The sequence below is a fragment of the Aureimonas glaciei genome (genome assembly GCF_014643375.1).
GTDB lineage: Bacteria > Pseudomonadota > Alphaproteobacteria > Rhizobiales > Rhizobiaceae > Plantimonas > Plantimonas glaciei.
Genome location: NZ_BMJJ01000001.1, coordinates 505,806 through 562,558, shown reverse-complemented (window position 1 = coordinate 562,558; position 56,753 = coordinate 505,806). Strand labels below are relative to the sequence as shown.

Here is a 56,753-nt window from a genome sequence, read left to right as displayed (position 1 = left end):
TGGCGATCGACCGCCTGCAGAAGGCGGTGCGCCAGATGCTCGACCGGGCGGAGGCCGCCGGCGACGGATCGGCGCCGGAGGTGACGAAGCCGCCGCATTACTGAGCCCGACGAGCGCAGCATTCCCGCGCGACGACGGTGAAGAAAGCCCGACACGGTAACGCGCTTCGTCTCCCCACCGGGGAGAAGTGCCCGGCAGGGCGATGAGGGGCGCCGAAGGCGAGCACCCTCTCCGGAAACGCGCTCTTCAGGAAGAGCTCTTCCTCACCCGCAAGCCGGCTTCGCCGCCCTCATCCCGCTGCCGCGACCTTCTCCCCGTCGGGGAGAAGAAACAGCGTCACCGCCGCTCCCGACCTTCGCCGCCGCATACTGCGCCTGAAGGCCGAAAGCTGTGTCCTCGCGCGATGACGATGAAGAGCGGGCGACTCGGCAAAGTGCTTCTTCTCCCCACCGGGGAGAAGTGCCCGGCAGGGCGATGAGGGGCACCGAAGGCGAGCACCCTCTCCGGAAAAGACCCGGGAAGAGCTTTTCCTCACCCGCAAGCCGGCTTCGCCGCCCCTCATCCCGCTGCCGCGACCTTCTCCCCGTCAGGGAGAAGAAGCGGCGCCGGCGTCGCGCTTCGCCTTCAACTCAATACGGGCAGGCGCTGTCGGCGCTGTAGTCGTGCACCTTGACCGTGCCGGCGACGATGTCGGCCTTGGCCTTCTCGACCGCCGCCTTCATCTCCGGCGTGATCAGCGCCTCGTTGTCCTTGTCGAGGGAGTAGCCGACGCCGTCTTCGGCAAGGCCCAGCGTTGTCGCGCCGGCGGTGAACTTGTCCTTGGCGGCGTCGTCGAAGGCCTGGAAGACGGCGTTGTCGACGCGCTTGACCATCGAGGTCAGGACATGGCCGGGATGCAGCGCATTCTGGTTGGAATCGACGCCGATGCCGAATTTTCCGGCGTCCGCGGCGGCCTGAAGGACGCCGATGCCAGTGCCGCCGGCGGCGTGGAAGATCACGTCCGCGCCCTGGTCGATCTGCGCCTTGGCGAGCTCGCCGCCGCGGACGGGATCGTTCCAGGCGGCGCCCGTCGTGCCGGTCATGTTCTCCACGACCTTGGCGTCCGGTTTCACCGACTTGACGCCGCCGGCATAGCCGCAGGCGAAGGTGCGGATCAGCGGGATGTCCATGCCGCCGACGAAGCCGACCGTGCCGCTCTCGGACTTCATCGCCGCCAGCACGCCGACGAGATAGGAGCCCTCCTCGGCCGAGAAGAGGACCGAGCGCACGTCCGGCAGGTCGACGACGGCGTCGATGATGACGAATTTCGTCTCCGGGAATTCCGTGGCGACCTTCTTGATCGCTTCCGCCTGGCTGAAGCCGACGCCGACGATCGGCGAGGCGCCGCGCTGGGCGAAGCGGCGCAGCGCCTGCTCGCGCTGCGAATCGTTCTGGATCTCGAAGTCGCGATATTCCGCGCCGGTCTCCTGCTTGAAGCGCTCGGCGCCGTTATAGGCGCTTTCGTTGAACGACTTGTCGAACTTGCCGCCGAGGTCGTAGACGACCGCCGGGCTGATCTCGGCGGCGGCAGCGGCAAGGCCGGTCAACAGGGTCGCGGCCAGAAGGGTCGTCGCAAAGGCTTTCATCGGTCTCGGCTCCTCGGTCGTCGGACGGGGCGGCGCAGGCAGGACAGCGGCGCCGCGGGATCATCGGCCGAAAGCCGGCCACACGCCTCGAAGACTGGCACGGCCGGCCTGAAACCGCATCAAGAATTTCCACGCTTGCACAGATTGCGGCCGCGCCGGCCCGCCTGCCGCCTTTGGCCTCAGACAGGGATCTCGCCGGCGAGCGGACAGGGGACGCCGGTGCCCTCCGCCGCGCGCTGGGCCTGCGGATTGCGCGCGAGATATTGCTGGTGCTCGGCCTCGGCAAGGTAGAATTCGCCCCGGTCGAGGATCTCGGTGGTGATCGTGCCGCCGTGGCCGGCCGCCGCCAGCGCTTCCTGGTAGGAGGCTCTGGCGGCATCGGCGACGGCGCGCTGGGCGTCGTTCGCGACAAAGAGAAGAGAGCGATACTGCGTGCCCATGGCGCTGCCCTGGCGCATGCCCTGCGTCGGATCATGGCTTTCGAAGAAGGTCTTCACCAAAGCCGCAAAGACGATGCGCGCGGGGTCGAAGACGACGCGCACGGCCTCGGCATGGCCGGTCTGGCCGGTGCAGACCTCCTGATAGGTCGGATTCGGCGTCGCCCCGCCGGCAAAGCCGACGGCGGTGGCGACGACGCCCGGCAGCGGCCAGAACAGGCGCTCGGCCGCCCAGAAGCCGCCGAGGCCGAAAACCGCCGTCTCGGTCCCTGCCGGAAACGGGCCGATCAGCGGCACGCCGCTGACCGCATGCGCGGCCGCGGTCGCGATCGGCTCGGCGCGCCCCGGCAGGGCCTCGCCGGCCGCCGGCAGCTTCATCTTGCGGTTGAACATGTCCAGAATATACATCGGCGTCTCCTGTCGAACCGGCACGGCGACCGGACCCTATCGCCATCCCGCCGCATGCACAGAGTTTCCCGAAGGCGCCCGCCCCGGGCGGGCGGGGCACGACTCCCTCAAGGCGTCAGGCGGCGGCCGCGGCGGCCCGGACGCCCTGCCGCCAGGAGCAGTAGCGCCAGGACGCCTGCCAGCACCGACATCGGCCAGGCGAGCACCCGCGCCAAAAGGCCGGCAGTGGCCGGCGACGTCCCGTCCGGCACGGTCGACGGCAGGCCGAGCCCGGCCAGCGCCTCCGACAGGGGCGTCAGCATCACCGCATCGTCGGCCAGCGAGCGGGCGATGTCGGCGACGCCGTAGACGAGGGCGACGGCCAGGAGAACGGCCCCGAGGCTGCGCATGAGAAAGCGGATCATAGATCTCCCGTCGTTTTTCCGGCAGGCCTTCTGCCGCATCCCGTCACAACAGAGCCGCCGCGGCACCGGCAAGAAGGCCGCCGTCACGCTCCCGGTCGGCCCGTCCTGCGGTGCAGCCCAATCCCGTGCCCCGCAGCGACGGGCGAGCCGTCACCGGCGCTTCCGACGCCGCGGCCCGGACCGCACCGCCCCTGATAGCGGCTTTCCCGGCGCCTGAGAACGCCCTGCCGGCCCTGCTGGCGCCGCACCGCTCAGAAGGGCAAGCCTCGCGCCAGTTTGACGCTTGTACCGCGACGGCGTTCTGACTATGGTCCGCGCCGACCGACTCGCCTGGCTTCCATAGCCCGGGCGGGGCCGTGACGCCTCATGGGACCTTAGTCCCGTCGAGACGCCGGATGGAGAGGTGGCCGAGTGGTTGAAGGCGCACGCCTGGAAAGTGTGTTTACGTGAAAGCGTAACGCGGGTTCGAATCCCGCTCTCTCCGCCATTCACCAGACCAATCCGGAATTCGCCTCCCCTGATGATCGCTGCCCGGTCGCCCACGGGTGTGCCATAGCCCGCGCGAGCCTGACGCCAGGAATGGCAGGGGGAGCCGAGGTGACTTGGCCCCGCGGATCGCAGAAGGCCGACCGTCGCGCACCCTCCAGGAGCCAGCAGGGCTTTGCCCGGCTCCGCCCCGGGGCCTGCGGGCATGCCGCCCGGCATCCCCGCATTACACTGCGTCACTTTCTTTAACCTCGATACAACATCTTTATTTTACTCAATAACGACAGTCGAAATTAAACAATTCCGACTGATGGCGGACCTTCTGCTCGCCTTAGGAGTGAAATTTGAAGATGTTTACTTCCCTTATGCGGCAAACCGCGATCGCAACGGCCATGCGCGCCTTCGGGGGAACGATGATCCTCGGCCTGTGCCTGGTCGTCGCGGTCGCCCTCTACGGCATCACGGCGGTCGGCATCGGCGGCGAGAACTACCAGAGGGTGATCGCCGGTAAGGATCTGGTGGCCGACATCCTGCCGCCGCCGGAATACATCATCGAGGCCTATCTCGAGGTCAATCTGCTGCAGAATGGCGCCGGCGACCGCGCCACGCACATCGCCCGCCTGGCCCAACTACGCCAGGATTTCGACCTGCGCCGGGCCTACTGGCAGGCTTCCGACATTCCGGCCGAGCTGAGGACCGCGCTGACCGAGGTGTCCAGCGGCGAGGCCGACCGCTTCTGGCCCGAAACCGAGACCGTCTTCCTCCCGGCGCTCGCCCGCGGCGACCGCTTCGCGTCCATGGCATCGTTCCGGAGGCTCGGAGAGATCTATGGCCAGCACCGCGCCGTCATCGACGGCATTGTCACGAAGGCGAATGCCTGGGCCGGGGACGTCGAGGCCGGCTCCAAGGCCGAAACGCTCGTTTTGACATGGGTGATCGCCGCCGTGGCCGCCCTGCTGCTGGTGATCGTGGCCGTCGCCCTCCAGCTCATTCGCGCCGGTATCGTGCGACCGGTGACCGACGTCGCGGCCTTGCTGTCGGTTCGGGCGGTATCCTCCCTGCAAAGCGAGGCGGCGACGCGGACGGAAACCAGCCTGGAAGCCAATCTCACCAGCCTGCGCGAAAAGCTCTACGCCCACGGCAAGCCGTATTGCGTCGGCGACCGGCTGTATTTCGGCGACTACCTCGTCAACGGCGCGAACGACATCGTCGACGAGGTGCAGCGGCTGCATGGCGGCACGGCGACGGTCTTCCTGCGCCAGACGCGCGTGGCCACGAACGTGCTGGGGCCGGACGGCGCCCGCGCCGTCGGCTCCGCTTTGGCTGTCGGCCCCGCTTTCACGGCCGTCCTGCAAGAGGGCCAGATGTATCGCGGCGAGGCCGAGATCTTTGACAGAACCTATGTCTCACTCTACGAGCCGATCGTCGACGGCAGCGCCGTCATCGGCATTCTCTATGTCGGCATTGCCAAGGAGACCCAGGCCGGCTCACCCAGCGCTGTGACAGCCTCGACTATGCGCAACGAGGTCGCGCAGATGCAGGCCATGCTGGGCGTTCTGGAGGCCGCGATGACGGCCAAGGACGCGGCCGAACAGGCGGCGATGGCCGAACGCCACCGCGCCACCGACCGCGCCCGGCGGGCCACCGCCGCCACCCAGTCGCAGGCCTCCGACCAGAAGCGCGTGGTGCTGGCTCTGTCGGACGCGCTGGAAAGCCTGGCCCGGACCGACCTCACCCACCGGATCGAATCCGATTTCCCCGCCGACTACGAGGATCTCAAGCGCAATTTTAGCGAGGCCGCGGCGATCCTGCGCGACACCATGCGAATCATCGGCGACCAGGCCGCGACGATCGTCACGGTCACCGGCGAGATCGCCGAGGCGACCGACGACCTGTCGCGCCGCACCGAGCAGCAGGCGGCAAGCCTCGAAGAGACGGCCGCCGCGCTGGATGAAATCACCGCGAATGTAAAGCGCACCGCCAACGGTGCCAACCGGGCGAGCGAGATCGTCGCGGTGACGCGGAGGGATGCCGAGCGCTCGGGCGAGGTCGCCCGGAACGCGGTGGAGGCCATGACCGGCATCCTGGACTCTTCGCAGAGGATCGGCAGCATCATCGGCGTCATCGACGAGATCGCCTTCCAGACCAATCTCCTGGCGCTCAATGCCGGCGTCGAGGCGGCGCGGGCGGGAGAGGCAGGCCGCGGCTTTGCGGTCGTCGCGCAGGAGGTGCGGGGCTTGGCTCAGCGCTCGGCCGAGGCGGCCAAGGAGATCAAGACGCTGATCGCCGCCTCCGGCCAGCACGTCAACGAGGGCGTCCGGCTCGTCGGCGAGACCGGCGATGTGCTGCAGCAGATTTCTGGGCGCGTCGCCGAGATCAGCACCATCATTGGCAGCATCGCCGCGGCGACGAACGAGCAGGCGACGGGGCTCGGCGAGGTCAACATCGCCGTCAACCAGATGGATCAGCTCACCCAGCAGAACGCTGCCATGGTGGAGCAGTCGGCCGCAGCCGGCCAGGACCTCACCAAGCAGGCGAAGGAGCTGGCGCGGCTGATCGGCCGCTTCCAGACCGAGTCCGCCCCCGCCCGTCGGACAGGGTCGAGGGCGGACGGGGCGTCCGCCGGCAGGTCCCGGGAGGCGCGCCGCGTCGCCTGACGGCCGACGGCTCTCAGTCGCCGCCGCCCGCTCTGCCGAAACCGCCCGATGTCGGCGTCGTGACGATCACCGCCTCGCCGGCCTTTAGAACGGTCTGGTCGCAGGCCGCCAGCGTCTCCACCGTGCCGTCGCCGCGGCGCACCTCGGTGCGGCCCATCGCGCCGTCGCCGCCGCCATGGATGCCGCGCGGCGGCAAGGTGCGGTGGGAGGAGAGGATGGCGCAGTCCATTTCCTGGAGGAAGCGGATGGTGCGGCTGGTGCCGTCGCCGGCGCGCCTGTCGCCCGCGCCGCCCGAATCCTTGCGGATGTGAAAGTCCTCGAGCACGACGGGGTAGCGCATTTCGAGGATTTCGGGGTCGGTCAGGCGCGAATTGGTCATGTGCACATGCACGCCGGAGGTGCCGGCAAAGCTTCGGCCGCCGTTCATCCGGCCGGCCGGCGAGCCCGAGCAGATGGTCTCGTAATACTGGTAGCGACTGTCGCCGAAGGTGAGGTTGTTCATCGTCCCCTGCGCGTTCGCCAGCGCACCGAAGGCGCCGAACAGGGCGTTGGTGACGTGCTGCGAGGTCTCGACATTGCCGGCGACGACGGCGGCGGGATAGCGCGGCTTCAGCATCGAGCCCTCGGGCACGACGATGTTGATCGGCCGGAGGCACCCGGCATTCATCGGTATCGGCTTTTCCACCATGACGCGGAAGACGTAGAGCACGGCCGCCCGCGTCACCGGCTCGGGCGCGTTGAAATTGTTTCCCATCATCGCCGACGTGCCGGTGAAGTCGACGGTCGCCTCGCGCTTTTCGCGGTCGACGGTGATCGCCACCTTGATCACCTGGCCGGTATCGGTCGGGTATTCGTAGGAACAATCCTCCAGCCCGTCGATCAGCTGGCGCACGGCCTCGGCGGCATTGTCCTGGACGAAGCCCATATAGGCCTGCGCCGTGTCGAGCCCGAAAGCCTCGACCATGGCGGCGAGTTCCGCCACGCCCTTTTCGTTGGCGGCGATCTGCGCCTTGAGGTCGGCGATGTTCTGCTCGGGATTGCGGGCGGGGTATTGATGCTCGGTGAGGACGCGGCGCAGCTCGTCCTCCTGGAAGACGCCGTCGTCGACGAGCTTCAGATTGTCGATGAGCACGCCCTCCTCGTCGACGGTCGTCGCCCGGGGGGTCATCGAACCCGGCGCGATGCCGCCGACATCGGCGTGGTGGCCGCGCGAGGCGACGTAGAAGAGAAGATTTTCCGCCGCCGCATCGAAGACGGGAGTGACGACGGTGATGTCCGGCAGATGCGTGCCGCCGTTGTAGGGCGCGTTGAGGGCATAGACGTCGCCGGGGCGGATCTTTCCTTCGTTCTGCGCGATGATGGTCTCGACCGAGCGGTCCATGGAGCCGAGATGCACCGGCATATGCGGCGCATTGGCGACGAGCGCGCCGGTGGCATCGAAGACGGCGCAGGAGAAGTCGAGCCGCTCCTTGATGTTCACCGAGGAGGCGGTGTTCTGCAGCGTCACGCCCATCTGCTCGGCGATCGACATGAACAGGTTGTTGAAGACCTCGAGCAGCACCGGATCGGCGCCGCCCTCGCCCGTCCCCGCCTTGCCGGTGCCGAGCGCCGAATGACGCAGCTTCTTTTCGGTCCGGACGAGGAGGACGTCGTCGAGGCCGGTAATCGACGCGGACCAGCCGGGTTCGACGACGATGGTCTGGTTCGGCTCGACGATCAGCGCCGGCCCGGCGATGCGGGCGCCGAGGCCGAGATTCTCGCGGCGGAAGACGGCGGCGTCGCGCGCCTTTCCGCCGGTGAAGATCGAGACGCTCTCCTCGCTCACGGCGTCATGGGCGTCGAAGCGGCTCACCGCGACGGGCGACGGCGCGGCGCGGCGTTCGGCCGCCTCGACCGAGACGTTCTCGACGACGATCGGCCTGTTGTCGTAGACGAAGCCGAACTGCGCCTTGTGGCCGGCCTCGAACGACGTGCGCGCCGCGGCGAGATCGCCGGCGAAGGGCACGGGCAGCGTCGTGTCGGTGCCGTCATAGCGCAGTTGCAGGATGACGTCGCAGTCGAGATTTTCCGCCGCGACGCCTTGGGAGGCCAGCTCCGCCGAGACGCTGGCCGACAGTTCCGCCGCAAGCCCTTCGATCGCTTCGCGCGACGCCTCCTCGAGCGGGGCGACGAGCGCCTGGCTGCGGGTCGAGAACAGCGAGGACAGGCCGATGCCATAGGCCGACAGGAGGCCCGACATCGGATGGATGAGGACGCTCTCCATCGCCAGGGCGTCGGCGACCATGCAGGCATGCTGGCCGCCGGCGCCTCCGAAGGAGTTCAGCAGATAGCGCGAGACGTCGTAACCGCGCTGCACCGAGATCTTCTTGATGGCGTTGGCCATGTTCTCGACGGCGATGGTGAGAAAACCCTCGGCGACCTGCCGGCCATCGCGGCCGTCGCCGATCTCGGCGGCGAGCGCGGCAAACTTTTCAGCGACCACCGCGGCGTCGAGCCGCTGGTCGCGGCCGGGGCCGAAGACGGCGGGGAAGAGCTCGGGCTTCAGCTTGCCGACCATGACATTGGCGTCGGTGACGGTCAGCGGCCCGCCCTTGCCGTAGGCGGCGGGACCGGGATGGGCGCCGGCCGAATCCGGACCGACCTGGAAGCGGCCCTGGTCGAGATGCAGGATCGAGCCGCCGCCGGCGGCGACCGTGTGGATGCGCATCATCGGCGCGCGAATGCGCACGCCCGCGACCTCGGAATCCAGCACCCGCTCGTAGGCGCCGGCATAATGGGTGACGTCGGTCGAGGTGCCGCCCATGTCGAAGCCGATGACCTTGGCATGGCCGGCGAGCTTGGCTGTCTCGGCCATGCCGACGACGCCGCCGGCCGGGCCGGACAGGATCGCGTCCTTGCCCTGGAAGAGCTCGGCGGCGGTGAGGCCGCCCGAGGACATCATGAACTGCAGCGAGGGCGCGTCCGTGTCGCCGGCATCGGCGCCGAGCGCCTTGGCGACGCGCGAGACGTAGCGCGACAGGATCGGCGTCAGATAGGCGTCGACCACCGTGGTATCGCCGCGGCCGACGATCTTCACCAGGGGCGAGACCGCGTGGCTGACCGAGATCTGGGTGAAGCCGGCGATCTCGGCGAGATGCCGGGCGCGCTCTTCGTGGGCGGGATAGCGCCAGGCATGCATGAAGACGATGGCGATGGAATCGATGCCGTCGGCCCGCGCCGCCGCCAGGGCCTTTCGCACGCCGTCGTCGTCGAGGGCCTTTTCGACGGTGCCGTCCGCCAGCACCCGCTCCTCGGCTTCGGCTACCCGCTCGTAGAGCTGCTCGGGCAGCAGGATTTCCTTGGCAAAAATGTCCGGCCGCGCCTGGTAGGCGATCTTCAGCGCATCGCGGAAGCCTGATGTGATCAGGAGCAGCGTCCGGTCGCCCTTGCGCTCGAGCAGGGCATTGGTCGCGACCGTCGTGCCCATGCGTACCGTGCCGATGCGGCCGGGCGGAAAAGGCTCGCCGACGCTCAGGCCGAGGAGTTCCCTTATGCCCTGCAGCGCCGCGTCGTCGTAGACGCCGGGATTTTCCGACAGGAGCTTCATCGGCGTCAGCGCGCCGTCGGGCGAGCGGCCGATGATGTCGGTGAAGGTGCCGCCGCGGTCGATCCAAAAATCCCACTTGCCGGGCATCGCCCCTGCCGTCCGGTCGATGTCACCGGATGTCTCGCCTGTCGCTGCTGGCTGCATGGTCGGAACTCCGCGCTTCGGTTTTCGTCTATAATTTACCGGCAGATTATCAGCGTATTTGACCCAGTGCAAATTCCATGGGAGTCTTTACCGGTGCTGCGAACGAGCCTGTCGCGCGATCCCCCGGTGGTTTCCGCAAGCTGGGGGAGCGCTCGCCGAGCGCGACCCGCGCCGATCGCGCTGGCAGCCATATTTTGGGAGGACAGGATGGCGAAAGACGAGAGCCCGATGCCGACTCCCCTCGGGCCGATCGTCTCGTCGGCGCATCTGGCCGACGGGGCGGTGCCCGCGCTGTCGGAGGTCGAATTCGGCATGATCCTCGCCAGCCACGCCTTCGAGCGCTGGATGGTGCGCTGCATGACCGCCGCCGGCCAGCCCGGCCTGACCGCGACGGAGATCATGGTGCTCCACACCGTCACCCACCGCGGCAAGCCCAAGCGCCTCGCCGACATCTGCCTCGTCCTCGGCATCGAGGACACGCATCTGGCGACCTATGCGATAAAGAAGCTGGAGGCGAAGGGCCTCGTCGAGCGCGAGAAATCCGGCAAGGAGCGACTGGTCCAGGTGACGGCGGAAGGCGAGGCGGTGTGCAAGCGCTACCGGGACCTGCGCGAAGCCATCCTGGTCGCCGGCACGCGCGAACTCGGTGTGTCGCCGGAGGCGATGTCGAACGTCGCGCATCTGCTGCGGGTTCTGTCGGGGCACTACGATCAAGCGGCGCGGACGGCGGCGAGTCTGTAGGCGGGGCGACGGTCTGGGGCCGCGCAAAGCACCCCCCTCTGGCCTGCCGGCCATCTCCCCCTCAAGGGGGGAGATCGGGCGCCTTGAGATTCCCGCTTGTTCTGAAACATTCTTAGTCCGCGGCCGTCTCCATCGAGCCGATCTCCCCCCTTGAGGGGGAGATGCCCGGCAGGGCAGAGGGGGGTGAACGCAGACCGCCAGGGTCAAACAAACTGCTCGAATCGCCCCCGCTTCAGCCCCGCACCCCGAGCCCCAGCGCCCCGGCGATCCTCTCCACCATCTCCGCTACCGGCAGGCGTGCATCCACTCGGATGACCCGCTCGTCGGCATCCGGCTGTTCCAGTGTCGCCAGCTGGCTGTCGAGAAGGCTCGGCGGCATGTAGTGGCCCTTGCGGCCGGCGAGCCGGCCTTCGATGGTCGCGCGGTCGATCTCGAGCAGCACGGTGACGAGGTCCGGCGCGCCCAGGCGCAGACGGTCGCGGTAGCGCCGGCGCAGCGCCGAGCAGGCGAGCGCCACCGGCTCGCCTTTTGCCGTCTCGTTGGCGAGGAGGTCGGCGAGGCGCGCCAGCCAGGGCGCGCGGTCGGCATCGTCGAGCGGAATGCCGGCCGCCATCTTGGCGACGTTCTCATCCGGGTGAAAACTGTCGGCATCGAAGAAGCGAAAGCCGAGACGGTCGCGCAGCGCCTCGCCGAGCGTCGTCTTGCCGCTGCCGGAGACGCCCATCAGCACCAGCGGCGGCGTGCGTTCGCCGGCCTTGCCGGAGTCGCCGGTCGACGCGGCAGAGCCCGCGCCCCCCTCAGAGCGTGGCAAGGACGCCGCCGTCGACATAGAGGATCTGCCCGTTGACGAAGCTCGCCGCATCCGAGGCGAGAAAGATCGCAGCGCCCTGCAGTTCCTCGACCTTGCCCCAGCGCCCGGCGGGCGTGCGCGTCTTCAGCCAGCTGTCGAAGACGGGGTCGTCGATCAGCGCCTGGTTCAGCGGCGTCTCGAAATAGCCGGGGGCGATGGCGTTGATCTGCAGGCCGTGGCGGGCCCAGTCGGTGCACATGCCCTTGGTGAGGTTCTTCACCGCTCCCTTGCTCGCCGTGTAGGGCGCGATCGAATAGCGCGCCGCCTCGCTCTGGAGGCTGGCGATGTTGATGATCTTGCCGCGGCGGCGCCCGATCATGTGGCGGGCGACGGCCTGGCCGACGAAGAACACCGAATCGACATTCGTGCGCATCACCTCGCGCCAGGTCTCGACGGCGAAATCCTCGAGCGGCGCGCGGCGCTGGATGCCGGCATTGTTGACGAGGATGTCGATCGGCCCGACGCCGGCCTCGATGCCCGCGACGGCGGCGGAGACCGCGTCGGGGTCGGTGACGTCGAAGACCGCGGTCGAGACCCCCAGCCCGCGGTCCGACAGGGTCGCGGCGGCGCGCTCCAGCTTGTCCTCGTCGCGGCCGTTGAGGACGACGTGGGCGCCGGCGCGGGCGAGACCTTCGGCGAGCGAGAAGCCGATGCCCTGGCCGGAGCCGGTGACGAGGGCGGTCCTGCCGCCGAGATCGAAGAGTTTCAGGCTCATGGTCTTCCGTTTCCCCCCGGGAATTGCGCTCCGCCGAGGCCGGATGCGAAATTCGATGCCGTCGTTTGCCGTCGTCAGGACAGGCCCCGCCGGTCGCGCTTGCAAACCATCCCTTTCAAGTTATCGATGGCGATGCAAGGCCGCGACCACGCCATGAGTCGCCGGCACAAGGGTCCCGAACGAGGACCCGACCAGAGAACAAGACAGGGTGGAAACATGCAGGCGGTGATGATCTACGGCGCCAAGGACCTCCGGCTGGAGCAGCGCCCCGCCGGCGAGCCCGGCCCCGGCGAGGTGCTGGTGCGTTTCGGCGCCGGCGGCATCTGCGGCTCGGACATGAGCTATTGGACGAAGGGCCGCGTCGGCGATTTCGCCGTGCGCGAGCCGATGGTGCTCGGCCACGAGATCTCCGGCACGGTCGAGCGCGTGACGCCCGGCGTCACCCATGTCGCGCCGGGCGACCGGGTCGCCATCGATCCGAGCCGGCCGTGCCTGTCCTGCGATTACTGCCGCAGCGGCCGCAGCCATCTCTGCCGCCACATGCGCTTCTTCGGCTCGGCCTCGGTCTTCCCCCATGTCCAGGGCGCGTTTTCCGAAACCTTCGTCTGCCGGGCCGACCAGTGCCACAAGGTCCCGGACACGGTCTCCTTGCGCAAGATCGCTTTGGCCGAGCCGCTCGCGGTCTCGCTGCATGCGGTGCGCCGCGCCGGCGAGATGCTCGGCAAGCACGTCCTGATCACCGGTGCCGGCCCCATCGGCATGCTCTGCGCCATCGCCGCCCGCCGTGCGGGGGCGGCGACCATCACCATCACCGACCTTGTTGACGAGCCGCTGGCGCTGGCGCGCGCGGCGGGCGTCGACCTCGCCATCAACGTCGCGAGCGAGCCGGACCGGCTGGCCGCCTTCGAGGCGAACAAAGGCCATTTCGACATCGGCATCGAGGCGACCGGTTCGGTCCAGGCGCTGGCGGGCCTGATCCGGGTGATCCGGCCGGGCGGACGCCTCGTCCAGCTCGGCATGCTGCCGCCGGGCGAGGTGCCGATCCCGGTGAACCTCCTGATGGCGCGCGAGATCGACTTCGTCGGCGCTTTCCGCTTCGCCGGCGAATTCACGCTGGCCGTCGACCTTCTCGTCAACGACCGCATCGATGTCGGCGCGGTGATGTCGGCCGACATGCCGGTCTCGAAGCTGGAGGAGGCGTTTGCGCTGGCCATCGACCGCAAGCGGGCGATCAAGGTGCACCTGCACTTCTGAACAGCGGCAGCTGAACAGCGGCAGCGCGACGATCCTGACGGACGGTCCTCGAAGCGGGACCTTGGCCGGGCGAGGTGCCGCGCTTGGGCTCCGGCCGGTCGCCATCGGCCGGGGAAATCCTGCCACCGGGCGCCGAGCCCGGCCTTGCGGGCTTGCCGCGCAATCGGCGCATGACCTATGAGCGGGAATGTCCTTTCCCGATCTCAGCCTCTGGGCGCCGGTCGTTCTGACCCTCGTCGCCACGGGCGGCTTTGCCGGCGTCCTCGCCGGCCTGTTCGGGGTCGGCGGCGGCGCCATCTTCGTGCCGGTGCTCTACCACACCTTCATCGGGCTGAAGGTCGATCCCTCGATCGCCATGCACCTGTCGATCGGCACCTCGCTCGCCATCATCGTGCCGACCTCGCTGCGCTCGCTCGCCGCCCACCGGCTGCACGACGCGGTCGATACCAAGCTCCTGCGCGAATGGGTGATCGCGGTGCCGGCGGGCGTCGTCGCCGGGGCGCTGATCGCCGCGGCATCCTCGGCGGGCGAGCTGAAGGTGATCTTCGCCGGCATCGCCTTCGTGCTGGGGCTGAAGATGATCATCGGCCGACTGCCGCTGAATTTCGGCACGGACCTGCCCGGCCTTCTCGGCCGCTCGATCGCGGGCTTCGTCATCGGCCTCCTGTCGTCGCTGATGGGGATCGGCGGCGGCGTTCTCAACAACACCTTCATGAGCGCCTATGGCCGCTCGATGCACCAGGCCGTGGCGACCTCGTCGGGCGTCGGCGTCCTCATCGCCATTCCCGGGCTGATCGCGTATGCCGTGGTCGGCTGGGGCGATCCGCGCCTGCCGCCCTTCAGCCTCGGCGACATCAGCCTGACGGCGGCCCTCGCCTGCGCCCCCGCCGCCCTCCTCACCGCTCCCTTCGGCGCCCGCCTCGCGCACCGGCTGACCCGGCGCCAACTCGAACTCGGCTTCGGCCTGTTCCTGCTGTCGGTCGCGCTGCAATTCGTCTGGGGGCTGGTGTAGGCTCGGGACCGGCTCTTTCCGTCCCTCAGTCGAAAATCACGCCCTTCTTGAGGATGAAGCAGCCATAGGGCCGGGCCTCGCTGGTCTGCACCACGGCATAGGCGTCGCGGGCGGCCTCGTAGAAGGCGAAGCGCTCGACCGCCTCGATCGTGACGGCATGGCCTTCGGCCGAGTCGACGACGGCCTGCATGGCGCTGTGCACGTCGAGCACCGCGTCCGGCTCGCCGACCACGGCCATGCGCCGCACGGGGGCGTCGACGAAACTGTCGAGCGGCAGGAGCGTCAGGATGGCACGGGCGGCCTCGGTCGTGTCGACGCCGGCGAGTTGCACGCACTGGCCGCTGACCGTCGAGGACGCGACCGATTCGGCCGGAAAATTTCGGTCGGCGATGACGAGGTCGTCGCCATGGCCCATTTCGGCGAGGATGGCGAGAAGTTCGCTGCCGATCAGCGGATGGATGGTCTTGAGCACGGCCTGTCTCCCAAATGTCGATCGCTCTGGGATAGCAGGCCCGCGCGCCGATGCCGAGCCGTCACTGCGCCTAAGGCACGAGGCGGAAGACCGACCGGGCGCCGGCCCGGCCGATGGCGGGAGGCGCGGCGCCGACGGCCGGCACCGGCCAGCATCGGCCGCCGGCCATTCAGAGCGGCAGCAAGCCGTCTTCCGGCGAAAAGCGGAAGACCACGGTTTCGGCCAGCGTGACGCCGCCGGCGGAAAGCTTGACGATCGCCTCGCAGTCCTCAGTCTCCGTGGTGAACACGTCGAAGATCACGCGCCAACCCAGCGGGTCGTCGACCGAGCGCTCGACCCGGATGGCATGCACCGTACCGTGGCCGAGCGTCACCGCGACGTCCTCCGGCTTCAGGCGCACGCCGGGCAGGGCCACGCCGGAATAGTCGAGAACGACCTTGCGCTCCAGCCGGTCCGGCTGCGGATTGACGCCCGGCGGATAATGCCGGTGCGGGCGGCCGAGGCGGTGGGCGACCATGCGAGCGAGCGGCCGCGGCGGTTCGGCGCCGCTCCAGTGCAGGCGGTAGCGGAACTCGAGCACGTCGCCGGCGCGGACCGGCGCCTCGGGCACGTAGAAGGCGGCGATGTTGTCGGCATATTCCGACTGCGTCGGAAACTCGATCAGCTGCACCGATCCGCGCTCGAAGCCCGACAGCGGCACGACCCAGAGATTGGGCCGGCGTTCGAAGGCGACGGAATCTTCGTAGCTCGCATAGTCGCGGTCGCGCTGCATCAGGCCGAAACCCTCGGGGCTCTCGGTCAGGAAGGAAGCGAAGCTGAGTTCCTTCGGATTGGTCAGCGGCCGCCAGATCGCGCCGCCGCGGCGGTCGTGGATCAGGAGGCCGTCGGAATCGTGCACCTCGGGGCGGAAATCGCCCTGCGCCCAGCGCGTCTCCTGCGAATACCAGTACATCGAGGTCAGTGGCGCGATGCCCAGACGCTGCACGTCACGGCGCAGGAACAGCCGACAGGTGACGGTCATCACCGTCTTCGGGAAATGCGAAACGTCGAAGCGGTAGGCGCCGGTGACGCTCGGCCCTTGCATCAGCGCATGGATCCGCATCACGCCGCCGCGCATCTCCTCGATCCAGAAATCGGTGAAGTCAGGAAATTCCTCGTCGACGCCGTCGAAGGCGCCGGTTTCCAGCGCCAGGCCCCGGGCGGAAATGCCATACTGCTGCAAATCGCCGGAGGAGCGGAAATAGGAGGCGCCGAGGAAGGCCAGCCAGTCGCCCGGCTGTCCCGGACGGCGCTCGGGCTCGTGCACGCGAAAGCCGGCAAAGCCAACATCGTCGGGCACGGCGGCGGCGGGGCTGCCGGCGGGATAGCGGAAATAGCCGCGGCGGTAGAGCACCTCGCGGGCCTCGCCGCCCTCGACGACATGGATGCGGACCGGCCGGCGAAAGAGCTCGCCGAGGTGGAAGAAGGTGACGACGCCGTCGCGACCGGCACCGGGAAACAGGCCGCCCGCCACCGGCTGGCGGATGTGATTGTGCTGGGTGTAGCCGATCGCGGCGAGCGCCTCGGGCGCGGGATCGGGTCGGGGTGCGTAGGGCTCGGCCCGGCGGGCAGCGGCCAGCGCCAGCAGGGCCTCCCAGGAAAAGCCCTCGGCCGGGCCGTAGGCGATCGGTTCGCCTCCCGGACCCTCGATCCCGTCATCCTCCGCCCGTGCCGCGCGCAGCGGCAGCGCCGCGGCCCCAAGGACCATCATCAGCGCGCGTCGGTTCAACATCTTCATCTCCATGGCGCCCAGACAGCAGGGCGTGCCGAAGCGCATCCCCGCGGCCGATGGCCGGCAGCAGGCCCTGCGCCGGTCCAAGCAACCGGCAGAGATAGCCAGGCTTTTGTGAATGGACGCGGAGCGCTTCGTTCATGCCGCGTTCAATGAACGGCAGCGTGGCACGTTCCCTGAACGCCGGCGCATTCCTGTCCCTGGCGAGGCACATGGAGCGGCAGGCACAGAAGTCACGGGATGGTTCGGCGCGACTGGCGCCCTATTTCACCTAGCAGAAACAGGAGAAACCCGATGAGCCGCATTCCCACCGACGAATTCGACAACCAGCAGGACCAGGCCGACAACGAAGACCGGCTGCAGGACCAGGGCTCGCAGCAGGTGCAGCAGGACGAGATCGAGGAGGCCCTGCGCAACCGCAAGACCTATCCCGAAATCAAGGCCCCGACGGGCGAGTAGCGAAGGCGGGGCGGGCGGCGGACCCGCCCGCTCCTACTGCGCCGCCGGCAAGGCCGCTTCGGCTTCTGCGGGCAGAGGCGGCGGCGCGGCCACCGGCGCGAAGGCGCGGTTCCAGGCGTCGAGGCTGGCGATCTTGTAGGCCTCGGCCAGCGTCGGATAGTTGAACGTGTTGTCCATGAAATAGTCGATCGTGCCCTTCAGGTTGAGCACGGCCTGGCCGATGTGGATGAGTTCGGTCGCCCCCTCGCCGACGATGTGGACGCCGAGCAGCCGCCGCGTCTTCTTGGAGAAGATCATCTTCATCATCCCCGATTTCAGGCCCATGATGTGGCCGCGCGAGGTCTCGCGAAAACGCGCGACGCCGCACTCGTAGGGGATGCCGCGCTTCAGCACCTCTTCCTCGGTCATCCCGACTGTGGAAATCTCCGGCACCGAATAGATCCCGTAGGGAAAGAATTCCGGCGGCGCCGGCGGCTCCAGGCCGAAAGCGTGGCAGGCGGCGAGACGCCCCTGCTCCATCGAGGTCGAGGCAAGGCTCGGAAAACCGATGACGTCGCCGGCGGCGTAGATGTGCGGCACCACCGTCTGCAGCGTCTTGGCGTCGACGGGGATGCGGCCGCGGTGGTCGCAGGTGATGCCGACGGCGCCAAGGTTCAGCCGCTCGGTCTCGCCGACCCGGCCGGCGGCGAAGAGCAGCACGTCCGAGGTCACGCTGCGGCCGCTGGCGATCTCGCAGACCGGCCGCCCGGCGGCGTCGAGCGTCACCGACTTGACCTCCGATCCCAGGCGTATCGAGACGTTGTGGTCGCGCAGTTCGTGCACGAATTCCTCGATCACTTCCTTGTCGACGAAATCGAGAAAGCTCGCGCGCGGCTCGACCAGCGTCACCGCGACGTCGAGGGCGGAGAAGATGGTGGCGTATTCGACGCCGATGACGCCGGCGCCGATCACCGTCAGGCTGCGCGGCAGCCTCTCGATGGCCAGGATCTCGTCGCTGTCGAAGACGGACTTGTCATTGAACGGGATATAGGCCGGGCGGAACGGCCGCGTGCCGCAAGCGATGACAACGCGCGCCGCCTTGTGCCGCTCGACGTCGCCGTCGTCGCGGGTGATCTCGATGTCATGCGGCCCCAGAAAGCGCGCCTCGCCGGCGACGATCTGGACATGGTTGCGGCTGAACTGGTGCTCCAGCACGTCGACCTCGTATTCCAGCGTCTTGGCGCCGCGGGTGAGGAGATCGGCGGCGGAAATGTCCTTCTTCACCCGGTAGGAGCGCCCGTAGAAGCCGCGCTCGCGCCAGCCGGTGAGGTTCAGCACGGTCTCGCGCATGGTCTTCGACGGGATCGTGCCCGTGTGCACCGAAACGCCACCGACCTGCCGGTGCTTTTCGGCCACCAGCACGCTCTTGCCGAGCTTGGCCGCCTGGATCGCGGCGCGCCGCCCCGAGGGACCGCTGCCGATGACGATCAGATCGTAGTCTGCCATGGGTTGGCGGCCTTTCCGGTCGTTGAAACACCAGCGCGCCCCCGGTCCGCGCCATCGCGAAACGCGGTGCGGGCGATCGGGGGCGCCACCTTGCGGTGCAGCATTAAACCATGAAAGTTGCGCGAAGCCGACAGGAAGCAGACATTCGGACACGCGACTACCGAGCGCCGCGACCTTGGCGGCGTTCGATGATCGACGGCTGCTAGTCGTCCTCGACGAACACTTCCTTGCGCTTGTTGCGGATGGACGGGAGGACCGCGAAGACGATGCAGGCGAGCCCCAAAGCGAGGAGCGTTGCCGAGATCGGACGGGTGAAGAACACCGTCGCGTCGCCCCGGGAGATGATCATGGCGCGCCTGAGGTTCTCTTCGAGCAGAGGACCGAGGACGAAGCCGAGCAGCAGCGGCGCCGGCTCGCAACGCAGCCGGATCAGGACGTAGCCGAGCACGCCGAACACCGCGATCGCGTAGACGTCGAAGGGATTGGCGTTGATCGAGTAACAGCCGATCGAGGCGAAGATGACGATCGCGGGGAAGAGCACGCGATAGGGGATCGTCAGCATCTTCACCCACAGCCCGATCAGGGGCAGGTTGAGGACGACCAGCATCGCGTTGCCGATCCACATCGAGGCGATGATGCCCCAGAACAAAGCGGGCTGGTCGTTGATGACGTTCGGGCCCGGCGTGATGCCTTGGAGGATGAAGGCGCCGAGGATCAGCGCCATCACCGGATGGGCGGGAATGCCGAGCGTCAGGAGCGGGATGAAGGAGGTCTGGGCGGCGGCGTTGTTGGCGCTTTCCGGCCCGGCCACGCCCTCGATTGCGCCCTGGCCGAACTCCTGCGGGTTCTTGGAGATGTTCTTCTCGGCCGCATAGGAGGCGAAGGAGGCGAGGACGTGCCCGCCGCCCGGCAGGATACCGAGAACGGACCCGATGCCCGTGCCCCGCAGGACCGGCCCGATGATCCGCTTGAAATCGGCACGGGAGAGCCAGAGCCCCGTGACCTTCGCGACGCCAACCTCCCGGCTCCTCTCGTTCTCCAGGTTTCTAAAAATCTCGGCGACGCCGAATACGCCGACCGCCAGGGAGACGAAGTTGATGCCGCCGTAGAGCTCGGGGAAGCCCATGGCGAAGCGCGGGGTGCCGGAGGTGACGTCCTGGCCGACGGTGCCGAGCATGAGCCCGAGCGCGATCATCGCGAGGGCCTTGAGAACCGAGCCGTGCGCCAGCGAGATCGAGACGAGGAGGCCGAGAACCAGCAGCGAGAAGTACTCTGCTGCACCGAAGTTGAGCGCGACGCGGGCCAGCGGCGGCGCCGCGATGGCCAGGACGAGCGTCGCCACCGATCCGGCGAAGAAGGAACCGAGCGCCGCGGTGGCGAGCGCCGTCCCGGCGCGGCCCTTGCGCGCCATCTGGTAGCCGTCGATGGCGGTGACGGCGGACGAGCTCTCGCCGGGCAGGTTGATCAGGATGGCCGTGGTCGATCCGCCGTACTGGGCGCCGTAGTAGATGCCCGAGAGCATGATCAGCGCGGTCACCGGGGAGAAGGTGAAGGTGATCGGCAGCAGCATGGCGATGGTCGCCGTTGGGCCGATGCCCGGCAGCACGCCGACGAGCGTGCCGAGCAGTACGCCGACGAAGCACCAAAGCAGGTTGGTGGCGGTGAAGGCCGTGTCGAAGCCGAGCGCGAGGTGCGACAGGAGATCCATGGCGTCCGCTCCTCAGTAGATCTGGAACGGACCGAAGGCCGGGCCGACGGTGGGGAGGGACATGCCGAGCCCGAGCTTGAACACCAGCCAGCACAGGACGGCCAGCGCGGCGGAGATGGCGGCCGAGCCGAAGAGGGTGTTGCGGGTCGAGGCCAGCGCGGTGATCAGGGAGCAGACGAACACCACGGGGACGAGCCCGAGGCTCTTGCCGTAGGCGCCGAAGATGACGAGGGCGACGCAGACGAGGACGATGCCGCGCCAGGCGACGGGCCCCGCCTCCGCCTCGGCGTGCTGCACCGTCCCGGCGAGGGCGACGGCAATCCCGAGGACACCGAGGATGACGGCGAGCGCCATGGGGATGAAGCCGGGGCCCATGCGGATGGCGCGGCCCATCTCGTAGTTCGTGGCTTCCCAGCCGAAGGCGATGGCGATGGCGAGGAAGATCAGGCCCACGGCGACATCCTGTCGCGCGCGGGGTGTGGCCTGCGCTGTGTCGGTGCTTTCTGGCATCGGTTCCCCTCCCAAGGAATGAAGCTTCGGGATCGTCTATGGAAAGACGAGCACGGCCCTGAAGTCGTTGACGTTGGTGAGGGTCGGGCCTGTTTTGACCAGTTCGCCGATCCCGCCGAAGAGGCTGTAGCTGTCGTGCGCGGCGAGCATGGCGGCGGGGTCGAGGCCCGCCATCCGGGCACGATGCAAAGTGTCCGGCGTGACGACGGCCCCCGCGGCATCCTCCGTGCCGTCGATCCCGTCCGTGTCGGCCGACAGGGCGAAGACGTCGCGCTCACTCCTGAGGGCGAGCGCCAGGGCCAGCAGGAATTCGGTGTTCCGTCCGCCGCGACCAGGCTTCGACGCGCCGAGCGTCACGGTCGTTTCTCCCCCGGAGAGCAAAACGGCGGGCGTCTTCGCCGGATGGCCGTGCGAGCGCACCGATCGCGCGATTCCGGCCATGAAAGTGCCCGCCTCGCGCGCTTCCCCCTCCAGGGCGTCGCCGAGGAGAACAGGCGTTACGCCATGCTGATGCGCGACCTTGGCGGCGGCTTCCAGGGCCATCTGGGGCGTGGCGACAAGCCGGTAGTCCGTGGCGAAGCCGGGCCTCGGGCTGGCCGGCGCTCTCAGCCGTGCGGCCACGCGCATGGGCAGATCGGGTCCCAGGCGATCGACGATCGCCGAGAGATCGTTGGCGGCATCGGGGTCGGGCACGGTCGGGCCCGAGGCGATGGCGCGCGGGTCGTCTCCCGGCACGTCCGACATGGCGAGCGTGACGAGGCGGGCCGGACCTGCCGCCTCGGCGAGCCGCCCGCCCTTGATCGCGGAAAGGCGGCGGCGCACCTGGTTCATCTGGTTGATGCCGAGCCCGGAGGCGAGCAGGAGCCGGTTCACCCTCTGCTTGTCGTCCACCGTGATCCCGTTCGCCGGCAGCGTCATCAGTGCGGAGCCACCGCCCGACATGAGGGCAAGGACGAGATCGTCCGGACCCAAGCCCTGCACCGCCGAGAGGATTCGCCGAGCGGCCCTTTCGCTCGCGGCGTCAGGAACGGGGTGCGCCGCCTCCAGCACCGCAATCCGCTCCGTCGGGACGGCGTGGCCGTAGCGGGTGACGACGAGGCCGGAAAGATCGACGTCGCCCCAGGCCTCCTCCACGGCTCGGGCCATGACGGCCGCCGACTTGCCCGCGCCCACGACGACGCAGCGCCCCTTTGGCTTTTCCGGCAGCGCGCCGGCGAGGACCCGCATGGGATCAGCGCTGGCAACGGCCGCGCCGAACAGATCAGTGAGGATGCGGCGGGCAAAAAGTTCGCCCGATACGCTGCCCTCCTGGAAAGTGTTCACCCTTCGAGGCCTCAGACGACGATGTTGGAGCCGCGGATGGCTTCGCAGACCGCCTCGGTGACCTCCTTCGTCGTCGCCGTGCCCCCGACGTCCGGGGTGCGCACGCCGGCGCCCGTCACCGCCTCGACCGCATGCATCAGACGGGCGGCGGCCTTGGACTCGCCGAGGTGCTCGAGCATCTGCGCGGCAGTCCAGAAGGTCGCGACGGGGTTGGCAATGCCCTTGCCGGTGATGTCGAAGGCGGAGCCGTGGATCGGCTCGAACATCGACGGGAAGCGGCGCTCGGGATCGATATTCGCCGTCGGCGCGACGCCGAGGCTGCCGGCGAGCGCGCCGGCGAGATCCGACAGGATGTCGGCGTGGAGGTTGGTCGCGACAATCGTGTCGAGGCTCCGGGGCTTCAGCGTCATGCGCACGGTCATCGCGTCGACCAGCATCTTGTCCCAGGTGACGTCCGGAAACTCCAGCGCGACTTCCGCGGCGATCTCGTCCCACATCACCATGCCGTGGCGCTGGGCGTTGGACTTGGTGACGACGGTCAGGAACTTGCGCGGGCGTGCCTGCGCCAGGCGGAAGGCGTAGCGCATGATCCGGGTGACGCCGACGCGGGTGAAGATGGCCACCTCGGTGCCGACTTCCTCCGGCAGCCCGCGATGGGCGCGTCCGCCATGGCCGGAATATTCGCCCTCGGAGTTCTCGCGCACGATGACCCAGTCGAGGTCGCCGGGGCCGACGCCGGACAGCGGCGATTGGATACCCGGCAGGATGCGGGTCGGGCGGACGTTGGCGTACTGATCAAAGCCCTGGCAGATCGGCAGGCGCAGGCCCCAGAGCGTGATGTGGTCGGGCACGTCGGGCGCGCCGACCGCGCCGAAGAAGATCGCGTCGAACGGCTTCAGCTGCGCCGTGCCATCCGCCGGCATCATCATGCCGGTCCGCTTGTAGTAGTCCGAGCCCCAGTCGAAATGCGTCACGTCGAGCTTGAACGTGCCCTCCCGCCGCTCGAGCGCTTCGAGCGCCTGAAGGCCGGCGGCGATGACTTCCGGTCCGATGCCATCGGCGGGGATGGCGGCGATCTTGTAGGTCTGCATTGGGGCAATCCTGTTCGTGGATTTTGGCGCCGGGCGGAACCAATCGCCCGGCCGGCTGACGGGTGCGTGACGTCAGTTCTTGGCGGCGAGGAGCTTGCCCCAGCGAACGATCTCGGACTGAAAGCGCTCGTCCATGGCGGCAGGCGTTGCCATCTCGTCGGTGACCGGCACGGTGCCGAGGTTTGCGAAACGCTCGATGAGCTTCGGATCCTTCAGCGCCTTCTGAAGCGCGGCCGACAGCCGGAGCCGAATGGGCTCGGGTGTCCCCTTGGGGGCCCAGATCGCATGCCAGGCGGTGATCTCGAAGTCGGCAAGGCCGCTGGACGCGAGCGTCGGGATCTGCGGGAAGATCGAGATCGGCTCCTTCGTCGTCACGGCATACGGCTTGATCTGCTGGCCTTCGATCTGGCCGGCAGTGTTGGTGGTCTGGTCGCACATCAGGTCGATCTGCCCCCCGACAAGGTCGGTCATCGCCGGGCCCGTCCCCTTGTAGGGCACGACGGTCAGCTCGATGCCGGTGGCCTCGATCAGGAGGCGTCCGCAGAGATCGGAGACAGCACCGGTGCCCGCCGTGCCGAAGGTCGCGCCGGCTCCCTCGCCCTTCAACCAGGTCATCAGGCTTCCGACGTCGGCAGGCTCGAGGTCTTTCCGGCCGACCAGTGTCATCGGAACGTCGGTGACGAGACCGACCGAGTCGAACGCTTCGCCTGGATTGTAGGTCAGGTCCGGATAAAGAGCGCCAAAGGTCGACACGCCGACATGGTACAGGAGAAGGCTGTACCCGTCCGGCTCCGCTTTTGCGACCTGGCCTGCACCGAGCGAGCCGCCGGCCCCGCCGACGTTTTCGATCAGGACCTGCTGCCCGAGGTCCGCTCCCATGGCCTCGGCGACAAGGCGGGCAACGGTGTCGCTCGGGCCACCGGCGGCGGCGGGAACGAGGATGGTCACCGGCTTGGACGGATAGGCGTCCTGCGCCAGGGCTGCGGTGGATGCGGCCAAGGCCATGGCGAAGGCGGTCGCGAAAAGGCGCTTCATGTGTTCCTCCCAGGTTGTGGCGACCGGGACCTCTCTGGGCCTCTCCTGTTCGCCGTCGTTCTGCTTCGATCGCGCTGTGGGGCGTCCGGTTGGCTCATTGCTCGGTGGATAGCCTCCCGGGTCATGCCGAGTTGCTGGAGGGGCGAGCGAAAGTGCTGCCGTACGCTCCGGCGTGAGCGCTCACCGACGGGAAAAGCGCTCTCCCGATACCCTCCACGATAGAGGACTAAAGCGCCGACCTCGGTTTCCCAACGCTCTCGCGATTATACAATTTAATGGTATAATCGCCCGATGGAGCTGTTGCAGATCAGATGCGTGCTCGCCGTGGCGGACGCGATGCATTTTGGAAAGGCGGCGCGGTCGCTCGAGATGATGCCTGCGGCACTCGGACGGCAGGTCCGCCTGCTGGAGAACGAACTCGGGGTCCCGCTCTTTGCGCGCACCACCCGATCCGTGGCGCTGACGACGGAAGGCCGGGTGTTCGTCGCTGAGGCCACGGCCATTCTCGAGCGTGCGGACGCGCTGGTACAGGGGTGCCGGGAGCGCGGGCGGTCGCTGACGCGGACGATCCGGCTGGGGGCGATCGACAGCGCTTCCGCGGGTCTCGTCCCGAGCCTCATTCACGACCTGCACGTGATCGATCCGGAACTGACGGTGGAACTCACCGAGGACAAGTCGATCCGTCTCCTGCCCAAGCTCCTGTCGGGGCGGCTGGACCTGGCGATTGTTCGACCAGGCGCCCGCTTGGATGCGCGCCTTCGCACGCGCTTTCTGCTGCATGAGTCCGCCGTCGTCGCTCTTCCCGTCGACCACCCGCTCTCGCTGGGGCGGAGCGTTTCGGTAGCCGAACTCAGCGATGTCGCCATGATCATCCCCGAGCGCGGATCCAGGCCGCACAGCTATGACCTGACGATGAAGCTGTTCGAGAGCGTCGGCCTGACGCCACGGATCGCCCAGATCGCCGAAGAGAAGCAGACCATCCTCAACATGGTGGCGGCAAGGATTGGCGCGGCGATCGTCCCGCTGTGGTCGACCCGGCTCGCCGTCCCCGGGGTGGCGTTTCTTCATCTCGCCGACGTCGAGGCAAGTGCCAGGAACCGTCTCCCGCTCTCGGTCGTCTGGCAGGCCCAGGTCAGGGACGCGAACCGGGATCGATTGCTGGACCTCTTGGAGGCCAATCTGGATCGATACTCGTCGGAGGCCTAGCGTCGGCGAGTGACAGGCGTGGCCCGGCAGTGCGTGAGTGAGCCAAGACTTGCATGGTGCCGGTCCGTCAGAACACCGCCCTGCCAACGGAAGCGCCGCCGTCGACATGCAGCGTCTGGCCGGTCATGAAGGCGGCGTCTTCGCTCAACTGGAAAGCGATCGCCGCCGCGACCTCCTCGGGTCTGCCAAAAACGCTGCACGGGAACGCGCGCCAGATAGCGCCTCTCGCCCTCGCTCCCCGCCGGATTGTTGGCGCGGAAGAGCTCGCTCTCGGTGGGTCCTGGCGCGACCGCAATCACCGTGATGCCGCTCGTTGCCAGTTCCAGCGCCCAGCCGAGGGTGAAGCTGATCAGCGCCGCCTTGCGGCGGCATAGGCTGTCCGCTCCAGCGCGCCGAGCTCGTCGCGGATCGTCAGCAGGCGCGCGGGCGCTTTTGCCGCCGTCGATCTGGCGCTGGAGGTTGGCCCCCTGCTCCTCATCGGCTGTGACCTTACTGTTGAGCGTCGTCAGCGCCTTTGCTGCTTCCCGATCGACTGAAGAGCGCTCGGCGGCACGCTGGATATCGTTTTTCTGCTATGCCCGTTGCGGGCGGCGCCGGGTGTCACCATCTGCCTTGAACCCAGTCCGGGCCCCTCTGGCGAGACCATTCTCGTGATGTCGGACACTTCCCGGAGTGCCCCATGCACGAATTCTTCGCCGCCCTCATCTCGTTCTTTCTGATCGATCCCCTGCAATCGGCCATGGCCGATCGCTTCGGTAATGTCTCGCGCGAGCAGATCGCAAGCGTGACGACCTGCCTAGGGGAGGCGACCCCGGTCCTGATTCAGCAGGCGTACGAAGCTCCTTGGCAGACCGCGACGCAAGTTGTCGGGATCTGGAGCGGAATGACCCCTCCCGAGGAAATACTCGCCAAGACGACGACCGGCTGCGCCGAGACGGTCGGCGCGCTGCGTGCCTCCAGTGAACAGGGCCAGGGCTGATCGATGGTCCGCATCTCGGTAGCGCTCCCCGAGCTGGACGCGATCACGGCTGGCCGCAAGCTTCTGGCGAGGGAATTGGAAAAGCAGACGGTGCTGCCGAACGACGGTGATCTCGGCGAGGTGCTGACCAGTCACCGGAGCCATCTCGGGCTCAGTGCCGACACTATTTCTGACCTCAGCGACCGCATCGGCGACGCCCCCATCGAACAGATGGTCGGTGTGGTGAGCACCTGGTCTGACGACGAGGTGTGGGAATTAACCCGCACGAAAACAGCCGAGCCGTTACGAATGGTGCAAGCATGATCCACCATCGATATCGAATCGATCTGCCGGCAACAAACTTTGCCACTGCCACTGCTCGGTAGCGCTAATCGGGAAGATCGAAGAGGTCAGCCAGGAAGGTGGAGGGACCCTTCTTAAAGCGCTCCGGCGCCGGACTATCGCATAAGACCAGGATCTGCTCCTTTTCCCCTTCCCTGCCCCAAAGGGCCAAGCCTTCGGGATGGTCCACACCCCTTCCGTGGGGTAGGTCGATCAGCCGTTCGGGACGGTGGACCGCAACCGTTTCCGCTCCGGAAGCGGGCTCGTTCACCCAGTTCCGCCAGGTATACAGCGCGCACGGACCCGAAAGGCTGGACGTCGGCCCAGCGAGGATGAGCAGATCGTCGCCACGGCGTTTGAGGTCCCGGATACCAAGGCCCTCCAGATCAAGAAGGCGCTTCATCGGGGGCGACGGCAGCTTCAGGATACCGTTTGATCGCGTGTCGACCACTACCTCCAGCAGGACCGCGTAGTCGCGAATGACGGGTCCGCGCATGCCGAGCCCCAGACGGTTTCCCGTTACCGCGATGCCCTCGATGTCGATGCCACCTTCTTTCGCCGGGATGCGCGTGAAAGGCTCGAGAAGAACGTCGAGTCGCAGCATTTCAGCCAGCTTGTTTCCGTGCTTCGTCTGCCGAAGCATCCCGGCATGACGGTCTCCATCCGAGCGGACGGGATAGAACGTTCCCGGTGCGTCAGTCCGCTCGACCAAGGGTATCCGAGCCAGCACGCAGCGCGGGCGCGTGTCTTTCAGATCGGCCAACTTGGCGAGTTCAATCGGCATGTCCGGCGTCTTGTCCGGCTTGTGGCGAGCCCGGGCGTGACTCCCGACGATCCAGAGCCACCCGACGTCCGCCGACAATCCTTCGATGTCGACCTCCTCCCCGGGCCTCCGAAGGTCGAGCAGGTCCGCGAGCGCGTATCGTTCATGGGCGGCGGAGCGGCCTGATGCGTGCAGCGTCAACGCCTCGAGGACAGCCATCTCGTCACCCGCGACGAAGAGAGTGTCGCCGACGCGGGTCCCGGCAGAGAGGTTATGCTTCGGATCCTCCCCGTCACCATCTCCGAGGCTGAGAAGCACCTGTCCGACCGGCTGAGCGGCCGGGGGCCATCTGAGGTGAGGGCGTTGCATGCCGACGACTCCTTCCACGATTGGCTTCAACAGTTACCGTTGCCGTCCCCTAACGCTATCATCTGCCCGAAAGCTGCCAGGCAGCAATCTACCCGAAGTGTTTAGACAGCCCACACGTCTGAAGTCTCATTCAGATCAACCAGAAGCGGCATCGCCGCCTGTGCGCCGAGCTTCGTGCACGACAGGGACGCTCCCACCGCCGCCCTTTTGATGGATGCGCGGATCGGCCAATCGGCATCGAGCCCCGACGCGAGGATGCCGACGAAAGTGTCGCCTGCCCCTGTCGTATCAATCACCTCGACAGAGCCAGCGTCGCAGCGCCACACCTCCTGTTCGGGAGCATGCAGTTCGACCCCTTTGGCACCGAGCGTAACGATCACCGACACCCGGAGGTGTTCCGCAAGGGTGCTGTCATCGACGTGGCTCCGGGGCAAGGCATCGTGCAGTGTCGAGGCCTCGTGCTCGTTGACGACGAGGTAGTCGATCAGGCCAAGAAGCTCACCTAGTTCGTCGCCGGGCAGGTCGGCTCGAGCGGGTGCAAAGTTGAGGATCACGATGGCCTCGGTCGATCTGAGCCTTCGAGCAATGCGAAGGTTCTCGACAAGAGGGACTTCCATTTGAAGGACGGCGACGCGGACGTCGTTCAACGCCTTCGGGTCAACTTTACCGGCGTCTAGCGCGTAGTTGGCGCCGCTGGCAACGGTGATCGCGTTTTCGCCGCGTGCATCGACTGAGATGAAGGCGCATCCGGTAGGAGCATCGACGACCTGAAGAAGTGAGGCGTCGACCCCTTCCGTAGCGAAGTTTGCCCGGCAGCCATCGCCAAACGTGTCTTTGCCGACGGCTCCGCACATGGAAACAGAGGTCCCCGAAGGAGCGGAGCGCGCAGCGGCGACGGCCTGGTTCGCGCCCTTGCCACCGTAAAAAACCTCATATCCGGGAGAAAGAACCGTCTCGCCAGGCCGGGCAATCTGATCAACCCGAGCGACGAGATCGACGTTGATCGATCCGAAGATAAGGATCATGCCGGAAGCCTCCCATGCGATAAACGGGAGGCGCGTCATCGCGCCTCCCGAAGGTCTGACCTACTTGAGCATTTCCGGCGGCAGCGGCGAGCCGTGGTACTTCAGGTAGATGTCGTTCAGCTTGCCGTTCTTCAGGTTGGCCGAGACCCATTCGTCGAGCTTGGCCTTCAGCTCCGGCTCATTCTTGCGGATGCCGATGGCGAGGTCGAAGATTCGGATGTCGAACTTCGGCTCGAAGGCTAGGTCCGTGTTGCGCTTGCCGATTTCGTTCACGAGCGTTGCCGACGTCGCGACCATCTTTGCTTGGCCGCTGACCGCCGCCGTCACCATCGTCGCGTCATCGTCGTAGCGAGTGACCGTAAAGCCTCGCTCGGCAGCCATCTCGGTCAGCTCGGTATCCTGCGTCGTGCCGCGGGTGACCGTGACGGTCTGCCCTTTGATGTCGTCCCATCCCTTGATCGCCGAGTCCTTCGGCGCGCCGATCACTGAGCGGAGCGCGGCGTAGGGCTTCGAGAAATCGATCACCTCGGCGCGCTTCGGCGTCACCGACAAGGTCGAGATGACGATGTCGGCCTTGTTGGTCTGGAGGTTCGGAATGCGGGTGGCACCCGTGGTGGTGACGATCTCGAGTTCCAGGCCCCAGTCCTTGGCAAGGAGCTGCGCCGTCTCCACGTCGGAGCCGACAGGCTTCAATGCCTCGTCCAACATGCCCGAGGGGGGGATGGCAAGGTCGGTCGCGACGCGGATCTTCTTCGCTGCCATGATGTCGGACAGGGAGTCGGCCGATGCGGTACCAAGCGGGACAAGCAGGGCCGCGCAGATGGCTCCGATCGCGGTCAGGGTCTTCAGTGATCTCATTTTCGTTTCCTCCGGGTTGATGGGTTTCACGTCTGTGGCGGGACTCTTCAGAGTTCCTCGCTGACGAATTCGCGAAGCTCGGGCGTGGCAGGGGTGGTGAGGATGTCGGACGATCCATGCTCGTGGATCCGGCCCTGGTGCATGAAGACCACCTGATCGGCGATGCGGCGGGCGAAGCCCATTTCGTGCGTCACCATGATCATCGTCATGCCACTGGCGGCGAGCCCTTCGATGACCCGCAACACTTCACCCGTCAGCTTTGGATCGAGAGCCGAGGTCACCTCGTCGAACAGCATGACCTGTGGCTGCATGGCGAGAGAACGGGCTATGGCGGCGCGCTGCTGCTGGCCGCCGGAGAGCTGTTCGGGATAGTTGTCGGCCTTGTCCGCCAGGCCGACCTTCGCCAGCACGTCCCGGGCGATCTCGCGGGCCGCCGCCTTGTCCATCTTCTTCACCGAGCGCGGGGCGAGAACGATGTTCTCCTCGATCGTCAGGTGCGGGAAGAGGTTGTAGCTCTGGAAGACGATGCCGACGTCGAGCCGCAGCTTGCGCAGCTCAAGTTTCGGATCGTCGACGCGGTGGCCGCAGACGTGGATCTCGCCGCTGTCGACCTTTTCAAGACGGTCTATGCAGCGCAATGCCGTGCTTTTGCCCGAGCCGCTGGCGCCGATGAGCGCAACAACCTCGCCCTTCTCGACCGAGAAAGAGACGCCATGCAGCACCTGGAGCGCGCCGAAGCTCTTCTTGACGTCTTTCAGGACGACTATGGACATGGCTTCCTCCGGAATGGGTCGGCCGTCATGCGGAGACGGCCTTCAGGGTGCGCAGGCGCGCAGCACCGCTATTCTCCAGCCGCCGGCTAAGCGCCGAGACGGGGTAGCAGAGGCAGAAGTAGAGTGCGGCGACGATGACGTAGATCAGGAAGGGCTCGAAGATCGAGTTGTTGATCAGTTGGCCAGCGCGGGTGAGCTCGACGAAGCCGACGACGGAGGCCAGCGAGGTGTTCTTGATGATCTGCACGGAGAAGCCGACCGTCGGCGGGGTGGCGATGCGGATCGCCTGCGGAAGGATCACCTTGAACATCCGGTCGAACTTCGACATCGCGAGGCACTCTGCCGCCTCCCATTGCGCTTTGGGAACAGACTCCAGGCAGCCACGCCAGATCTCGCCGAGATAGGCGCTGACGTAGATGGTCAGCGACAGGCCCGCGGCGAGCAGCGGCGAGATGGAGAAACCGAGCGTCGGCAGTCCAAAGTAGATCAGGAACATGATGATCAGCAGCGGCGTGCCCTGAATGAGCTGGACATAGGCGGCAGCGACGATGCGGATCAACTTGAACGGCGCGGTCCGGCCAAGCGCGACGAGAAAACCACCGATGCCGCCTCCGACGAAGGCCATCAGCGACAGGACGACGGTCCACATGGCACCGACGAGCAGGAACTGGATGTGACCGAGATTGACGGCAGTGTTCATCGCTCTCGCTCCTAGAGGTTGGTGCCGAGGCGGCGACGCCGGGGGAATATCGCCTGGCCGAACAGCCAGAAAGCCAGCCGCATCAACAGCGAAAGCGCGAGGTAAAGCAGCGCCGCGACGACGAAGGTCTCGAACGGCCGATAGGTCTCGGACTGGATGAAGTTGGCGGCCGCCGTCAGTTCCTCGGCGGAGATCTGCGAGGTGACGGAGGAGGCGAGCATCAAGAGGATGAACTGGCTGGTCAGTGAGGGGTAGACCCGCTCCATGGCGGGGCGCAGCCCGACATGCCAGTAGGCTTGCGCCTTCGACAGGCCGAGGCACTCGCCAGCTTCCCACTGGCCGGGTTGGATCGCGTCGAACCCCGCCCGCATGATTTCGGCCGTGTACGCGCCGACATTGATCGTCAGTGCGATGATGGCGACGGTGATCGCCGAGAAGGAGAAGCCGAGGCTCGACAGGCCGAAATAGACGACGAAGATCTGCACCAGGAACGGCGTGTTGCGGATGCTCTCGACGTAGATGGCTGCCAGCCGCGACGCCCAGCGGTGATGCGAGCGCCGCGCAATGGCGCAGGCGGTGCCGATCAGGAAGCCGGTGAGCGTCGTGACCGCCGCCAGTTCCACCGTCAGCAAAAGCCCGTCGAGGAGCATCTGCCACCTCGCCAGGATGGCAGTGAAGTCGAGGGTCACTCCGCGGCATCCAGCGCCGGGGCGCCGGCTCTCTGCCCGGTCATGCGGTCGTAGACCTTGAACAGCGCCTGATTGCCGTTGGAGCCTTCGCCGTGGGCCCGGGCATCGATGTATTGGGTGGTGACAAGGGAGGTAGCTGGCAGCGGCACAGACTGGGCCTGCGCCATTTCCAGCACAAGGCGCAGGTCCTTGAGCATCAGGTCGATCCGGAAGCCGGCGCTGGCATCGCCCTCGATCATCGCCGGGCCAAGCTTCTCCAGCATCCAGGATGAGGCGGAGCCGCCGAGGAGCACGTTGCGCATCTGGTCGAGGTCGACGCCGCAGGCGCGGCCGAGCGCCAGAGCCTCGCAGATCGCCTGCAGGTTCACGCCGCAAACGAGCTGGTTGCAGAGCTTGACCGTCTGGCCGGCGCCGGCGATCCCGACATGGGAGATCGTCGTGCCCATGCCCTCGAGATAAGGCCGAGCCCGAGCCACGGCCTCGGTCTCGCCGCCGACCATGATGGAGAGGGCGGCATTCTTGGCACCGAGCGGGCCGCCGGAGACGGGCGCGTCCAGCATCGAAATCCCAGCCGCCGCGAGATCCGCGGCCAGAGTGCGGGTAGCACCTGCCGAGATTGTGCTCATGTCGACGAACAGGCCGCCGCTCGGGATCGTGTGCAGCAGGCCACCGGGAGCGCGGACCACCTCCTCGACATGTGGCGTATCCGGCAGCATGGTGATGACGATGTCGACGCCCGTCGCCGCTTCCGCAACACTTGCTGCTGCCTTCGCGCCCTTGGCGACCAAGCCCGCGATCGCTGCCCCATCGACGTCATAGACGGTCAAGGCATGTCCGGCCTCGATGAGGTTGCGGGCCATCTCGCGGCCCATGGTGCCAAGGCCGATGAAGCCGACCCGGCCCGTTGTCTTCTCAGTCATGCTCGCAACTCCTCCCAGAGCCGTCTCGGGATGATGGGGGTGTCAGTCGGCCTGCTCGAGAAGCGCAAGCTTCTCCACGCGGCGGACGAAGTCCTCGTTGCGGTCGAACTCGGCGGCGAAGAAGGCCGTAACGAGGTCGTTGGCGAGCCAGGGACCGACGATCTGCGCGCCGATGCACATGACATTGACGTCGTCGTGCTCGACCGACTGGTGCGCGGAGTGGACATCGTGGCAGACGGCGGCGCGGATGCCGCGGATTTTGTTGGCAGCGATCGCCGCGCCGACGCCGGTGCCGCAGACCAGGAGGCCGCGCTCGGCGGCACCGTCGCGCACCTTGGTGCAGACGAGCTTGGCGATGTCGGGGAAGTCGACGGGCTCGGCATCGTAGCTGCCGACGTCCTCGACGGTATGACCCAGCGCTTCGAGGTTCTTGCGGATGTCCGCTTTCAGCGGGAAGCCGGCGTGGTCACTTCCGATCACGATTTTCATGAATCTTGCCTTCCTATGGATGCAATGGGGGATGGTTCCGCTGCCTTTGCGGCGGACCGATCCGCGGCTTTGGATGCGCCGCTGACCAGCATCGTCGCCCGGCGCCGGAAGTCGGCGCCGATCTCGAAGTGACGGGTCAGAAGTTCATCTGCCTTGGGCGCGTCACGGGCGACGACCGCCGAAAAGATCAGGCGGTGGTGATCGATCAGGAACGCATCGATCCCCTCGACTTGGATGATCTTCTCGCGGCGATCGAGGTGGGAGCGCATCATCAGGGAGGATAGCGAGCCATAGATGCTGGCCAGTGTCGGCGAATGCGCCGCTCGGACGATCGCCTCGTGGAACTTGAAGTCGGCAACGCCGCCGGCCTCTGCCTCATGGATCGTCTCGACGATCAGGCCGAGTGCGTCAGCGATCCGGTCGAAGTCGGATTGGGTTGCCCGGCGGCAGGCGAGGCGAATGGCATGGTGCTCGATGGCGACGCGGGCTTCCATGATGTCGTCGATGACATCGGCCTGCTGCGCGAGCACGAAGGTGAAGAACTCGCCGAGGGTCGAGACGTCGGGGCGCTTCACGATGGTGCCGACCCCGTGGCGGATCTCGACAGCACCGATCATCGCCAGCGCACGAAGGGCTTCGCGAAGCACCGGACGGCTGACCTTCAGCCGCAGCGCGAGTTCGCGCTCGGGTAACAGGCAGTCACCTGTTTTGAGCTGACCGGAAAGGAGCTGATCGCGCAGGAACGTGACGACGCGCTCGTACCCGCCTTTCGCTTCGACTTCATCCCGCGTGATGGAAATCTCGGTGCTCATGCCGTGCCTTTACCGTGGTATGACCACTGATAAATGACAGCGGTCCGGCTGTCAATTGCGAGTGTCGAACGGGAGGGGAGCCGGACATTGTCGTCAGGAACGGATCGAAAACTCTGTCCGCGATTCAGCCAAGCTAAAGTGCCGGCTGGTGGAAACATTCCCCGCGCTCGAGATCCTCGTCGACAACTGCGTCCCAGGATCCAAGAAGAGATCACTCACGTGTTCACGCCCGAGAAACCGCTGAACGATTTCGTGTATCAAGAGCCTTATGACGCCGCGCCTTCGCGTCTTCTGTCCACCCAACCCGGGAATAATTTCCCATACGACAGTGGGCCGAAAGCGGCCTGTCCGCTTCCGGGCGCCGTCGCGGATAGCTGCCATTCGGTCACGACCCATGAGAGCCACTCGTCAGTTCGATGACCAACATAGGAAGCGGATGACAGCGAGGTCACGCGCTTTCTTGGAGTAGCCTTAGGGAGTTCCGAAGGGCTGCGAGGGCGTCCGCCGGCATTGGCCGATGGAACAGAAATCCTTGCATTTGCATACACCCTGCCTGTTTCAGAAACAGGTGCTGCTCCGTGCTCTCTACCCCTTCGGCGGTAATCGACAGGCCGAGCGCTTGGGCCAGTCCCACGATCGAATGGATGACCCCTTCGGCTCCCGCCTTCACGCGCAGATTCTCGATGAAGGAACGGTCGATCTTCAACTTGTCGAACGGCATCTGGTTGAGATACCCGAACCCGGCATGCCCGCTGCCGAAGTCGTCGAGCGACACGCGGAAGCCGATTTCCTTCAGCCTGGCGAGCTTTCGCGCCGCTTCCCCAAGGTCGGTGATCAGGACCGTCTCGGTGACTTCCAGCTCGAACATGGCGGGATCGGCACCGGTCTCCGCGACGATCCTCGCCAGGCGGTCGAGAAATGTCGGGCTGCGAAACTGGACCGGCGACAGGTTCACCGCGGTCACGAGATCGGGCCATTGTCTGGAGTCGGTGAAGGCGCGACGAAAGACCCAATCCCCGAGCTTGTGGATCAGATCCGACTTCTCCGCGACCTCGATGACGTCGAGCGGCGAGATCCAGCCCCGGACCGGATGATGCCAGCGCAACAGCGCTTCAACCCCGTTGATGGGCAGTCCGTCGGCACAAACGAGGGGCTGATAGTGCATGGCGAGTTCGTCGCTCTCGATCGCCAAAGCGAGATCGCGGGACAGGCGCTGGGCGCCAAGGACGTCCCGCTCCATCGCCGGATCGAACGCGCAAACGACACCGCGTCCCGCCGCCTTGGCGGCATAGAGGGCGATGTCGGCCCGGCGCATCGCCTCCACCAGATCCGGCTGGCCCGGGCCCGCGCTCGCCACGCCGACGGAGACGCTCGTCTGAACCATGGTTTCGCCGAGCGAATACGCCGTGGAGCAAGCCTCGATCAGGCGCTCGCCAAGGTCCACTGCCCTGGCAAGATCCGTCGAAAGCACCGCGAACTCGTCGCCCCCAAGGCGAGCGGCGTATCCATCGACCCCGGCTGTCGCCTGTAGTCGACGGGCGAACTCGCATATCAACGCGTCGCCGGCCTCGTGGCCGAGAGAGTCGTTCACGTCTTTGAAGCGATCGAGGTCGAGATAGAGGACGGCGAAGGCCTCACCACCCATGCCGCCGCTCCTCGCTCGGGCTTGAAAGTGTTCGCTGAAACCCGTGCGATTGGGCAATCCCGTCAAGGCGTCCGTTCGCGCGGCGGCCTGAGCCCGCGCCTCGCTCGCCGTCAGCTTGGCGTTCATCGCTTCGAGTTCGGCCACGCGACCTGCCAGCTCGGCAGCGATGCCGATGTCGGCCGACCAGCGGGTCGCGAGAGCTGTCGCGAGCTGCTGAAGCTCTCCGCCGTCGAACGGCTTCAACAGATAGAAAAGCCTTTCCGGTCGGCCGACAGCCGCCGCGATCTCGGCCGGCTTGTGATCGGAATAGCCCGTCACGATGACGATGTTCGTGTCGGGATCGATGCGGCGGATCCGGCGGGCCGTCTCGAGTCCGTCGATCCCGGGCGGCATCCGCATGTCCAGGAAGACGATGGCGAAGGGTCGGCCGCACTGGCGGGCTTCCTCGACCGCCCGGACGGCCTGTTCGCCCTGCCGGCAGTAGACGACGTCGCTGAGGAGCGCGTCACGCACGTCCACAATGAACTCGCCGAACAGCTCGTCCGACAGCGCGTCCAGTTCCGAGGTGACGGATCCTGCGCCCGCCGTCAGACCATCCAGCACCCGCCGATAGGCATCGAGCACATTCGCATCGTCGTCGGCGACCAGGACCCGCCGCATCGTCTTGTCCGCGCTCATGCCGCTTCCTTCAGATCAACCGCGGCCTGGGGCAGCACGAGGTGCAGGGTGGCGCCTCGTCCGGCGCCCTCGCTTTCTGCGTAGAGCCGGCCCTTCATAGCGTTGACCGCATTGGCGCACCAATGCAGGCCGAGACCGCCCGAGCGCTCGCGCCGGGTGGAAAATCCCTTTTCGAAGATCGTTTCCAGCCGGTCCGCCGGAATGCCGTCGCCGGTGTCGCGGATCCGGATATCCAGGGCGGGCAAGCCATTGTGCTGGATCTCGGCGACGGCCACGAGGATCGACCCGTCAGCCCCGTTGGCCCGGATCGCCTCGACGGCATTCAGCAACATGTTGGCGAGCGTCTGTTCGAAGGCGATCTTGTGGCCCATCACACGCGCGTCCGCCGGAATGTCCACCATGAGCGTAACGCCCAAATGGCCATGGATCAGGGCCGAGGCGGTTGCCACGCAACGGGCGACATCGATCGTTTCCAGCACGCGCTCGCCCTGCGATGCGGCATCCTGGTCCTTGAGGATCCCGTCGACATGTCGGACCATTGTCGAGAGGGACTCAAGGTCAGACCTGCGCTGGCCCCCCTCCTCGATGAGGCGCGCGGCTGACAGGACGACAAACTGCCTCAGCTTGTCGGCCCGATCCGGCGAGAGGTCGGCATCGGCAAGTTGCTCGACTGCCTTTGCGACATTCTGCTTCCACGGCGCGTCTTCACTCCGCAGGAGATCCCAGGTGATCGTGCTGATCGGACTGACTGCGTTCCGGACATTGTGCAGGATGCCCGCCGCCTGGTCGGCGGCACCATGGTTGTAGTCCTGGCGGCGCAGGGCTTCGCGAAGCTCTTCGAGCTGCAAGGCCATTTGGTTGAACGATGCGACCGTGTCGCTGAGTTCGTCGCCGCGGTGGTCGGAAGGGATGGGGACGAGGCTGCCGGTCGAGGCGATGGACGAGAGGTGTCTGCGCAGCGCCTCGATGCGGGCAATCACGATGTGGCGAAGGAGGGCGGCAAGAGTGGCGATCAGCAAGGCACCGCCCACGACCAGAAGCGACATCGCGATCCAGATCGCCTGGCGTCCGGCCGAGGAGACAAGACGTTCCGTCCTCGACACCAGCATCGCGATCGGCTTTCCGTCGATGCCGTCGAGAACAGTCCGCGTCTCGATGGTGTCGTCACCTCTGGCGACGGCCTGCGACGTCGCACCGTCCGACGGAGCCGGCAACAGCTCGAAGTCGACCTGGGTCACCTCCCGCAAGGCGTCGATATCGAGCAGCCTTCCGAAACCCAGCGTGCCCATGGCCGGGCCTGCCCGGTTCGATGTCAGGATCGGAGCATAGCCGACGGCGACAAGGCCGAGGGGCGTCTGCATGAGGCCCTGCCGCGATTGGGGCGCCGAACCGCCGATGCGGAGAGGATGCGCCTCCGGCAGGAGCGCCAAGGGCAGCGCCTGGATCTGTCTCGGTTCCTCCGCCGAATAGTCGAAACCCTTGTCGAGCCTGACATTGCCGGCCGCGTCGATCGCCACGAAGAAGTTGACACCCAAGGCCTTGAGCGACTCGGGACTGACGTTCTGCTCCTCGTAGTCGGAAAGCTCACCCTTCATGAAGCTGTAGCTGTCATCCCAGAAGGCGTAGTCGCGCGATGAGGCCGCGACCTGCTCCTCCTGTCCCTGGATCGCCTGGATGGCGCGGCTCTGATTCCGGCTTGCGGTTTCCGACTCGATGTCGAGAAAGAGCGGCATGATCGTCCATTGCAGAATGCCGAAATTCAGCACGGCCGAAATGGCGACGACGCCAAGCAGAGCGAGATTTGTCTTGGTCACGATGCGCATCAAAAGTCTCCCTGACAAGAAGTAGCGCCGTCCGCTTAAGGAAGGATTTTGCTTGTGAGCAAACCCGCTCGCAGCGGTGTCAAACCCATGCACGGCAAACAAAATGCCTGCACGGATGACGGGCTGTGGGAGGAAGGGGAGTCTCCCCTGCCACCCGGCGCTGTGAAGCGTTACTTCACCAGGAGCTCGACGCGCGCGGTCATCTCTTCGATCTCCTTCTTCTGGGCATTGATGATCATCTGCGCCATTTTCCTGGACGCCTCGTCCTTGCCCATCTTCAGCTCGACCTCGCTCATGGCGATGGCGCCCTGGTGATGGGCGATCATCCCGCAGTTGAAGGCGAGGTCCGGGTCCTTGATCATGGCCGCTTTCATCATCGGGCCGTGCATCTGCATCATGGCCTCGTGGTTGGCCTTCTGGGCCTCGTCCATGCCGGACATCATGGCGTCCATGCCGCCCATCATTCCGGACATGTCCATGGTCGATCCGGCGGCGGCTTCACAGGCTTTCGGCAGCATGATGCCACCGGGCATTGCGTGGCCTTCCTGTGCCTGAGCGGTGAGCGGGAAGGCAACGATCGCAGCGGCGATGAGTATCTTGCGCATGGTGGTTCTCCTTGGATGGCTCTTTGGCGGGTTGATGGCATCCACCCGGGACGGCGGGCCGCCGTCCCGGGCGATCAGTTGAACTTTGCCTGGGAGGTCTTGCCGTCCGGGCCGGTAAGTTGGACGGCTCCTTTCATGGCGCCTTCCGACGGCGTCGCGAGCGGTCCGGACAGGAACGCGCCGGCGGGGGCGAGCGGCACGCGCGTGGGCTTGCCGTCGATGAGGAGGATGGCCATGCCCTTGAAACCGTCGCTCGGGAGCGGCGCGTCGGCGGCGTCGCTGACAAACACCTTCACTTCGCTTCCCGCCGCGACCAGTTCGACATGGTGGGAACCGGCATCGACGAGCGTGCCGCCGTTCGGTCCCTTGCGGGGTTCATGGGCCTGCGCGATGCCGGATGCGAGGAGCGCGGCGGCGAGGACGAGACTGCGGATGGTCATGGTGAGTGTCTCCGGTTGAGGATCAGAAGGAATGGGCGGCCGCGCCAGGTGCCGCCGCGGCGGTCTCCGGCGTCGTCTGCCGGGCGGCATCGACCAGGCGCTTCAACGGCTTCTCGCCGTAGCGCAGGAAGAGGACGGGGGTCAGGAAGGTGTCGAGCAGCGTCGAGGAGACGAGGCCGCCGAAGATCGTCACCGCGACGGGGTGGAGGATCTCCTTGCCCGGCGCCGAGGCGTCGATCATCAGCGGCACCAGCGCGACGCCGGCGGACAGCGCCGTCATCAGCACGGGGGTCAGCCGCTCTAGGCTGCCGCGCATCACGAGGTCGCGCCCGAAGGGCATTCCCTCGTGGATCGACAGGTTGATGTAGTGGCTGATCTTCAGGATGCCGTTGCGGGCCGCGATGCCCGTCAGAGTGATGAAGCCAATCATCGAGGCGACCGACAGCGGCTGGCCCGAGAGCCAGAGCGCCGCGACGGAGCCGATCAGGGCGAGCGGGATGCTGCCGAGGATGATCAGGGTGAACACGGCCGAGCGGTAGCGGCTGTAGAGGATCGCGAAGATCATCGCGAGCGACACCAGCGACAGGAGCCCGATGGTGCGGCTCGCCTCCTCCTGCGCCTGGAAGGTGCCCTCGAGACTGGTCGAGAAGCCGGGCGGCAGCGCCGCGGCGGCGACCTCCGCGCGGATCCGCTCGATCACCTCGGCCATATCAGCGTCGCCAGCGGCGTTGGCGAGGACGACGACGCGCCGCTGGCCGTTCTCCCGCAGGATCTGGTTCGGCCCGTCGGTCTCCCGAACGTCCGCGAGCTCGCGCACGGGGATCCAGCCCGCCGGCGTCTCGATCAGGAGATCGCCGAGTGCCTGTGTCGTCCTCTCGGTGTCGCCGAGCCGCAGCACGACATCATAGGTGCGGTTGCCATCGACGAGCCGTGAGACGACGCGCCCGTTGGAGAGCTGCTCCAGCTCCTCGGTGACCTTCGCGGGCTGGATCCCGAAGAGCGCGGCGCGGGCGTAGTCGATCCGGATCTCGAGTTGCGGGATGCGCACCTGCTTCTCGACCTGGAGGTCGACGACGCCCGGGACAGTCGCGAGCCGGGCCCGCAGGCTCTCGGCAACCGAGCGCAGGGTGTCGAGGTCCTCGCCGAAGACCTTCAGCGCGATCTGGGCGCGGACGCCGGACAGCATGTGGTCGAGGCGGTGCGAGATCGGCTGGCCGATGTTGATGGCCACCGGAAGAACCGAGAGCCGCGAGCGGATGTCGGCCTCGATCTCCGGCTTCGCCCGTCCGGACTCGAGATCCACCTCGATCTCCGACGAGTGGACCCCCTCGGCGTGCTCGTCGAGTTCCGCCCTCCCCGTCCGGCGCCCGACCAGGCTGACCTCGGGCACTTCCATGATGAGGCGCTCGGCGATGAGGCCGACCCGGTGCGATTCCGCCAGCGAGATGCCGGGGTTGAAGGCCATGCTGATCGTCAGCGTGCCCTCGTTGAAGGGCGGCAGGAAGGCACGCGGCAGCGCGGTCGCGGCGAAGGCGGCAAGGCCGACGGCCACCGCGGCGCACAGCATCAGCATCCGCGGCCAGCGGAAGGCGCGGTCGAGTAGCGCGCGGTTGCCGCGCTTCAGCCAGCGCACGAGGAAGCTCTCGTGTTCATCGAGGCGCTTCAGGCCCGGCAGGAGGTAGTAGGCCATCACCGGTGTCAGCGTGATCGAGACGACGAGGCTGGCGAGGATCGAGACGATGTAGGCCTGTCCGAGCGGCGCGAACAGCCGCCCCTCGATGCCCGACAGGGCGAACAGCGGCACGAAGACGAGGACGATGATCACCGTCGCGTAGACGATGCCGGAGCGCACCTCCTGCGAGGCGGAGACGACGACGTCGAAGACAGACCGCGGATTGCCGAGCTCGCGGTTCTCCCGCAGCCGCCGAAAAATGTTCTCGACGTCGACCACCGCGTCGTCGACCAGCTCGCCGATGGCGATGGCGAGGCCGCCGAGCGTCATCGTGTTGATCGACAGGCCCATGAGGTGAAAGACGATCCCGGTCGCGAGGATCGAGACCGGGATCGCCGTCAGCGAGATGACGGTCGTGCGCAGGTTGAGGAGGAAGGCGAAGAGGACGATCGCCACCACAACGATGGCCTCAATGAGCACCGTCTCGACGTTCCTCACGGAAGTCTCGATGAAGTCCGCCTGCCGGAACAGGACCTGGTCGGCCTTGATGCCGTCGGGCAGCGAGGCACTGACCTCGCCGAGCGCGGTTTCCAACTGGCGGGTCAGGGTGACGGTGTCGACGTCCGGCTGTTTCTCGATCGAGACGATGACAGCGGACTTGCCCATGTACCCCGCCTCACCCCGCTTCTGCCGGGCGCCGAAGGAAACGTCGGCCACCTGGTCGAGAAGGATGGGCTGGGCGCCGACCGTGGCGACGACGAGGCTGCGCAGGTCGTCGAGGCTGAGGCTGCGGCCGATGTTGCGGATCAGGAACTCGCGGGAATACTGATCGGTGAAGCCGCCGCCCGTGTTCGCGCCGAACGAGGCGAGCGCGCCTTCCACCTGTTCCATCGTGACGCCGAGCGCGCGAAGGGATGCCGGGTTCGGCGCGACCCGATACTGGCGTACCTCGCCGCCGATCGGGATGACCTGGGCGACGCCGGGAACGGCGAGAAGCCGCGGCCGGACCAGCGCGTCCGCCGCCTCGCGCAGCGCCATGGGCGACACGCCGTCGGGCGCGGTCATAGCGACCAGCATGACCTGGCCCATGATCGAGGAGATCGGGCCCATCTGCGGCGACACCCCGGGCGGGAGCTGGGTTCGCACGAGCGCCAGCTTCTCGGCGATCTGCTGGCGGTTGAGGTAGATGTCGGTGTCCCAGTCGAACTCGACATAGACGATGGAGAGGCCGACGCCCGAAACGGAGCGCACCCGGGACACGCCGGGCAGGCCGTTCATCTGCGTCTCGAGCGGATAGGTGACGAGCTGCTCGACCTCGGGCGGGGCGAGCCCCTCCGCCTCCGTCATGATCGTGACGGTCGGTCGGTTGAGGTCCGGGAAGACGTCGACAGGCAGGCCCATCGAGACGAAGGCGCCATAGGCGACGAGCACCGCCGCGATGGCGAGGACGAGCATGCGGTTGCGCAGGGACTGCGTGACGAGGAAGGTGAACATCGACGCGCCCTCAACGGATCTGGTTGAGGAGTTCGGCGCCCTCGGTCACGACGCGGCTGCCCGCCTCGATACCCGCCGCGACGATGACCCGATCGCCGTCGAGCGGCAGCACGCGCACTTCCCTGGGCTCGAAGCGTTCGGCGCCGGTATGGAGGAAGACGATGTCCTGTCCGTTTGCGCCGCGCAGCACGCTGGTGCGTGGAAGCGCCACCCCTGTCTGCGTCTCCTCGGTCTTCGCCAGCACCGTCAGCATCTGCCCCGGACGGATGCCCCTGGTGTCGCCGTCGACGCTGAAGTGGACGGGCAGCGCCTGCGAGCGATCGGCGAAACCGGCACCCTCGAACGTCAGTGACATAGCCTCGACACCTTCGCCCTCCGCCGATGCGGCCGAGAACGATCCAGAGTGCCCGTAGGCCAGCGCCTCGACCCACAGGCGGGAGGGATCGACGATGTGAAAGACGATGGCATTGCTCTCCGCCATCTGGCCGGCAATGGCGTTGGAGGCCGCTACGACACCCGACACCGGGGCGACGAGCGCCTCCGGCTTTACCTGCACCTGGTCGATGGCGGCACGTCGGTCGCGAAGGCCCTCGAGCTCGATCTTCGTCTCGTCGAGCGTCGTCTTCGCGACCGCGCCGCTCTTCACCAACGTCTCGGATCGGCGCACCCGCTGCTCGGCGATCGAGATCGCCTGGTCGAGTTCGCTGCGGCTCTGGCGCAGATCGGACTGGTCGATCGTTTGGATCGGCGAGGCGACAAAGGCGAGGACGTCCCCAACCTCGACCTTGGCGCCGAGCCTGGGGAAGCCCCCCGGTGGCGGCGACAGCCGTCCGGCGATCGAGGCCTGGACATAGCCGCTGGCGTTCGGGTCGGGGATCACCCGGCCCGGCATCTCGACGATGCGGGCGTGGTCGGCGGGGATCGTCATCACGGTGCGGATGGCGAGGATGCGCTGTGTCGGCTTGGGGATGAAGACGCTGCCGTCGGGGAGCCGCTGCGCCAGGTCGCGGAGGGAAGCCGCAGGTATGGGGCCCGCTTCCTGTGCGACCGCGAGCGATCCCCCAAAAAGGAGGACGAGGCCCGCCACCGCGCCCGCGGCGACAAAAGCCTTGCGGCGGAACACCGCCATCACGAGCAGGCCCAGCGCGAAGCCGATGGTCCCCACGGTCAGGAGCGCGGGATCGTTGCGCGACAGCCTGTCCCTGAGGTCGACGGACAGGGCGTCGCGCATTTCGGTCGCGAGCGCCGACCCGACCAGCCAGCCCGAGCCCTCGGCAACGATCGGCGCGGGCGCTTCGGGGATGGTCAGAGTCGCGGTCAGGAAGTCGATGTCCGTGCCGCTCGTGATGGTCGCGATGAGATCATGGGCGCCGGGCTGCTCTGCCCACGCAGCGTCGAGGCGGTAGATGTCGCCTGCGGCGACCGCGATCGCCGGGCCGGCGGGGGTCTCGATCTCGATCGTCGCGCCGACGACAGGTTCGTTGGTGTCGAAGCGGTCGAGGTGGATCTCCAGCGACGGCCCGCGCGCCACGGCGACGAGTTCGAAGAGGGCGCTCTGCGCTTCGGCGCGGGGAGCGGTCTGCGCGGAGACGGCCGGCGGCGGCGTGCCGTGGTCATGCCCCTCATGGGCGCGCACGGGCGACGCAAGCGACAGGACGGCCAACGCGGCCGCGGTCAGGATACGGAGGATCATCTGGAAAGCCCAAGGTCTGGAACATCGCTCGGGACGCGCAAGCGCGTCCGACAAGGTGTCAGACGAAGGGTTTGGGAGGCCTAATCATGCCGTCGAGGACGACGCCCTGGAGTGCGCCGGGTTCGCGTGCGGCGTCATGCGTCCGTCCCGAGGGCGGTGCCGCAAGCGCTCCCGCCGCCGTCCCGACGGAGGCCGCCATGCAGTTCGAGACGCCCGTGCCGCAGCAAGAGGTTCCGGCAACGCGATGGCCGTCGACCGCGCCATCCTCACCCGTGGCAGAAGCGATCTCTTCGGCGGCATCGCCGTCTGCCGCAGGCTGAACGCTGTCAACGGGGGAGACGACGGAGCGGGCAGACAGTTCGGTCGCCTCGCCGGCATGGTTGGCATGCGCCCGTGCCGCCGACGAACAGAACAGCGCAACGCCGACGACCACCAGGGTCGCCAGCAGCGAGGCCATCTTGTTCTGGAAGAACGACATGCGGATGCGTAAACCTCTGGCGCCCTTGACGAGCAACGTCACCTCTAAAGTACGGCTGAATTGCGATCAAAACCTTACCCGGGTTGACGCACATGGGCATGGATGTGGTGGCCGGGTCGCTTTGGTGGAGCGCTAGCCAGCCATCATTGCTGGCAGGATCCCCACCGATCGTCACGGCCACTTCCGGGCTGCAACGATTTTGCTCTTTCGACAGGAAGTTGCCTGCCGGAACTCCACCTATGTCGGAAAATGATTTCCGGCGGCACCTTGGGGCCGAAAGCGACTCGTCCACTTCCGGACCTATCCGACAAGTAACTGCCATTCCGCTCGCGACCCAACTCCGACGTTCGATAACGACATCGGTGCATATCCAAAACGGACGATCGCGGTGAAAGCCCGCCCATCTCACGCGTGCATTCAGTGTCGTGTCGCGGCATGGACGCTGGCCATACGCGCGTCCAGTGACTTGTGGCGGATGCAGGCGGAACGCGGCTCGTCGCAGGCCCGGCGGCAGGCGAGGACAGGCGTCAGTGCCGGTATCGAAAGCCAAAAACGCGCCGCGATCGAGGGACGACCAAAGAACAACTGGCTGACCGAAAACTCTTCCAGGTCACGCGCGACTGCGTGCGTCCTTGCGAACAGGGCAATGCTTTGTATGCATACCCTCATTCTCAGAAATCGGCTTCCGACAAGGGTGCGGCCGGATTAGTTGTTGGGCTTAGAGTTCAGGAAGACGTGCCCCATGACCCTCGTTGATTTGATCGGCCTTACAGGCGTGGCCGCCTACCTAACGGCCTACGCACTTCTGCAATTTCGGGTGCTGGATGTGGAAGATCGGAGCTATCTCGCGCTTAATCTCTATGGCGGCGTATCCGTTCTCTACTCCCTCGCCTTCAACTTCAACCTGTCGGCCTTCCTGATGCAGAGCCTGTGGCTAGCCTTCACGTTGATCGGGTGTTGGCGGAGCCGCCGCCCGCGCAGCGTGGTCTGACAGACCTCTTCCACTCTCGGCACACCGGTTGGAGGCGATCAGCCAGTCCTCGATCTCGCGAACGATCCGGCGGGCGTGCCGATGCGCTGAGCGCATAACATAGAAGCCTCCGTTCGAGCGGAAACGGTAGGAATGGGCCTCGACGAGCCGCCCGTCTTCCAGCTGCTGGCGGATCATCCACGTCCAGCCGAGCGCGATACCGATACCCTCCGCCGCGGCTTCCACCGCAAAGCGATAGTCGCCCAGCCGCCAGTGACGGGTCGCCTCGGGAAGCGCAACCTCCGCGCTACGGCACCAGTCGCTCCATCCCATCCATTCGCGACGTGGATCCTCGATGGCTAGAAGAGTCGGCGGTCGCATGTCGGCGAGCATCGCTCCGCCCGGGCAGGTAACGGGCACGATCTCCTCGTTCCCTAGCCTAACCGCATGGACGCCCGTCGGCGCATCGCGCCGGTAGAAGATTGCCAGATCAAACTCGTCGAGGCGCAAGTGGTCGAGATCGTCGGTGACTCGCAGGCGCAGTTCCAGCCCGGGAATGTCGGCATTCATGCTCGGCAGCCGGGGCATCAGCCACATGTCGCCGATTCCCCGCGAGCAGGCAATCGTCACTTGGCGCGGCCCTCTCCAAGCGCGCACGCTGTCGGTAACGCCAGCCATGTCATTGAGAAGGCGCGCTATCTCGCTGGCATAGGTCTCGCCCGACGAAGTAAGTTGGACACCTGTGGGCGAACGGAGAAAGAGGCTATCCCCTAAAAATGCCTCAAGCTTGGCGATCTGGCGACTAACCGCACTCTGCGTCAGGCCCAATTCGCGACCTGCGCTGGAAAAGCTGCCCACTCGCACCGCCGTTTCAAAGACGATTAAGGCGTCAAATGGAGGCAGGCGGCGCCCAAGATTCATCTGAAACAACGGGTCCTAAGAGTTAAGGCTATTCGACCAACCGGAGCGGATGCAAATCCTGACGATGTCCCTCGACTGCCAGCATCATGGGTCGTTAGAAGACATCCGCACTCGAGTACCATTTCATTTTGAAGGCATCCGGGAACGAACGGTAGGCGTTCGTCTCTCGCGGACGACATCCTTGCGACTATAGGGCGATGAATGGATATGTCAGCTTTTGACCTCTTTCCTCCGGATGCAGACCATCCCTTTTCACCCGTCCGGTCTCGGGAGACAGAGGTNCCGAGCTTCGCTATACGAACGTGGCGGGACTGCCCCTGATCAAAAGCCACCTCGTCAAATACCCGTCGATCACGGGGCATCTCGAGCCTCGGCCTATCTGTCTTCTGCCATGGGTGGCAAAGAAGGAGCTGCCGCCATGGGCAGGGAAAAGGCAAGGAGATCGCTTTCGAAAATGATGCGCGAGCCGACCAGACACTTATCGCGGTATGGAGGCGATCGCTTTGCTTGTGCGGCCGACGGCAGAGATTCCCCACACCGCTACAGGGGTGCCCGCAGGCTCGGTTTTTTTCACATCTAGGTGCTTCTAAGAATTAACGTAGCCCACGGCGCTCTTGCGTCTCATGGAAGGACGGCATGACGATTTTGAATTCTTGGACATTTCGTCCGCACATCTGCGCGACAGTGACGTCCCATTGCTGGAAGATGGTGATCTTCCCTTCGACAGCATGTCATATGATTTCGGCTACATCGTTTCGACCGCTTCGCTGATCGAGGAGTCCACGCGTGAAGAAGAAGTGAAAGGGCTCCGCGAGCACCGGCTGTCCGAATCATTCATCGGGGCTGCTCGAAAGGCTGCAGAAAACGGTGCTGGCTGCTTCGCTTCACGGAGGATGCTGACATAGACGACGAACTCGAGGTGGGTCGATTCCTTGACCACCCTGACGAGGATGACCGCGTCTAAACAGTCGAGCGAATCTAATCTAACTGGTGTGCCGCGTGATTTGGCACGCCACGCCACTCGGTTCGGGCCGTGTGCATGTAACCGGATTCCTCTGAACGCTCTGCTCGAAAATGACTTACAAAGCCGCTGCTGGGGCCGAAAGCGGCTTGTCTGCTGCCGGGGCGCTATCACGGAAGCCTCCAGGGATGCGCTTCAACGTAGCTCAGATGGCCGACCCCCGACTGCCGTCGCTGCTGCTGAGAGTTCTGACGGGAAGAGCTGATGGTGCATCGATGCCCGCTTCGACGATGTCTGATTGAAGACAGACTGGCGCCTCGTCACTCATGTCGGAAATGATTTCCGGCGGCACCTTGAAGCCGAGAGCAGCCTGTGCGCTTCCGGATCGCCCTTGAGAATAGCTGCCGTTCCGCTCACGACCCACCTTTGACATTGTGGCCTGTTCGCACGTCGCCCAAGAGCAGTCACTCTGTACTTGGACTTGCCCCGCTTTAGTGGAGAGCGTTTTGGTTATGCGACGACCCGTCGTTCAAACTGGACGGGGCTGATGAAGTCGAGCGCGGAATGGCGCCGGACGGGATTGTAGAAGCCGTCGATATATTGGCCGATGGCATAGGCTGCCTCGGCCCTGGTCTGGAAGACGGTGCGCCAGACGAGTTCGGATTTCAACGTCTTGAAGAAGGTCTCGACCATCGCGTTATCGTAGCAGTTGCCCTTGCCTGACATCGAGATCAGCACGCCATGCCGCCGCAACTCGGCCTGGTAGTCGAGAGAGCAATATTGGCTGCCGCGATCGGAATGGTGGATCAGGCCGGCTCTCGGGCAGCGCAGGACGAGAGCCTTGCCGAGCGCCTCGAGAGCCAACTGCTTGTGGAGACGGTCGCTGACGGCCCACCCGACGACGCGCCGGGCGAACAGGTCGATGGCGATGGCGAGATACAGCCAACCCTCCCGGGTCCAGACATAGGAGATGTCTGCTCCCCACTTCTCGTCCCGGCGTTCGGCCGCGAAGTCTTGCTCGAGGAGGTTCGGCGTGATCGGGAAGGCGTGCAGGCTGTCGGTCGTTCGCTTGAACCGCCGCTTCTGCCGGGCCTCGAGGCCGTTCTCGCGCATCAGCCGGGCCGTCCGGCGACGCCCGATGGTGATCCCTCCGCCTGGAGTTCATGCCGCATGCGAGGACTCCCGTAGGTGCCGTTCGACAGCCGGAACGCCGAGCGGACATGCGCCAGGAGCACCATGTCGCGATGCTGCCGGTGGCATGCCGGTCGATCCTTCCAGGCAAAGTAGCCGCTCGGACTGACGCCGAGGACCTTGCACAGACGCCGCACGGGGAATTCCTCTTTCGCCGCATCGATGAGGTCGAACCTCATCGACTTCCCTTCCGGGCGAAAAAAGCCGTCGCCTTCTTCAGGATGTCGCGCTCCTGGCAAAGGATCTCGTTCTCACGCCGCAGCCGCTTTATCTCCGTCGCCATGTCCTCGACGCGGCCGGGAGGCGGGCTGTCCATCAAGGCGTCGCGCCGCTTGTCGATCCAGCGCCGCAATGTCGAAAGCCCGACACCGAGGTCCTCCGCGATCTCGCGCTACGTCCGGCCGCTCGTCTCGACCAGACGCACGGCCTCCTCCTCGAATTCCTTCGTGAATCGTCGCTGTGTCTTCGCCATGGGAGCTCCTCACGCCTCATTGAGAACTCTCCACTTTTCCGGGGCAAGTCCAGATGCGGGTGAGAAGGGGAGGGCCCTCATTGGAGACAACGAGTTCCGTCGTCGCTGGTTGACTCCGTCCAAATTCAAAGCTGGCCTCAGGAAAGCAGGGGGATGTGGCTTGAGCCCGGTAGGCACGTTGTGAAGAAGTTCTTCGATACGACGGTGCTGGCCAGTCGCATCAAGGCGATGATTGTGGGGATGAGCCTTTGCGGATCCGCCCGCTCCCTTCGTCTGTCCTGACACGCGCTCCAGCGACCTACAGAACCGCTTTCGTCCTCTTTCCCGGCGGCGTCGTCCGCGAGGATCGGACAGGCAAAAGCGCCCGTTGAAACCTCACGCTCGTCCCGCGTTCAAACGACCTATTTCTGCGTGACCTCGCGGACGTTTGCCTTCACCATCGCCTCGTAGGCCTGCGTGAAGCCCTTCAGCGACAACGGGATGCGGATCGGCACGAGATCGGTCGTGCGGACGGTGAAGGAGCCGGTGCTTTCCTTGCGCATGGCGGCAATGAGGGCAGGCGCGGCAGAACCCTCGATCAGGCAGCCCTGGGCCGTGCAGCGATTGACGTCGATGCTGCTCTGAAAGGTCGCGCCGATATCGATCTGAACGCCCTGCGGCAAGGAAAAGCCGAGGGGAAGCGCCGCCTGGACACGGCTCGCCTCCTGCGCGGGGATATAGACGATGCTGAACACAAGAACGCTCTGCTTGGTGTCCGCCGAGAGGACCCGGGAGGTGGCCTGGCAATTCACGCCGGCGACAGCGGGGGTGAAGCATTCGAGGGTCCAGTCGCCATACTCGACGCTCTTGCTGGCTTGCAGGGGGCGCGGGTTGGCGTCGGGCGAGGGAACCGGCGAGGTGGCGGCGCTCTCATTGGCCTCCGCCGGCCCCTTGGCGACCGGAGCCTCACCACTGCGCCCCGCGGCGCCGGCTGGCGGAGCGTTGGGCGCGACGACTGCTGTGCCGCTTTCGGGCGCGGGCGGTGCGACGGTTGCGACTGGCGCCGTCGAGCCTGCCGAAATGGGCTGGCTCGGGGTCGCCGAGCGGAACGGCGCATTGGGATCGGCCGGCGTGCCGAGCGTTCCGCCCGATGTCGGGCTCGTGAGCGTAGGGCCAGACTGCTGGGCTGAGGCGGGCCATCCACCGGTCAACAGGATCAGCGAACCCACCAGCACTTTCGAACCCACACGCATGAATATTCCCTCCGCAATGTCTCCTCTTTACACGCCAAACCCCGGTGCGGGAACCCAGTCAGAGTCAAACGCCGGCGCAAACCAATAGAATGTTCTTGTAAGGCAGGGTCGGAATAAGTTACCCGGTAGTGCAGCCACCGCACGCAGCACCAGCTATCAGCGGCGTGCGGGCGCCCTTTTTCTTGAAGGAAATCGAGACAATGCCGGCTTTGACGAGGATGGCCACAACCGCGGCGTGCGCTCTGGCGGCGGCGTTTCTTGCCGTGGCGCCCGCAGCGCCGCAGGCCTATGTCGACCAGGTCACCCTGCCGACGCGGGGTCCAGCCTATGTCGGCCAGGTGCCGCCGGGTGCAGTTCCCGTCGTTCCAGTCGCCCCCAAGCAGGCACCGCGGGGCGCCGCGCCGCCGAAGCGGTCCGCGCCGTCGCCGGTGGCGCAGTCGCTGATCATTCCGCTCGCCGCGGGAGCCATCGACCCTCGACCAGGCAAGGGATCATCGGATGGTGCCGCCGGACAACAGGGCCCCAATGCCGGCGGCTATCCCTCGGTCGGGAACGGCGTCGTGCTGGTCATCGGCTCGCCCGGCCTTGACGGCACACTGCCGAAAGCGAGCCTTGGCCAGTGATCCGCAGCGGCCCACGCCGAGAATTGTGCGAGCGGCGACCGCCCAGGCAAACGGGCCCTCTTGCGAAAGCGATGACTCTACGGCATTAACGTAATAGCTCACTGCTTTGTTAACCGTCATTAGACGGGACCGATTGCAACCGGCCCTTTTGTCGTGCCAGTTGAAACGTGTCGTGCGGTCCTGCCGCATGTCGCGAATGCCTGAATTGTCCTTGGGGGGGCAATACAGTAAAGCTCCGGGGGATTCATGTATCGTCGCGTAATCAGTGCAGTGTGCGCTGCCGCCCTTCTCGGCGGCTGCACCACGTCTGGCCAGGTGTTGAGCACGGCACCGGCATCGCTTCAGGCGGCCACGAAGACGACAGGGCGCCTTGACGATCTCCCGCCTCCAGCCGCGCCGGTCGACGTCGCCGTCTACACCTTCCCCGACCTGACCGGCCAGGCCAAGCCGAATGAAGCCTTCGCCGAATATTCCCGGGCCGTCACGCAGGGCGGCGCCTCCATCCTCATCGATGTGCTGAAGGCGGCCGGCCACGGCTCGTGGTTTCGCCCGGTCGAGCGGTCCGGCCTTGCCAACCTCGTGCAGGAACGCACCCTGATCGAGAACACGCAGCGCGCCTACGGTGTCGGAACGCGGCTGCCGCCGGTCCGCTTTGCCGGCATGCTGCTGGAGGGCGGCATCGTTGGATACGACTCGAACAATGTCACGGGCGGTGCCGGTGCGAAGTTCTTCGGCATCGGCGGAGACGTGGCCTATCGCTCCGACATCGTCACGGTGAACCTGCGCGCCGTCAGCGTGCAGACCGGCGACGTGCTTGTTTCGACGACGACGTCGAAGCAGATCTTCTCCTTCCAGGCACGCGCCGGCGCCTACAGGTTCGTCGAGGCGGACAAGTTGCTCGAGCTGGAGGCCGGCATCTCGTTCAACGACCCCGGACAGCTGGCCGTGCGTGAAGGCATTGAGCTGGCGGTCTACTCGCTGATCATCAACGGGCTGAAGGCTGGGCTGTGGGAACTGCGCGATCCAGCCCAAACGCCCACCCTCATCAAGAATTTTGAAGACTCCTACAAGGTTCCGGTGGGTGCGGCAGGCGCGAAAACGTCCTAAATATCTGGATTCAAAAGTAAAATTAATGATTATGGCGTCAGCTTTGCTGGCGCCATTTTTTGTTCATGGGTCTTTGTCGATCCGATGCATTGATAATGGCACCTTATCAAGCGTTTTCCAGAGTTAACTAAGCATGAATCTTGCTCCGGCCTGACCATTGCTTTTCAAACGCCGACTGAGCTATTAACAAATTGTTAACCGGGATGCCGGGAGGAGTTCGGCGGGAACTGCGCACGCAGGGCCGCCCTAAAGGGGTACGGAAAATGACACGCACGTCCTTACTGGCCAGCGTGGCCATCATCGCGCTCGTCGGCCATGCCGCGGCGCAGGAAGTCTCGAACCAGGCCTTCATCGGCCAGGTCGACACCAGCAACTTCGCCTACCTGTCGCAGAATGCCTTCGGTGCGATGGTGCCCGATACCTTCGGCAACGAGGCCTTCATCTACCAGAACGGCACGGGCAACGTCTTCCTGCCGCTGGCCGGCGGCCAGCCCGCCGACGCGCAGACCGGCAACAACTCCCTCGGCGTCGTCCAGAACGGCGACAACAACATCGTCGGCGGTTCCTTCTTCCAGAAGAGCGACGACACCAACGGCAATGACGGCGGCATCGCCCAGTTCGGCAACAAGAACCTCGTCGACGTCTTCGAGCAGACCGGCAACAACCGCGGCACCATCTTCCAGGGCGGCGACAACAACTGGGCGCAGAACGTCCAGGAGAAGGGCGTGGGCCGCAACGACGCCGGCATCATCCAGCTCGGCACCGAGGGCGCGACCGGCGCCTACAACTTCGCCTCGACCTCGCAGCGGGGTAAAACCAGCGAAGGCGCCTTCGCCGGCATCGCGCAGGGCGGCGCCGGCAACGGCGCGGTGACGACGCAGAGCGAGGCCAAGGGCTCGCGGGTCATCGTCCTGCAGGGCGGCCTGCGCAACGGCGCGCTGAGCAGCCAGGCCAATGACAGCGACTCCATCAGCCAGATCGTCCAGGCCGGCTGGGACAATTCCGCCGTCAACACGCAGAGCGGTGGTCTGCTGCCGGGGCAGGACTCGACCGACAACTCGGCGTCGATCACCCAGGTCGGCATCGGCAATCAGGCCGTCAATGCGCAGATCAGCGCCTATCATGGCGGCGATTACAACGACGACAACACCGCGGCGATCGCCCAGGTCGGCACCGACAATCTGGGCCTCAACAGCCAGAACGACGGCCGCAATTCCTCCGCGACCATCGTCCAGGGTGGCGACGGCAACAAGGCCTACAACCTGTCGGAGGGCGGCACCGGCCATTCCTCCTCGATCCTGCAGCTCGGTGCCGACAACACGGCGCTGAACGCCCGCAACCGCGGCGGCAACCTCGCCGATGGCAACACCGCGACGATCGTCCAGGGTGGCGAGGGCAATGTCGCCTCGAACTTCCAGCTCGACGCCGTCGGCTCCGAGGGCTTCACCCGCAACACCGCCACCATCGGTCAGCTGGGCAACACCAACACCGCTGTGAACGTCCAGGACACCGGCGCCGACAATGCGGCCTCGATCCTGCAGGCCGGCACCGGCAATGAGGGCACCAACGTCCAGACCGGCAATGGCAACAACGCCACCGCCGCGATCGTCCAGGGCGGCGCCGACAATGTCGGCGTGAACCTCCAGACCGGCGGCGCCGATGCGACGGCGACTATCGCCCAGCTCGGCACCGGCAATGAGGCGTCCAACACCCAGATCAATGTCGACCCGACCTCGGCGACGATCCTGCAGGGCGGCAATACCAACACCGCCGGCAACCTGCAGACCGACGTGATCGACTCGAGCGCGGCCATCGTCCAGCTCGGCACCGACAACCTCGCCGCCAACGTCCAGACCGGCGGCACCGACGTCGGCGCCGCGATCCTCCAGGGCGGCGACGGCAATGCCGCGACCAACCTTCAAACCGCTAGCGGCGGCTCGGATGCCGGCATTATCCAGCTCGGTTCGGACAATGTCGCCGCCAACACCCAGACCGACACCGACAGCTCGGCGGCCATCGTCCAGGGCGGCTCCGACAACGGCGCTGCCAACGTGCAGACGGCCGCCAACGGCTCGACGGCGGATATCATCCAGCTCGGCTCGGGCAACACGGCGGGCAATGCGCAGCTGAACAGCCTCGGCGGAACTGCCGGCATCCTCCAGGCCGGCACGGACAACACCGCCGCCAATTTGCAGGACGGCGTCACCGGTTCGACGGCGCAGATCGGCCAGCTCGGCTCGGGCAACGAGGCCGCCAACGTCCAGCAGGCGAAGAGCTCGAACGTCATTGCCACGACCGTTCAGGTCGGCGACGGCAACAGGGCCTACAACACGCAGGGTCGCACCGAGACCGCATCCATTACAGTTCCGGGTTACACGATCGGCGGAAATGTAACTTATCCGGGTGGGACATTTTTCAACCCAACTAACCAGCAGATCTTTACCGGGATTGTCGCAGCGCCAGGGGCACTGGTTGGCTCCGGATCCGCCCCTGTTTCGGACTCGGTCGCCGTGGTTGCCCAGATTGGTGATGCAAACCTTGCAAGCAACCAGCAGTATGGGAAGCTTCTGGCGCCGGCGGAGGGGACCCTGACGCAGACAGTCACTACCTACTTCGCCACACCTTCCTTTAGAAGAGGTTTGGTCTGGACGCCGGGACAGTCTTCTGAGACTATCAGTGGCCCGCTCACAAATCCGTTCGGTGAAATCTCGCTGCCGACCACCGCCTCGGCGGCCGGCATCGCCCAGGTCGGTGACGGCAACGTGGCGTCGAACACCCAGGTCGTCACGCAGGCCTCCTTGGCCGGCACCGTCCAGCTCGGTGACAAGAACTTCGGCTTCACCACCCAGACCGGCACGATCGGGGCGATCGCCGCCACCGTGCAGAATGGCAAGGATGCCGACAACAACGGCGTGTCGAACTTCGCCACCACGACCCAGAACCTCGCGCTGCTGACCGCGGCGGCAACTCTGCAGACCGGCGACAACAACATCGCGGCCACGACGCAGATCGAGAGCCTGGGAAGCCTCGCGCTGACCGTCCAGGACGGCAACGGCAACGGCGCCATCACCGGTCAGACGGGCATCGGCAACCAGTCGACGGCCCTGCAGAAGGGTGACGGCAACGGCGTCGTAACCGCTCAGAACGGTTCGAGCCTCACGGCCACGACCGTTCAGACCGGCGACAAGAACCTCGCCCTGACCAGCCAGACCGGTTCGGGCAACGAGTCGGCGATCTATCAGGTCGCCAGCAACTCCATCGTCGGGGTTTCCCAGTCGGGCAACAGCCAGTCGTCCTCGGTCTTCCAGACCGGTGACTACTCCAATGCCTGGATCAACCAGACCGGCAGCGGCAACAACGCGACGGTGCTGCAGAACGGCGTCGGCAGCGGTTCGACGAACCCGAATGTGGCCTACGTCACGCAGTCCGCCGCGGGCCAGAACGCCCTGGTCGTCCAGTCCGGCCGCGGCAATCTCGCGTCGATCACCCAGAAGTAAGCAACACAAGCGGGGCGCTTCGGCGCCCCGCTCTTCTCCTGCCCGAACCCGATCTCAGGCGGTCCCTATGTCGAAGATCCTGCTTCTCTCCCTGATGCTCTCGGCTGCCATTTTTCCCAGCGAAGCTTCGACGAACGGCATTGCCGGCCTTGCCCTCGACCCGCGCATCACAGGCTGCGGCGTCACAATATCGGGGGGAGGCATGGCCGTGCTCCGGCCGTTCATCGAAACTTCGAGCGATCTTTCCGGAACCTTCCAGGTGGTGATGACGAAAAGATCGTCCGGCGGCACCAGCGCCATCCGCCAATCGAACCGCTTTAAGGGCGGCTCGCTCGGGGATGTCCAGCTCGCGGTGGATCGGCCCTCGTCCCTGACGCTGCGGGTCAGCATCACGGAAGAGGGCGGCGCGCCGCTCTGCAGCATCGATGCCGAAATCGCCATCTGACACCCGGCCGCCCGACCCGCATCCAGATTGAGGCATTCTCGCCATGTCAAACCTGCCTGCCATCCTTCGCCGCTCGGCCGCTACGCTGCTCGTCACCGCCAGCCTCTGCCTCGGCCTCGGGACCGCTTCGGCCGAAAACCTGATGACCGGCACCGGCGGCGGCATTCTCGGCGACGTGCCGAGCCTGATGGCGCCGCTCTCGCCTTTGGTCAGCAATCCGGGGGGCGGGACGAGCGCGATCGCGCAGAGCGGAACAGGCAACTTCGCCGACTCGGCGATGAACGGCAGCGGCAACCTCTCGCTGATCTCGCAGAGCGGCGACAACAACCGCGCCGTCCAGTCGATCGAGGGCGTGAACAGCACGCTCCTGCTTTCTCAAGGCGGCAGCAACAATTCCGTCCTGCAGGTGATTCGTGGCGACAACAATTTTCAGTTGGTCGCGGTCTCGGGCAACAACAACGACATCGCCTACCTGCAGGCCGGCAACAATCTCGGCGGTGCCCTCGACGTGCGCAACTCGCAAAATTCCAGCGTCCTCGCCGTGCAGACGAACCAGTCGGCGGGATTCATGATGCCGAGCGGAATCAGCGGCCTGAACAACCAAGTCGTTGTGGTCGTCCCCGGCAGAATGTACGTTCTGCCGAAGAAGTAAGCGCCCCTTTACAAGACTGGAGATCCTGCCATGACACAGACATTCCTCCGCCTGGCCGGCGTCCTGGCCTTCACTGT

General features: G+C 66.2%; 50 protein-coding genes, 1 tRNA gene and 1 pseudogene (2 of these 52 cut by a window edge). 18 read left to right on the top strand and 34 right to left on the bottom strand.

What is annotated here, in order from left to right; translation table 11 throughout:
- A protein-coding gene (locus IEX88_RS02575; protein ID WP_188848977.1) for a SlyX family protein crosses the window boundary here: on the top strand, positions 1-104 show its 3' portion. Its footprint begins 97 nt before the window's first position; the window shows 104 of its 201 coding nt (coding positions 98-201); its start codon lies beyond the left edge, outside the window; its stop codon occupies positions 102-104.
- A gap of 525 nt (positions 105-629) precedes the next feature.
- Here the strand turns inward: IEX88_RS02575 and IEX88_RS02570 are convergent.
- The 3 genes from IEX88_RS02570 to IEX88_RS02560 all read right to left on the bottom strand — a co-directional run bounded on the left by IEX88_RS02570 (position 630) and on the right by IEX88_RS02560 (position 2,874).
- Positions 630-1,625: a BMP family lipoprotein gene (locus IEX88_RS02570; protein WP_188848976.1), complete on the bottom strand. Its 996-nt coding sequence runs from the start codon at positions 1,623-1,625 to the stop codon at positions 630-632.
- Positions 1,626-1,804: 179 nt separating this feature from the next.
- Complete coding sequence (gene msrA / locus IEX88_RS02565; RefSeq protein WP_188848975.1) at positions 1,805-2,470, bottom strand: peptide-methionine (S)-S-oxide reductase MsrA; 666 nt, start codon at positions 2,468-2,470, stop codon at positions 1,805-1,807.
- 107 nt (positions 2,471-2,577) lie between these two features.
- A complete protein-coding gene (locus IEX88_RS02560) occupies positions 2,578-2,874 on the bottom strand; it encodes a hypothetical protein (protein WP_188848974.1) in 297 nt (98 codons plus the stop codon).
- 397 nt (positions 2,875-3,271) lie between these two features.
- Here IEX88_RS02560 and IEX88_RS02555 point away from each other — a divergent pair.
- Both IEX88_RS02555 and IEX88_RS26755 read left to right on the top strand, forming a co-directional pair.
- A tRNA-Ser gene (locus IEX88_RS02555) sits at positions 3,272-3,361 on the top strand.
- A gap of 349 nt (positions 3,362-3,710) precedes the next feature.
- Positions 3,711-6,017 (top strand): methyl-accepting chemotaxis protein, encoded by a 2,307-nt coding sequence (locus IEX88_RS26755; RefSeq protein ID WP_244639772.1) that lies wholly within the window; start codon positions 3,711-3,713, stop codon positions 6,015-6,017.
- Between the two features lie 13 nt (positions 6,018-6,030).
- Here IEX88_RS26755 and IEX88_RS02545 read toward each other — a convergent pair whose 3' ends face one another.
- Entirely contained in the window at positions 6,031-9,690 is a 3,660-nt protein-coding gene (locus IEX88_RS02545) for a hydantoinase B/oxoprolinase family protein (protein ID WP_188849289.1), read from the bottom strand.
- A gap of 285 nt (positions 9,691-9,975) precedes the next feature.
- On the opposite strand from IEX88_RS02545, the gene IEX88_RS02540 reads away from it, so the two are divergent.
- On the top strand, positions 9,976-10,488 hold the full coding sequence (locus IEX88_RS02540) for a winged helix DNA-binding protein (RefSeq protein ID WP_244639770.1): 513 nt from the start codon (positions 9,976-9,978) through the stop codon (positions 10,486-10,488).
- Between the two features lie 232 nt (positions 10,489-10,720).
- On the opposite strand, the gene IEX88_RS02535 is transcribed toward IEX88_RS02540, so the two are convergent.
- Entirely contained in the window at positions 10,721-11,299 is a 579-nt protein-coding gene (locus tag IEX88_RS02535) for a gluconokinase (protein ID WP_244639769.1), read from the bottom strand.
- A complete protein-coding gene (locus IEX88_RS02530) occupies positions 11,286-12,053 on the bottom strand; it encodes an SDR family oxidoreductase (protein WP_188848971.1) in 768 nt (255 codons plus the stop codon). The genes IEX88_RS02535 and IEX88_RS02530 overlap by 14 nt, the downstream gene beginning before the upstream one ends.
- Before the next feature lie 216 nt (positions 12,054-12,269).
- On the opposite strand from IEX88_RS02530, the gene IEX88_RS02525 reads away from it, so the two are divergent.
- On the top strand, positions 12,270-13,307 hold the full coding sequence (locus IEX88_RS02525; RefSeq protein WP_188848970.1) for an L-idonate 5-dehydrogenase: 1,038 nt from the start codon (positions 12,270-12,272) through the stop codon (positions 13,305-13,307).
- A 187-nt stretch (positions 13,308-13,494) separates the two neighbouring features.
- Positions 13,495-14,319: a sulfite exporter TauE/SafE family protein gene (locus IEX88_RS02520; protein ID WP_188848969.1), complete on the top strand. Its 825-nt coding sequence runs from the start codon at positions 13,495-13,497 to the stop codon at positions 14,317-14,319.
- Between the two features lie 25 nt (positions 14,320-14,344).
- On the opposite strand, the gene IEX88_RS02515 is transcribed toward IEX88_RS02520, so the two are convergent.
- The gene (locus IEX88_RS02515) at positions 14,345-14,791 is read right to left on the bottom strand and encodes an RbsD/FucU family protein (protein WP_188848968.1); all 447 of its coding nucleotides are present in this window, start codon (positions 14,789-14,791) and stop codon (positions 14,345-14,347) included.
- Positions 14,792-14,960: 169 nt separating this feature from the next.
- Positions 14,961-16,562, bottom strand: a complete 1,602-nt coding sequence (locus IEX88_RS02510; protein ID WP_188848967.1) for an OpgD/OpgG family glucan biosynthesis protein — start codon at positions 16,560-16,562, stop codon at positions 14,961-14,963.
- Between the two features lie 294 nt (positions 16,563-16,856).
- Between IEX88_RS02510 and IEX88_RS02505 the strand changes: the two genes are divergently transcribed.
- Positions 16,857-17,021, top strand: a complete 165-nt coding sequence (locus IEX88_RS02505) for a hypothetical protein (RefSeq protein WP_188848966.1) — start codon at positions 16,857-16,859, stop codon at positions 17,019-17,021.
- 33 nt (positions 17,022-17,054) lie between these two features.
- Here the strand turns inward: IEX88_RS02505 and sthA are convergent, their stop codons facing one another.
- The 6 genes from sthA to IEX88_RS02475 form a co-directional block, all read right to left on the bottom strand.
- Positions 17,055-18,506, bottom strand: a complete 1,452-nt coding sequence (gene sthA / locus IEX88_RS02500) for a Si-specific NAD(P)(+) transhydrogenase (RefSeq protein WP_188848965.1) — start codon at positions 18,504-18,506, stop codon at positions 17,055-17,057.
- Between the two features lie 202 nt (positions 18,507-18,708).
- Positions 18,709-20,214, bottom strand: a complete 1,506-nt coding sequence (locus IEX88_RS02495; RefSeq protein ID WP_188848964.1) for a tripartite tricarboxylate transporter permease — start codon at positions 20,212-20,214, stop codon at positions 18,709-18,711.
- Positions 20,215-20,226: 12 nt separating this feature from the next.
- Entirely contained in the window at positions 20,227-20,724 is a 498-nt protein-coding gene (locus IEX88_RS02490) for a tripartite tricarboxylate transporter TctB family protein (protein WP_188848963.1), read from the bottom strand.
- A 36-nt stretch (positions 20,725-20,760) separates the two neighbouring features.
- Complete coding sequence (locus tag IEX88_RS02485; protein WP_373289536.1) at positions 20,761-22,047, bottom strand: glycerate kinase type-2 family protein; 1,287 nt, start codon at positions 22,045-22,047, stop codon at positions 20,761-20,763.
- Between the two features lie 11 nt (positions 22,048-22,058).
- The gene (locus IEX88_RS02480; RefSeq protein ID WP_188848962.1) at positions 22,059-23,138 is read right to left on the bottom strand and encodes a tartrate dehydrogenase; all 1,080 of its coding nucleotides are present in this window, start codon (positions 23,136-23,138) and stop codon (positions 22,059-22,061) included.
- 72 nt (positions 23,139-23,210) lie between these two features.
- Positions 23,211-24,173, bottom strand: coding sequence for a tripartite tricarboxylate transporter substrate-binding protein (locus tag IEX88_RS02475; protein WP_188848961.1), 963 nt, complete (start codon positions 24,171-24,173; stop codon positions 23,211-23,213).
- A gap of 291 nt (positions 24,174-24,464) precedes the next feature.
- Between IEX88_RS02475 and IEX88_RS02470 the strand changes: the two genes are divergently transcribed.
- A complete protein-coding gene (locus IEX88_RS02470; RefSeq protein ID WP_188848960.1) occupies positions 24,465-25,379 on the top strand; it encodes a LysR family transcriptional regulator in 915 nt (304 codons plus the stop codon).
- 67 nt (positions 25,380-25,446) lie between these two features.
- Here IEX88_RS02470 and IEX88_RS02465 read toward each other — a convergent pair whose 3' ends face one another.
- Positions 25,447-25,674, bottom strand: coding sequence for an SDR family oxidoreductase (locus IEX88_RS02465; RefSeq protein WP_308423816.1), 228 nt, complete (start codon positions 25,672-25,674; stop codon positions 25,447-25,449).
- Between the two features lie 384 nt (positions 25,675-26,058).
- Here IEX88_RS02465 and IEX88_RS02460 point away from each other — a divergent pair, with 384 nt between their 5' ends.
- Both IEX88_RS02460 and IEX88_RS02455 read left to right on the top strand, forming a co-directional pair.
- Positions 26,059-26,358, top strand: coding sequence for a hypothetical protein (locus IEX88_RS02460; RefSeq protein WP_188848959.1), 300 nt, complete (start codon positions 26,059-26,061; stop codon positions 26,356-26,358).
- Between the two features lie 3 nt (positions 26,359-26,361).
- The gene (locus tag IEX88_RS02455) at positions 26,362-26,661 is read left to right on the top strand and encodes a hypothetical protein (RefSeq protein WP_188848958.1); all 300 of its coding nucleotides are present in this window, start codon (positions 26,362-26,364) and stop codon (positions 26,659-26,661) included.
- A 64-nt stretch (positions 26,662-26,725) separates the two neighbouring features.
- On the opposite strand, the gene IEX88_RS02450 is transcribed toward IEX88_RS02455, so the two are convergent.
- The 16 genes from IEX88_RS02450 to IEX88_RS02375 all read right to left on the bottom strand — a co-directional run bounded on the left by IEX88_RS02450 (position 26,726) and on the right by IEX88_RS02375 (position 44,605).
- Positions 26,726-27,811 carry a DUF3616 domain-containing protein gene (locus IEX88_RS02450; protein WP_188848957.1) on the bottom strand — a complete coding sequence of 362 codons (1,086 nt, stop codon included), beginning with the start codon at positions 27,809-27,811 and terminating at the stop codon, positions 26,726-26,728.
- Between the two features lie 101 nt (positions 27,812-27,912).
- Positions 27,913-28,836, bottom strand: a complete 924-nt coding sequence (locus tag IEX88_RS02445; RefSeq protein ID WP_188848956.1) for a ribokinase — start codon at positions 28,834-28,836, stop codon at positions 27,913-27,915.
- A 60-nt stretch (positions 28,837-28,896) separates the two neighbouring features.
- Positions 28,897-29,694 carry a transporter substrate-binding domain-containing protein gene (locus IEX88_RS02440; RefSeq protein ID WP_188848955.1) on the bottom strand — a complete coding sequence of 266 codons (798 nt, stop codon included), beginning with the start codon at positions 29,692-29,694 and terminating at the stop codon, positions 28,897-28,899.
- A gap of 47 nt (positions 29,695-29,741) precedes the next feature.
- Positions 29,742-30,467: an amino acid ABC transporter ATP-binding protein gene (locus tag IEX88_RS02435; RefSeq protein WP_188848954.1), complete on the bottom strand. Its 726-nt coding sequence runs from the start codon at positions 30,465-30,467 to the stop codon at positions 29,742-29,744.
- A gap of 25 nt (positions 30,468-30,492) precedes the next feature.
- Positions 30,493-31,167, bottom strand: a complete 675-nt coding sequence (locus tag IEX88_RS02430; RefSeq protein ID WP_188848953.1) for an amino acid ABC transporter permease — start codon at positions 31,165-31,167, stop codon at positions 30,493-30,495.
- Positions 31,168-31,178: 11 nt separating this feature from the next.
- Positions 31,179-31,856, bottom strand: coding sequence for an amino acid ABC transporter permease (locus IEX88_RS02425; protein WP_373289534.1), 678 nt, complete (start codon positions 31,854-31,856; stop codon positions 31,179-31,181).
- On the bottom strand, positions 31,853-32,776 hold the full coding sequence (locus tag IEX88_RS02420; RefSeq protein WP_188848952.1) for an NAD(P)-dependent oxidoreductase: 924 nt from the start codon (positions 32,774-32,776) through the stop codon (positions 31,853-31,855). Before IEX88_RS02420 ends, IEX88_RS02425 begins: the two co-directional genes overlap by 4 nt.
- Positions 32,777-32,818: 42 nt before the next feature.
- Positions 32,819-33,265 (bottom strand): ribose 5-phosphate isomerase B, encoded by a 447-nt coding sequence (gene rpiB / locus IEX88_RS02415; RefSeq protein WP_188848951.1) that lies wholly within the window; start codon positions 33,263-33,265, stop codon positions 32,819-32,821.
- Positions 33,262-34,077 carry a FadR/GntR family transcriptional regulator gene (locus IEX88_RS02410; RefSeq protein ID WP_188848950.1) on the bottom strand — a complete coding sequence of 272 codons (816 nt, stop codon included), beginning with the start codon at positions 34,075-34,077 and terminating at the stop codon, positions 33,262-33,264. Before IEX88_RS02410 ends, rpiB begins: the two co-directional genes overlap by 4 nt.
- 448 nt (positions 34,078-34,525) lie before the next feature.
- Positions 34,526-36,382 (bottom strand): putative bifunctional diguanylate cyclase/phosphodiesterase, encoded by a 1,857-nt coding sequence (locus tag IEX88_RS02405; RefSeq protein ID WP_244639814.1) that lies wholly within the window; start codon positions 36,380-36,382, stop codon positions 34,526-34,528.
- A 14-nt stretch (positions 36,383-36,396) separates the two neighbouring features.
- A complete protein-coding gene (locus tag IEX88_RS02400; RefSeq protein ID WP_188848948.1) occupies positions 36,397-38,223 on the bottom strand; it encodes a CHASE4 domain-containing protein in 1,827 nt (608 codons plus the stop codon).
- Between the two features lie 170 nt (positions 38,224-38,393).
- Entirely contained in the window at positions 38,394-38,828 is a 435-nt protein-coding gene (locus IEX88_RS02395; RefSeq protein WP_188848947.1) for a DUF305 domain-containing protein, read from the bottom strand.
- Positions 38,829-38,902: 74 nt separating this feature from the next.
- Positions 38,903-39,268 carry a hypothetical protein gene (locus IEX88_RS02390; RefSeq protein WP_188848946.1) on the bottom strand — a complete coding sequence of 122 codons (366 nt, stop codon included), beginning with the start codon at positions 39,266-39,268 and terminating at the stop codon, positions 38,903-38,905.
- Between the two features lie 22 nt (positions 39,269-39,290).
- Positions 39,291-42,434, bottom strand: a complete 3,144-nt coding sequence (locus IEX88_RS02385; protein ID WP_188848945.1) for an efflux RND transporter permease subunit — start codon at positions 42,432-42,434, stop codon at positions 39,291-39,293.
- Positions 42,435-42,444: 10 nt separating this feature from the next.
- Positions 42,445-44,127, bottom strand: coding sequence for an efflux RND transporter periplasmic adaptor subunit (locus IEX88_RS02380; RefSeq protein ID WP_188848944.1), 1,683 nt, complete (start codon positions 44,125-44,127; stop codon positions 42,445-42,447).
- Positions 44,128-44,185: 58 nt separating this feature from the next.
- Complete coding sequence (locus IEX88_RS02375; protein WP_188848943.1) at positions 44,186-44,605, bottom strand: hypothetical protein; 420 nt, start codon at positions 44,603-44,605, stop codon at positions 44,186-44,188.
- Between the two features lie 742 nt (positions 44,606-45,347).
- Here IEX88_RS02375 and IEX88_RS02370 point away from each other — a divergent pair.
- A complete protein-coding gene (locus IEX88_RS02370) occupies positions 45,348-45,596 on the top strand; it encodes a CBU_0592 family membrane protein (RefSeq protein ID WP_188848942.1) in 249 nt (82 codons plus the stop codon).
- On the opposite strand, the gene IEX88_RS02365 is transcribed toward IEX88_RS02370, so the two are convergent.
- Positions 45,540-46,496: a LysR substrate-binding domain-containing protein gene (locus IEX88_RS02365; RefSeq protein WP_188848941.1), complete on the bottom strand. Its 957-nt coding sequence runs from the start codon at positions 46,494-46,496 to the stop codon at positions 45,540-45,542. The genes IEX88_RS02370 and IEX88_RS02365 overlap by 57 nt on opposite strands.
- 653 nt (positions 46,497-47,149) lie before the next feature.
- Here IEX88_RS02365 and IEX88_RS02360 point away from each other — a divergent pair.
- The gene (locus tag IEX88_RS02360) at positions 47,150-47,401 is read left to right on the top strand and encodes a hypothetical protein (RefSeq protein WP_188848940.1); all 252 of its coding nucleotides are present in this window, start codon (positions 47,150-47,152) and stop codon (positions 47,399-47,401) included.
- 566 nt (positions 47,402-47,967) lie between these two features.
- On the opposite strand, the pseudogene IEX88_RS02355 reads toward IEX88_RS02360, so the two are convergent.
- Both IEX88_RS02355 and IEX88_RS02350 read right to left on the bottom strand, forming a co-directional pair.
- A pseudogene (locus IEX88_RS02355) lies at positions 47,968-49,120 on the bottom strand (IS3 family transposase).
- Between the two features lie 401 nt (positions 49,121-49,521).
- Complete coding sequence (locus IEX88_RS02350) at positions 49,522-50,352, bottom strand: invasion associated locus B family protein (RefSeq protein WP_188848939.1); 831 nt, start codon at positions 50,350-50,352, stop codon at positions 49,522-49,524.
- Between the two features lie 200 nt (positions 50,353-50,552).
- On the opposite strand from IEX88_RS02350, the gene IEX88_RS02345 reads away from it, so the two are divergent.
- From IEX88_RS02345 to IEX88_RS02320, 6 genes are all read left to right on the top strand, one after another.
- On the top strand, positions 50,553-50,975 hold the full coding sequence (locus IEX88_RS02345) for a hypothetical protein (RefSeq protein ID WP_188848938.1): 423 nt from the start codon (positions 50,553-50,555) through the stop codon (positions 50,973-50,975).
- A gap of 246 nt (positions 50,976-51,221) precedes the next feature.
- A complete protein-coding gene (locus IEX88_RS02340) occupies positions 51,222-52,082 on the top strand; it encodes a CsgG/HfaB family protein (protein WP_188848937.1) in 861 nt (286 codons plus the stop codon).
- A gap of 263 nt (positions 52,083-52,345) precedes the next feature.
- Positions 52,346-55,579 (top strand): beta strand repeat-containing protein, encoded by a 3,234-nt coding sequence (locus tag IEX88_RS02335; RefSeq protein WP_188848936.1) that lies wholly within the window; start codon positions 52,346-52,348, stop codon positions 55,577-55,579.
- A gap of 67 nt (positions 55,580-55,646) precedes the next feature.
- Positions 55,647-56,024 carry a curli-like amyloid fiber formation chaperone CsgH gene (csgH, locus tag IEX88_RS02330; protein ID WP_188848935.1) on the top strand — a complete coding sequence of 126 codons (378 nt, stop codon included), beginning with the start codon at positions 55,647-55,649 and terminating at the stop codon, positions 56,022-56,024.
- Positions 56,025-56,067: 43 nt separating this feature from the next.
- Positions 56,068-56,676, top strand: a complete 609-nt coding sequence (locus IEX88_RS02325) for a hypothetical protein (protein WP_188848934.1) — start codon at positions 56,068-56,070, stop codon at positions 56,674-56,676.
- A gap of 30 nt (positions 56,677-56,706) precedes the next feature.
- Positions 56,707-56,753, top strand: partial view of a curli assembly protein CsgF gene (locus IEX88_RS02320; RefSeq protein ID WP_188848933.1) — the 5' end (the start) only. 250 nt of this gene lie beyond the right edge of the window; the window shows 47 of its 297 coding nt (coding positions 1-47); it begins with the start codon at positions 56,707-56,709; its stop codon lies off the right edge, out of view.

Bases quoted from the DNA above. Each gene is read 5' to 3' on its own strand.
- IEX88_RS02570 (WP_188848976.1), bottom strand. From the start codon at position 1,625: ATGAAAGCCTTTGCGACGACCCTTCTGGCCGCGACCCTGTTGACCGGC.
- msrA (WP_188848975.1), bottom strand. From the start codon at position 2,470: ATGTATATTCTGGACATGTTCAACCGCAAGATGAAGCTGCCGGCGGCC.
- IEX88_RS02560 (WP_188848974.1), bottom strand. From the start codon at position 2,874: ATGATCCGCTTTCTCATGCGCAGCCTCGGGGCCGTTCTCCTGGCCGTC.
- IEX88_RS26755 (WP_244639772.1), top strand. From the start codon at position 3,711: ATGTTTACTTCCCTTATGCGGCAAACCGCGATCGCAACGGCCATGCGC.
- IEX88_RS02545 (WP_188849289.1), bottom strand. From the start codon at position 9,690: ATGCCCGGCAAGTGGGATTTTTGGATCGACCGCGGCGGCACCTTCACC.
- IEX88_RS02540 (WP_244639770.1), top strand. From the start codon at position 9,976: ATGCCGACTCCCCTCGGGCCGATCGTCTCGTCGGCGCATCTGGCCGAC.
- IEX88_RS02530 (WP_188848971.1), bottom strand. From the start codon at position 12,053: ATGAGCCTGAAACTCTTCGATCTCGGCGGCAGGACCGCCCTCGTCACC.
- IEX88_RS02525 (WP_188848970.1), top strand. From the start codon at position 12,270: ATGCAGGCGGTGATGATCTACGGCGCCAAGGACCTCCGGCTGGAGCAG.
- IEX88_RS02520 (WP_188848969.1), top strand. From the start codon at position 13,495: ATGTCCTTTCCCGATCTCAGCCTCTGGGCGCCGGTCGTTCTGACCCTC.
- IEX88_RS02510 (WP_188848967.1), bottom strand. From the start codon at position 16,562: ATGTTGAACCGACGCGCGCTGATGATGGTCCTTGGGGCCGCGGCGCTG.
- IEX88_RS02505 (WP_188848966.1), top strand. From the start codon at position 16,857: ATGAGCCGCATTCCCACCGACGAATTCGACAACCAGCAGGACCAGGCC.
- sthA (WP_188848965.1), bottom strand. From the start codon at position 18,506: ATGGCAGACTACGATCTGATCGTCATCGGCAGCGGTCCCTCGGGGCGG.
- IEX88_RS02495 (WP_188848964.1), bottom strand. From the start codon at position 20,214: ATGGATCTCCTGTCGCACCTCGCGCTCGGCTTCGACACGGCCTTCACC.
- IEX88_RS02490 (WP_188848963.1), bottom strand. From the start codon at position 20,724: ATGCCAGAAAGCACCGACACAGCGCAGGCCACACCCCGCGCGCGACAG.
- IEX88_RS02480 (WP_188848962.1), bottom strand. From the start codon at position 23,138: ATGCAGACCTACAAGATCGCCGCCATCCCCGCCGATGGCATCGGACCG.
- IEX88_RS02475 (WP_188848961.1), bottom strand. From the start codon at position 24,173: ATGAAGCGCCTTTTCGCGACCGCCTTCGCCATGGCCTTGGCCGCATCC.
- IEX88_RS02470 (WP_188848960.1), top strand. From the start codon at position 24,465: ATGGAGCTGTTGCAGATCAGATGCGTGCTCGCCGTGGCGGACGCGATG.
- IEX88_RS02460 (WP_188848959.1), top strand. From the start codon at position 26,059: ATGCACGAATTCTTCGCCGCCCTCATCTCGTTCTTTCTGATCGATCCC.
- IEX88_RS02455 (WP_188848958.1), top strand. From the start codon at position 26,362: ATGGTCCGCATCTCGGTAGCGCTCCCCGAGCTGGACGCGATCACGGCT.
- IEX88_RS02450 (WP_188848957.1), bottom strand. From the start codon at position 27,811: ATGCAACGCCCTCACCTCAGATGGCCCCCGGCCGCTCAGCCGGTCGGA.
- IEX88_RS02445 (WP_188848956.1), bottom strand. From the start codon at position 28,836: ATGATCCTTATCTTCGGATCGATCAACGTCGATCTCGTCGCTCGGGTT.
- IEX88_RS02440 (WP_188848955.1), bottom strand. From the start codon at position 29,694: ATGAGATCACTGAAGACCCTGACCGCGATCGGAGCCATCTGCGCGGCC.
- IEX88_RS02435 (WP_188848954.1), bottom strand. From the start codon at position 30,467: ATGTCCATAGTCGTCCTGAAAGACGTCAAGAAGAGCTTCGGCGCGCTC.
- IEX88_RS02430 (WP_188848953.1), bottom strand. From the start codon at position 31,167: ATGAACACTGCCGTCAATCTCGGTCACATCCAGTTCCTGCTCGTCGGT.
- IEX88_RS02420 (WP_188848952.1), bottom strand. From the start codon at position 32,776: ATGACTGAGAAGACAACGGGCCGGGTCGGCTTCATCGGCCTTGGCACC.
- rpiB (WP_188848951.1), bottom strand. From the start codon at position 33,265: ATGAAAATCGTGATCGGAAGTGACCACGCCGGCTTCCCGCTGAAAGCG.
- IEX88_RS02410 (WP_188848950.1), bottom strand. From the start codon at position 34,077: ATGAGCACCGAGATTTCCATCACGCGGGATGAAGTCGAAGCGAAAGGC.
- IEX88_RS02405 (WP_244639814.1), bottom strand. From the start codon at position 36,382: ATGCGGCGGGTCCTGGTCGCCGACGACGATGCGAATGTGCTCGATGCC.
- IEX88_RS02400 (WP_188848948.1), bottom strand. From the start codon at position 38,223: ATGCGCATCGTGACCAAGACAAATCTCGCTCTGCTTGGCGTCGTCGCC.
- IEX88_RS02395 (WP_188848947.1), bottom strand. From the start codon at position 38,828: ATGCGCAAGATACTCATCGCCGCTGCGATCGTTGCCTTCCCGCTCACC.
- IEX88_RS02390 (WP_188848946.1), bottom strand. From the start codon at position 39,268: ATGACCATCCGCAGTCTCGTCCTCGCCGCCGCGCTCCTCGCATCCGGC.
- IEX88_RS02385 (WP_188848945.1), bottom strand. From the start codon at position 42,434: ATGTTCACCTTCCTCGTCACGCAGTCCCTGCGCAACCGCATGCTCGTC.
- IEX88_RS02380 (WP_188848944.1), bottom strand. From the start codon at position 44,127: ATGATCCTCCGTATCCTGACCGCGGCCGCGTTGGCCGTCCTGTCGCTT.
- IEX88_RS02375 (WP_188848943.1), bottom strand. From the start codon at position 44,605: ATGTCGTTCTTCCAGAACAAGATGGCCTCGCTGCTGGCGACCCTGGTG.
- IEX88_RS02370 (WP_188848942.1), top strand. From the start codon at position 45,348: ATGACCCTCGTTGATTTGATCGGCCTTACAGGCGTGGCCGCCTACCTA.
- IEX88_RS02365 (WP_188848941.1), bottom strand. From the start codon at position 46,496: ATGAATCTTGGGCGCCGCCTGCCTCCATTTGACGCCTTAATCGTCTTT.
- IEX88_RS02350 (WP_188848939.1), bottom strand. From the start codon at position 50,352: ATGCGTGTGGGTTCGAAAGTGCTGGTGGGTTCGCTGATCCTGTTGACC.
- IEX88_RS02345 (WP_188848938.1), top strand. From the start codon at position 50,553: ATGCCGGCTTTGACGAGGATGGCCACAACCGCGGCGTGCGCTCTGGCG.
- IEX88_RS02340 (WP_188848937.1), top strand. From the start codon at position 51,222: ATGTATCGTCGCGTAATCAGTGCAGTGTGCGCTGCCGCCCTTCTCGGC.
- IEX88_RS02335 (WP_188848936.1), top strand. From the start codon at position 52,346: ATGACACGCACGTCCTTACTGGCCAGCGTGGCCATCATCGCGCTCGTC.
- csgH (WP_188848935.1), top strand. From the start codon at position 55,647: ATGTCGAAGATCCTGCTTCTCTCCCTGATGCTCTCGGCTGCCATTTTT.
- IEX88_RS02325 (WP_188848934.1), top strand. From the start codon at position 56,068: ATGTCAAACCTGCCTGCCATCCTTCGCCGCTCGGCCGCTACGCTGCTC.